Annotated in this window: 32 protein-coding genes; 15 read left to right on the forward strand and 17 right to left on the reverse strand. The window is 43.7% G+C overall.

All coding sequences use genetic code 11. From position 1 onward, the window contains the following. The first annotated feature begins 168 nt into the window (after positions 1-168). Together QUA83_RS19950 and QUA83_RS19955 are read left to right on the forward strand one after the other, a co-directional pair. On the forward strand, positions 169-1,131 hold the full coding sequence (locus tag QUA83_RS19950) for a GTPase (RefSeq protein ID WP_333295311.1): 963 nt from the start codon (positions 169-171) through the stop codon (positions 1,129-1,131). 3 nt (positions 1,132-1,134) lie between these two features. Next, positions 1,135-1,713: a GTPase gene (locus QUA83_RS19955; RefSeq protein ID WP_333295312.1), complete on the forward strand. Its 579-nt coding sequence runs from the start codon at positions 1,135-1,137 to the stop codon at positions 1,711-1,713. 77 nt (positions 1,714-1,790) lie between these two features. On the opposite strand, the gene QUA83_RS19960 is transcribed toward QUA83_RS19955, so the two are convergent. Together QUA83_RS19960 and QUA83_RS19965 are read right to left on the reverse strand one after the other, a co-directional pair. Beyond that, entirely contained in the window at positions 1,791-1,922 is a 132-nt protein-coding gene (locus QUA83_RS19960) for a hypothetical protein (protein WP_333295313.1), read from the reverse strand. A gap of 68 nt (positions 1,923-1,990) precedes the next feature. Continuing rightward, the gene (locus tag QUA83_RS19965) at positions 1,991-2,593 is read right to left on the reverse strand and encodes a thioredoxin family protein (protein ID WP_333295314.1); all 603 of its coding nucleotides are present in this window, start codon (positions 2,591-2,593) and stop codon (positions 1,991-1,993) included. 178 nt (positions 2,594-2,771) lie between these two features. Between QUA83_RS19965 and QUA83_RS19970 the strand changes: the two genes are divergently transcribed. Together QUA83_RS19970 and QUA83_RS19975 are read left to right on the forward strand one after the other, a co-directional pair. Further along, entirely contained in the window at positions 2,772-3,176 is a 405-nt protein-coding gene (locus tag QUA83_RS19970; RefSeq protein WP_006635751.1) for an NIL domain-containing protein, read from the forward strand. A gap of 64 nt (positions 3,177-3,240) precedes the next feature. After that, a complete protein-coding gene (locus tag QUA83_RS19975) occupies positions 3,241-3,684 on the forward strand; it encodes a hypothetical protein (protein ID WP_333295316.1) in 444 nt (147 codons plus the stop codon). Positions 3,685-3,784: 100 nt separating this feature from the next. On the opposite strand, the gene QUA83_RS19980 is transcribed toward QUA83_RS19975, so the two are convergent. The 5 genes from QUA83_RS19980 to QUA83_RS20005 form a co-directional block, all read right to left on the reverse strand. Then, a complete protein-coding gene (locus tag QUA83_RS19980) occupies positions 3,785-3,916 on the reverse strand; it encodes a hypothetical protein (protein WP_333295317.1) in 132 nt (43 codons plus the stop codon). Between the two features lie 711 nt (positions 3,917-4,627). Then, entirely contained in the window at positions 4,628-5,179 is a 552-nt protein-coding gene (locus tag QUA83_RS19985; protein WP_333295318.1) for a shikimate kinase, read from the reverse strand. Positions 5,180-5,201: 22 nt separating this feature from the next. Further along, the gene (locus QUA83_RS19990) at positions 5,202-6,086 is read right to left on the reverse strand and encodes a LapA family protein (RefSeq protein WP_333295319.1); all 885 of its coding nucleotides are present in this window, start codon (positions 6,084-6,086) and stop codon (positions 5,202-5,204) included. Positions 6,087-6,260: 174 nt separating this feature from the next. Then, the gene (locus tag QUA83_RS20000; protein WP_333295322.1) at positions 6,261-6,881 is read right to left on the reverse strand and encodes a flavin prenyltransferase UbiX; all 621 of its coding nucleotides are present in this window, start codon (positions 6,879-6,881) and stop codon (positions 6,261-6,263) included. Between the two features lie 487 nt (positions 6,882-7,368). Next, positions 7,369-9,735 (reverse strand): ribonuclease R family protein, encoded by a 2,367-nt coding sequence (locus QUA83_RS20005; RefSeq protein WP_333295323.1) that lies wholly within the window; start codon positions 9,733-9,735, stop codon positions 7,369-7,371. Between the two features lie 875 nt (positions 9,736-10,610). On the opposite strand from QUA83_RS20005, the gene QUA83_RS20010 reads away from it, so the two are divergent. Continuing rightward, a complete protein-coding gene (locus QUA83_RS20010) occupies positions 10,611-11,609 on the forward strand; it encodes a hypothetical protein (RefSeq protein ID WP_333295325.1) in 999 nt (332 codons plus the stop codon). Positions 11,610-11,905: 296 nt separating this feature from the next. On the opposite strand, the gene clpP is transcribed toward QUA83_RS20010, so the two are convergent. Beyond that, the gene (gene clpP, locus QUA83_RS20015) at positions 11,906-12,514 is read right to left on the reverse strand and encodes an ATP-dependent Clp endopeptidase proteolytic subunit ClpP (protein WP_006635758.1); all 609 of its coding nucleotides are present in this window, start codon (positions 12,512-12,514) and stop codon (positions 11,906-11,908) included. Between the two features lie 76 nt (positions 12,515-12,590). On the opposite strand from clpP, the gene QUA83_RS20020 reads away from it, so the two are divergent. Next, positions 12,591-12,728, forward strand: coding sequence for a hypothetical protein (locus tag QUA83_RS20020; RefSeq protein WP_333295327.1), 138 nt, complete (start codon positions 12,591-12,593; stop codon positions 12,726-12,728). Between the two features lie 200 nt (positions 12,729-12,928). Here QUA83_RS20020 and QUA83_RS20025 read toward each other — a convergent pair whose 3' ends face one another. Then, positions 12,929-13,111, reverse strand: a complete 183-nt coding sequence (locus tag QUA83_RS20025; protein WP_333295328.1) for a hypothetical protein — start codon at positions 13,109-13,111, stop codon at positions 12,929-12,931. Positions 13,112-13,294: 183 nt separating this feature from the next. On the opposite strand from QUA83_RS20025, the gene QUA83_RS20030 reads away from it, so the two are divergent. Continuing rightward, positions 13,295-15,016 carry an RNA-directed DNA polymerase gene (locus tag QUA83_RS20030; protein WP_333295329.1) on the forward strand — a complete coding sequence of 574 codons (1,722 nt, stop codon included), beginning with the start codon at positions 13,295-13,297 and terminating at the stop codon, positions 15,014-15,016. Between the two features lie 10 nt (positions 15,017-15,026). Here the strand turns inward: QUA83_RS20030 and QUA83_RS20035 are convergent, their stop codons facing one another. The 4 genes from QUA83_RS20035 to QUA83_RS20050 form a co-directional block, all read right to left on the reverse strand. Next, on the reverse strand, positions 15,027-16,592 hold the full coding sequence (locus QUA83_RS20035; protein ID WP_333295332.1) for an NERD domain-containing protein: 1,566 nt from the start codon (positions 16,590-16,592) through the stop codon (positions 15,027-15,029). A 239-nt stretch (positions 16,593-16,831) separates the two neighbouring features. Continuing rightward, entirely contained in the window at positions 16,832-18,052 is a 1,221-nt protein-coding gene (locus QUA83_RS20040) for a heparan-alpha-glucosaminide N-acetyltransferase domain-containing protein (protein ID WP_333295334.1), read from the reverse strand. A gap of 219 nt (positions 18,053-18,271) precedes the next feature. After that, a complete protein-coding gene (locus tag QUA83_RS20045) occupies positions 18,272-19,684 on the reverse strand; it encodes an adenylate/guanylate cyclase domain-containing protein (protein WP_333098372.1) in 1,413 nt (470 codons plus the stop codon). A 48-nt stretch (positions 19,685-19,732) separates the two neighbouring features. Then, positions 19,733-25,261 (reverse strand): ATP-binding sensor histidine kinase, encoded by a 5,529-nt coding sequence (locus tag QUA83_RS20050; RefSeq protein ID WP_333295336.1) that lies wholly within the window; start codon positions 25,259-25,261, stop codon positions 19,733-19,735. A gap of 366 nt (positions 25,262-25,627) precedes the next feature. Here QUA83_RS20050 and QUA83_RS20055 point away from each other — a divergent pair, with 366 nt between their 5' ends. Continuing rightward, positions 25,628-26,509, forward strand: a complete 882-nt coding sequence (locus QUA83_RS20055; protein ID WP_333295337.1) for a Cof-type HAD-IIB family hydrolase — start codon at positions 25,628-25,630, stop codon at positions 26,507-26,509. A gap of 559 nt (positions 26,510-27,068) precedes the next feature. Here QUA83_RS20055 and QUA83_RS20060 read toward each other — a convergent pair. The 4 genes from QUA83_RS20060 to QUA83_RS20075 all read right to left on the reverse strand — a co-directional run bounded on the left by QUA83_RS20060 (position 27,069) and on the right by QUA83_RS20075 (position 35,996). Beyond that, positions 27,069-27,959 carry an alpha/beta fold hydrolase gene (locus QUA83_RS20060; RefSeq protein ID WP_333288951.1) on the reverse strand — a complete coding sequence of 297 codons (891 nt, stop codon included), beginning with the start codon at positions 27,957-27,959 and terminating at the stop codon, positions 27,069-27,071. 164 nt (positions 27,960-28,123) lie between these two features. Continuing rightward, on the reverse strand, positions 28,124-30,151 hold the full coding sequence (locus tag QUA83_RS20065; RefSeq protein ID WP_333295339.1) for an adenylate/guanylate cyclase domain-containing protein: 2,028 nt from the start codon (positions 30,149-30,151) through the stop codon (positions 28,124-28,126). Next, positions 30,117-34,817 carry a PAS domain S-box protein gene (locus tag QUA83_RS20070; protein ID WP_333295340.1) on the reverse strand — a complete coding sequence of 1,567 codons (4,701 nt, stop codon included), beginning with the start codon at positions 34,815-34,817 and terminating at the stop codon, positions 30,117-30,119. Before QUA83_RS20070 ends, QUA83_RS20065 begins: the two co-directional genes overlap by 35 nt. Positions 34,818-35,486: 669 nt before the next feature. Beyond that, a complete protein-coding gene (locus tag QUA83_RS20075) occupies positions 35,487-35,996 on the reverse strand; it encodes a hypothetical protein (protein WP_333295342.1) in 510 nt (169 codons plus the stop codon). Positions 35,997-36,073: 77 nt separating this feature from the next. Here QUA83_RS20075 and QUA83_RS20080 point away from each other — a divergent pair, with 77 nt between their 5' ends. From QUA83_RS20080 to QUA83_RS20110, 7 genes are all read left to right on the forward strand, one after another. Next, entirely contained in the window at positions 36,074-36,991 is a 918-nt protein-coding gene (locus QUA83_RS20080; RefSeq protein WP_333295343.1) for a histone deacetylase, read from the forward strand. A 142-nt stretch (positions 36,992-37,133) separates the two neighbouring features. Beyond that, entirely contained in the window at positions 37,134-38,144 is a 1,011-nt protein-coding gene (locus tag QUA83_RS20085) for a glycosyltransferase family 2 protein (RefSeq protein WP_333295344.1), read from the forward strand. A gap of 195 nt (positions 38,145-38,339) precedes the next feature. Continuing rightward, positions 38,340-38,921 (forward strand): serine acetyltransferase, encoded by a 582-nt coding sequence (locus tag QUA83_RS20090; protein ID WP_333295345.1) that lies wholly within the window; start codon positions 38,340-38,342, stop codon positions 38,919-38,921. After that, complete coding sequence (locus QUA83_RS20095) at positions 38,914-39,570, forward strand: acyltransferase (RefSeq protein ID WP_333295346.1); 657 nt, start codon at positions 38,914-38,916, stop codon at positions 39,568-39,570. The genes QUA83_RS20090 and QUA83_RS20095 overlap by 8 nt, the downstream gene beginning before the upstream one ends. A gap of 68 nt (positions 39,571-39,638) precedes the next feature. Next, positions 39,639-40,154: a serine acetyltransferase gene (locus QUA83_RS20100; protein ID WP_333295347.1), complete on the forward strand. Its 516-nt coding sequence runs from the start codon at positions 39,639-39,641 to the stop codon at positions 40,152-40,154. Positions 40,155-40,694: 540 nt separating this feature from the next. After that, a complete protein-coding gene (locus tag QUA83_RS20105) occupies positions 40,695-40,928 on the forward strand; it encodes a hypothetical protein (RefSeq protein WP_333295348.1) in 234 nt (77 codons plus the stop codon). Positions 40,929-41,299: 371 nt separating this feature from the next. Next, positions 41,300-41,632, forward strand: a complete 333-nt coding sequence (locus QUA83_RS20110) for a transposase (RefSeq protein WP_333295350.1) — start codon at positions 41,300-41,302, stop codon at positions 41,630-41,632. Positions 41,633-41,788 lie beyond the last annotated feature (156 nt).

The raw sequence follows: 41,788 nt of genomic DNA on the forward strand, positions 1-41,788 counted from the left end.
CGTCTTAAGTTTAACTCCAATTAGGTAACTTAATATTTTGTTACATAGATTGGTTTTTTCCCGCCTACCTACTTATATGATATATTTACGGAATTAAAGGCTGTAATTTAAGAGAAACAATTGAATACAAGGTTGTTTATTTCGTTTGTCAACTAGGAGAATCAAGCTATGTCTGTATTCAATAGCAATGATGAAGAGCCAGCAAGAAATTGGTTAGAAACTCTGAAGGAAAAACTGCAAGTAACGCAGGGCAAAAAATTCACTTTTCTATTGGTTGGTCGTACAGGAGTTGGAAAGTCAAGCACTGTAAATAGTTTGATGGGTAAAACAATTGCTGTAGTCGGTGACTATGAACCTTGTACAATGGATATTAAAAAGTATGACAATGAACTCAATGGGATTAATTTCACTATAATTGATACTCCTGGCTTGTGCGATGATCTTGAGGAAGTTGGAAATGATTATGAATATTTAGAACGGATGCGTTCCGATGTCAGCCATGTTGACTCTATGTGGTTTGTCAGCCGTTTAGATGAAACAAGAGTTACTAATGACGAAAAACGAGGAATCAAACTGATTTCTGAGGCTTTCAATTCAAAAATTTGGGAACAAGCTGTTATTATATTTACTTTTGCAGGGGCAAAGAATGCCTCAGACTATCCGATTGCATTGGAGAAAAGGACGGAACTCATTCGGAAAGAGATCGCTAAATACACTGGCATTGGAATAGCAAATAACGTTCCGTCAGTTGCAGTTGATAACAAAAGTGAGAGAACTCCCGATGGACAAAAATGGTTAGGTGAACTTTATACGCAGATATATGCAAGAATTTCTGCTAAAGGTGCAGCACCATTTTTCATGGCAACTGTAGAGCGAGTCAAACGACCTGATAAGGAAAGAGAAGTTATAATAGAAAAAATTTATGAGCCAGCCCCAACATATACACCTATTGAGCTTAATGAGAGGCAGGCGGTAGTAGTCGCAAATAAGACTTCTGAGGTGCTAGGACTTGCAGCGATGGGAGGAACTGTTGGGGCTACAATTGGCTCTATAGCAGGGCCTGTCGGTGCTGGTATCGGGGGTGCAATTGGTGCAGCAATAGGATTTTTAGGTGGGTTGTTCCGTTGGTAAACTATGCGTAAATTTCTGCTAGTGGGACGAACAGGTGTTGGCAAATCAAGTTTTATCAATGCGGCGTTTGGTAGTTACATTGCTGAGACTTCTGAGTATGAAGCTTGTACAAAAATTGTTGAGCATTATGCTTACAAAACTCCTCTAGGCGATGTGTCTCTTATCGATACACCTGGATTAGCTGAGGATGACGAAGCCTGTGATGAAGCCTACCTATCTTTAGTACGGGCTAAAGTTAATTTAGCTCAGATTTATGCAACCATCTATGTGAGTAGGCTTAACGAAACTCGTTTTCGGCCAGACGAAAAGCGAACACTACGCCTTTTGACTAATCGACTTGGTGCATCTATTTGGAATCGCTCTATTCTTGTTTTAACGTTTGCTGCATCTATACCTAACCATCAACTAGAGATAGTTGCAGAAAAAAGGAGTCAACAAATTTTTGAGTTGATCCAAAATCTCACAAAAGAACAGGATGTTGACAAAATATTTCAAGGATTTGAGCAAACATGGTTAGTTGATAATATTGTAGAAAATTGGACATCGGATGGATTACCTATTCTCTCAGTATTAACAGATTGATCTCTAATCGGTTCCTTTTGCGGTTAATACCACTCATTAACTAATTACATAAACGTGCAATTTAGTTTATTATAACCTTACCTCAAAAGCGATCGCCCTTCCTTAACTGAGGTGCGATCGCTCTCATTTTGGCGTTGCTTAATCAGGGTATGAAAAAAATCATTTAAAAATCCCCAAGCTTTGTCGATATTGGTTTCTATGACTGGCATATTTAGCCTTTCATACCGTAAATCAGCAACGCTTCTTATTCCTACTGACTACTGACTAATGACTTCATTTACTGTACTTGAGAGCCGTGGGCGCGGGGGTCGGAGCTACTTGTTTTCACAGGCCCTGTGGGGGGAGTAAAATTAGAAACTTGACCGCCAGCTTGGACGTGTGGCAGAGGTTTTCCTGCAATTAAAGCTTCTAAGTTAGCTTCCATAATACTGCGCGGCATTTCGCCCATCGTTTCAGCAACCGCGCTGCCTTTATCGTTCAAATAGACAAAGTGCGGGATGCCATCTACTCGATATTTGGTGATTTCTGGCAGCCATTTGTCATTGTCTACATTCAGCATTACAAAATTCATCGGTTCGGCGTATTTCTGTTTGATTTCGCTCAGATCTTTAGCCATTGCCTGACAGCTACCGCACCAATTAGCATAAAATTCCATTAGTGTCGGTTTGCCATTTACCAAAGCTGTTTCTAATGGCGTTGAAGCTTTTGCCATGTCGGTGAGACTGCTTGACGGCGTTTGGGTTTGCAGCCCGAAGAAGATGGATATTGAAAGGGCGATCGCTGTTAATACGATCAATAAGTTTCTGAGGCGCGTGGCGACTTTTGTTTCGGGATTCTTGGCGACGGGGGCGACAGTTGACTTGGGCGAATTCTGGGTCATAAAATAAATTGCGCTTTGATTTCTATGTTTGTATTTTAAATAATAGATTCAGATTATAGCACATTTTGAGATAATCAGACCCATCTCATAAAAATTTGTGCTAAAGGCAGTAATTAGATTAAGTGCGCTAAAACAGAAGATAACAAAGATTGTTTGTAAATTACCGAGGACTTGCAGGGTGAAAAAACGGGTAACACTGACGTTTCCCCAACGATCGATCCAAATGCCTGTCACCTATCGACTGGCAAAGGATTTTAATGTTGCAGCCAACATTATCCGTGCTCAGGTGGCTCCGAATCAAGTGGGCAAACTGGTGCTAGAGTTATCAGGGGACATCGACCAACTAGAAGCGGCGATCGACTGGATGCGATCGCAAAACATCGGCGTTTCCCTAGCCAGTCGGGAAATACTCATAGACGAAGATATCTGTGTTCACTGCGGTTTATGTACGGGGGTTTGCCCGACCGAAGCCTTGACCCTTGACCCAGAAAGCTTTAAACTAAGTTTTGCTCGATCGCGGTGTATCGTTTGCGAGCAGTGCATCCCTACCTGTCCGGTGCAAGCTATTTCTACTAACCTCTAAGCCCTGTACAAACTCATCGGGAGCATCATCTTTTTTTGCCTGGTTCTCCTAATTGTGCCATTGGATGAAAAAAAACTCTTGGGTTTCCCTAACTCTACTTTTTGTTACTTATTTCACTTTTGGCTGGAAATTATCTGAGTTTGATGTTCCCCCGCACCTGACTTGGTTTCTAGCCATAGCTTCAATTCTAGTGTTGGCTGCAGCCTTGTCCTTCCCGCTGACAGACATAAAAGCATTAATCCTGCGGTGGTTTTCGAGTGATATGGGTGCTTTTATTTCTATAATTTTAGGAGCTTTTATAGCAGTGGTAGTTATTGCTTGGATGCACCTTTTTGCTACTTGTTTACTTTTGATTTCAGCCGGATCTTTGGCAAGACTAGATATTCAAATATCTGGTTGGAAAAATTGGCGGGCTTTTGCGGTATTAGCTACCATTTCTTTAACAGGTGTGGGGTTGGGCGGAGCGATCGAGTTTTGGTCAAGGACAGGCAGGCTCGTATTCTCTTAATTGGAAACGGGAAATTCATCCAACCAAATTCTATAACTCGCAACGGATATTTAGCCAAAAACTATCAGATCGCTCATCAATAAATACAGCTTATTTTTTTTCAATCCCCCACCCCCGGATTAATTCTTCGTTCCGCGCCGTAATCATAGCAGTTTTCCAGCCTGGTGAGGTACAGCATCTCAATTGCCGATTCCCCGTTGCGCGTCACTAATTCCCAATTACTAATTACCAATTACCAATTACCGGCGAACCTAGGGTGGAAATGAAAACCCCTAGGGCAGTATTGAAATGTAGCGACTTTTGCTCAAAATGTTATTGCCAAGATCCCGCAAGTCCCGCAGCCAAAAACTTATCGCAATAAAAAAGCAGCTTTCGGGAGCTGCTAGTCAGAATGCATGAGGTATTGTTTTTAGAATAGGACAGGTTCAATTCGATCGGTGCTGGGTTACATTTTTTGATACGGGAGAGTTGATGAGGGAATGGACGATCGTAAAATCGTCACATAGCAGAGTATCATTGATGCTAAATTTCCCGACAATCAAGTTAGCGTTTAACTGTCCTTGCGCCCTACAGCCCTTCAGCGGTGGGGCCCTTTTATTTTTAGGGAAAACTCAATAGCCGACTTTAACGCATTAGATGAGTCTGCCATTAGTTCTTGTATAAAATCTCCGCATCACCACATCCTCATACTGATAAAAGTTACGCATCACATCCAGTCAAACCCGGTAGATTGCAAAATATGGGGTGGTTAAACGGACACACTCATACAAAAACCAGTATTTTCACCCAAGTCATACCATTTTAGATTTTAGATTTTAGATTTTGGGAATGAGTGATGAAGCTTGTGGTTTAGAGTGTGCGTAGAGTTGCATTATTTTTTTGAACTGGTATCAAAAGTCCTCACAAACCTGTTATTTTCTGAGAAACTCGGTTTCTGAATGTATCAATTGAGATCAGGCCCGGTTTCTGGTTTGATAACTTTTTGGATTTCCTCGATCGCCCTAGTGGCGACTGCTTCAGGCCTTTCGCCCACACCAGCATAGACTCGGACATCTGCTTGAGTGTAGAAACGCTCTCGGTCTTTCAAAAGGCTTTGCAGCTTAGATTTGATCTCGCCCTCCTGCAGTAGGGGTCGAGCGGTGTCCGAACGCAGTCGATCGTACAATTGATCTACAGGCACATCCAGCCAAACTACTACACCGTAGTGCAAGTAACCCCAATTCATCGATCGGGCCACAATGCCGCCGCCCGTAGCCACGACCGAATTTTGATACGCAGACAACTCACCGAGGACTTTAGTTTCTAGTTCCCGAAAAGCCTCTTCCCCTTCTCGATCGAAAATCTCAGCAATTGACTGATTAGCAACTCGAACAATTAGTTCATCAGTATCAAAAAAACGGTATTTTAATTTTCTTGCCAAAATCCGCCCCACCGTTGTTTTTCCCGCACCCATCATCCCGACAAGATAGATATTTACTCCCCTCAACCCATCCACTGCCAAATCCTCCGATATTTTTCTATTTTTTCAGGTTAATTGATCTGCCACTGAGGCCATCATCGTCATCAAACTCATCACCCTCATCCAATCCCCAATCCTCATCTGCTTCTGCCATAGGATTTATTGGTGCTTCATCAGCGGGTTTAGGAATCTCGCCTCCCGGAGGAATCAGCACTCGATACTCCGCATCGTATACAGCCTCAGTTTGCCCCACCCCAGACTGGCTCGGATCTCGATAGCCGTAAGAATAGACTGAGCCAGCCCAAGATTTAATTTTCGGTTCCTGCTGAGCTTCGTAAGCCCGTGGATTTGCCCCTGGAACATCATTGACCTGCGGTTGATCGGGAAAATCGCGATCGTCCCCCCAATCGTCATCGCCCCCTTGAGAGCCTGATTTTGAGCCATCTGAGACCCAATCGTCCTCATCGTCTGCGGCTGCATAAGTTGCCGGTTGAGCGTAATCCTTCGCCCCATCCGGGTTCGGAGTTTCTTGCTGGAAAGTCCGGGCACTGTAACCAGCCGACGTGCCGTACTCAGTTCGGTAGGAACCAGTAGCCTGAGTTTGGCTATTTTCCCTATTCAGATCCGGGTCAATTCCCTGTTTTCTAGGAGGGGGAGGTGGCGTGTAAGGTGTTCTCCTGTCCTCTGGGAAAGTATCGGGACCGCTGCGACTCGATCGGCCGGTGCGGTCTCCCGTTAGAGATAGGTAATTTGAAAAAGCGAGCAAACCAGAAATCAATAAAGATGTGAGAGCTCCCACCACCATGCTCAGCAAAATCCAGATAGATAAAGGTAAAGCAGGCGATCGAACTCCCAAAAACACCAGCGATAAAGCCGGCTCCACATTTTGCAGGGCAAAAATAGTCAGCCCCACCACAATTACTAGCAAAAATACAGGTCGCATATTAAAAATATTAAGAATTTGTTTGTTGTATGTTGTCAGTTGTATGTTGTCAGTTATTGGTTATTGGTTATTGGTTATTGGTTATTGGTTATTGGTTATTGGTTATTGGTTATTGGTTATTGGTTATTGGTTGTTACTGTCAACTGTCAACCGTCAACCGTCAACTGTCAACTGTCAACTGACATCTTCTTTCCAGCGTTTGAGAGGAACGCAATCAATCCCCAACTGGTCTAAAGCGCGAGCCACCACAAAGTCTACCAAATCTTCAATAGTTTGCGGATTGTGATACCAAGCAGGAATCGCTGGTACAATTCTAGCTCCAGCTTCGGCCAAGGTAGTCAAATTCCGCAGGTGAATCAAGCTAAAAGGCGTTTCGCGAGGCACGAGTACCAATTTTCGCCCTTCCTTGAGCTGAACGTCGGCCGCTCTTTCGAGCAAATCCGAGCTCAACCCAGCCGCCAATTTGCCCAGCGTACTCATGCTACAGGGAATAATCATCATCCCTTGGGTACGAAAGGAGCCACTAGCAATATTAGCACCGACATCTTGCCAAGGATGGCACCGAAGTTTACCCATTGTGGCTACTCCTGCTTGTTCCCGCCAGAATTCTTCTTGAAGCGTAGGTTCTGCGGGCATTCGGGTGTTCTGTTCGCTTTGCCAAACCATGTAAGTAGACTTGGAAGCGACCAGTTCCACAGCGCGATCGGCTTCCAACAAATATTTCAATGTTCGCACCGCATAAATCAGTCCCGATGCACCGGTAACTCCTAAGATTAGGGGGTAGTTATTCGTCATTAGTTATTTGTTATTTGTTATTTGTTATTTGTTAGTTGTCGGTTGACTGTTGACTGTTGACTGTTGTTAGTTGTCATATCAAATCAGTTAGCATCGGAATTATTCATATCTCTCTTCTTTTCATCTGCGTGAATCAGCGTCCAGCCGTTGTCATCTGCGGTTAATAAATTCTCTTTTTGTAACCGCAGATATAGGCAAATTAACACAGATTCACGCAGATAAGTTATATAAATTCTGGTTGCACCGTCCGTGATTGTTGACTCTTGGCTGGATTTGACGCCCGACGATGCTATCGGATTTGATATTAGTCCTTAATTATTGTTTGATGATTGCTGAGTATAGTTTTCCGCCCACTTCTTAATACTTAGTTGCCAGACAATGACAACTAAGTATTGAGAAAAGTTAACAGTCAACAGTCAACAGTTAACTGTCAACAGTCAACAGTCAACAGTCAACAGTTAACTGTCAACAGTCAACAGTCAACTGATTATTCATCATCATCAAAAGCTTGACTGCCGCCACCAACTGCAACTAAATCAATTTGCTGGCGGTAGTAGTCAACACTCTTGACTTGAACTTCTACCCGATCGCCCAAACGGTACTGATTGCGGTTTTTGCGGCCCACCAGAGTTTGCTGGCGCGATCGATATTCGTACCAGTCATCCTTCAGCGAAGAAACGTGTACTAATCCCTCAACACGCAAGATGTCGCTCTCCGGCGGCCGCACCTCAATTTCCACAAAGAAACCGTAAGACTGCACACCTGTAATCAAACCCTGGAAAGTTTGCCCGGTGCGTTCTTTCATCAATCCCGTTTTCTTCAATCCCTGCAAATCGCTTTCGGCATCCTCAGCAACTCTTTCGCGTTCCGTCAGGTGTACCACGGCCGATGCAAACTCTGTCTCAAATTCGTGGTGCAAATCTGGCGGGAGAACATTCCAAGTAATTTGACCGTGACAGGAGGAATGGTGCAAGTCAACTTTTTCCTTAGCCCGTGTTGTGCGGCTGCTGCGGCCTTGCTCAAACACCGCTTGCAACACCCGCAGCACCAGCAAATCGGCGTAGCGGGAAAGCGGCGAAGTGCAGCGCGTGTAACCCTCTGACAGCGCCAAACCGAAGTGCGGCTTGGGAGTGGTGCTGTAAACAGCGGGTTTCATGGTGTCTTCTAGCAGGTAGGTGAGAACTCTTTCGGACTTAAGGCCGGCAAACTGCTGGGTAAATCGCTGAAAGTCCAAGGGCAAAACTTCTTCTTCGGTTTCGAGATACAGTTCGCCTCCGAGGTTGTTGGAGAGTTTGATGAACTCTTGAATGTCTGCCGGATCTGGCATCGGCTGGACGCGGTAAATTGCTGGGACTCCCAAGGCTTGCAGGTGGGTGGCGACAGCTTGGTTGGCGAGTACGACTAACTCGGAGACAGCAGACTGGGCGGGGGGAGCGACTGCAAAAGCTCCTAATTCGCCTTCGTCGTCGAAGTGAGAGTTAGCATCGGGCAAATTTAGTTCAAAAGCTCCTCGCTTGAGCCTTGTCTGTCTGGCAGCCTGTGAGGCAGCACCGAGTTGATCTAGGAAAGGACGGAGGGTGGAGGATAAAGGGTGCTCTTCGCCATCGCCTGGTTCGAGAATTGCTTGAGCTTGTTCGTAGGTGAGGTGGTAGTCAATTTGAATGACGCTGGCTTGAATCTCGTATTCTAGGAGTTCTCCTGATTCGTCTAGGGTCAGCAGTATGCTGAAGGCCAGCCGTTCTGTGTCTGGCAGCAGGGAGCAGCGCTCATTGAGGGTTTCTGGCAATACGGCGATGATTTTTTCTCCCAGATGGGCGGCGGTGCCTCGCTTGCGGGCTTCGCGGTCGATCGGGGTTTCTGGCTGCACGTACTCGGCGGCGTCGCTGATGTGGATTCCTATTTGCCAGCGGCCGGGCTTCAGGGTTTCGATCGACAAAGCGCGTTCTACTGGCGGATCGGAGAGGAATGCTGTCGGATCAAACTCCTTTTCGCCTCCTCCTTCGGAGAGATTTTCCTCCTGGGCTTGAGGGGTATCGTTTTCGCTGTTGCTTGTTCCCGGTTCGTTTTTGCTGAAGCTAACAGTCAGAATGTTACGCAAGTCTAGCCGTTTTTTGATGTCGGTTTTTTTGACTTTGCTGGGCAAATTTTCGGCTGCTTTGATGACGGCGGCGGGGAACGATCGCGGCAAGTCGTGTTTGCAGCATACGATGTCGAGGTCGTCCGCGGCTTCGGCGTCGGAACCTAGTACCTGTACTACTTTGCCGACTGGGCGATGGGTGCCGAGGGGGTAGCGTTTGACTTCGACGTGTACTAGGTGGTCGATCGCCTCTTGGAGATTTGTGCCGTTTGCGAGCAAGTCTAGTTCAAACAGCAGGCGATCGTCTAGGGGGATTGCTCTGTAGCTGACGCGGCCGGTGGGGGTGGCGGTTTGCTTGACTCGCGCGAGTACCGAGGGGTTGGCGCGTTCGAGGATGAGCATGACTTCGCCTTCGGGCGATCGGCGGCGGCTACCTTCTTTGATGATTTTGACTAATACTCGATCGCCATTCCAAGCTGTCGAGAGGTGACTTTCCCGCACATAAACGTCTTCAGAGCCTTCGGCGTCTTGAATTGCAAAGCAAAATCCTTTGCTCGAACAGCGCAGTTTTGCTTCTACTACGTCGTCTTCAGCTACTCGGCGATAGCGGCCTTTGTCTTTGACTAATATGCCAATTTTCTCTAGAGCTTCTAATGCAATTTGAAGTTTGAGTTGACTGGTGGCGTCGTTGCAGTCGAGTTTTTTCTCCAATGCTTTTGGGGCCACTAATTTGTCTTCTGTAAAATTTGCCAGCAGTGCAGCGATAGAAAATTCCATGTAGCGATCGATCCTCTTGTTTCCAGCAATTAGTCTAATTTTGGCGAAATCAGCCGCACCCCCTCGGGCCCTCGTAGTGCCTGCTTCCCAACAAATGCGCGGGTTGATAGGTGGAGACGCGAGCACAGCCACCTTGTTTCATCGCGAGGTTTTTTTGAGATTCTCTCCCGACACCGGCTTGGTGCTAATTGTCTGCTGTCTGTCTTGAACTGACTGCTGACGGTGCAGACAAATGTCCCGCACGCTATTCCCCAATACAATTTTTGAGCGTTGGTTTGTTTGCTTTTAGGTCAGCAGCGCCGAGCACTTCGCGAATTAGAAAGCCTCTGTCGGTTCTTAAAAGATGGCTCGATACTGAAAGCAACGGCTTGAGTCGAGGATGAGCCGATGGAGGGATGGAGATGGAGAAAATGTGCATTTCTTCCTTCTGCCTTGTTTCCTTCTGCCTTGTTCCTTCTTCCTTTTGAAGTGCCTCTTGCCTCTTGCTTTAGCAAAGAACTTACCGGATCAAGGCAAAATTGCTAGTAGCTCGCCGCTGCGATGCCCCTATTTTTTGCACGCGATCGGCCCTTGCGGACAGAGGTGCAACGAGCGGGTCGGGAGCAATCTGTGCTGTAGAAAGTGCAGGTACGCAAACCGGAGACTTTTACTACTTTTGCTTAGTTGCTGTGTCATCTCCTATAGGTAGAAATGACGCCCGATGCTTGTTAGCTTAAACCGCTGGATGTGGCATGGGGTTTAGTGGCGTGTAAGGTTGCGCGGATGACTCACCTTTAATTTATTGTATGTTGAATAGGTGCTTTCAGAAAATTGTTTTCTCTGGGCTGTACTACACTTAAGTCATAAGCCCCTTCTGGTTTCGGGGTCAAAAAATTATGTTTGCTGAATTTCGCGCCCTTTATCCCGCTGGACAGTTAATTTGTGAGTTGCTGACTGTTCATCACGGTAAGTTTGTTGTTCGCTGTCTGGTTCAGGTTGACGGCAAAACTCTTGCTACTGCTATGTCGGCTGCTGAGTCTGTTGAGGATGCTGAAGACCGCGCCCGGTTGCGAGCGATCGCTGTCCTTGGATCTGCTGCGCCCGATCGTGCGATCGCGAGTGTTGATCCGGCTCCGGTTGCTCCGGTTGCTCCGGTTGCTTCGGTTGCTGCTGTTCCCCCTCCTCCTGCTGTTTCCCCGGTTGCTGCTGTTCCCCCTCCCCCTCCTCCTGCGGTTCCGGTTCCTGTTGGGCCGACAAGTGTTCCTCTTCCGGTTCTAGAAATGCCTGTTGCTGACAAATTGCCTGAAACACATCAAAGCAATTTTGTCAAGACTGAAGCGAAATTAAATGAAGAGCCGATCGCACCTGTACCGGAACCGCTTCCTCCAACGGTCGATCGCGTCGAGGCTACTGGATTTGTACCGAAGCAGTTAGACTCGGACGCTTGGCTTTCTTCTAGCTACGGCGAACCACTTCAGGAACTGGATGTACCGACTTCTAGCCAAAGTGAACTGCTACAGGGTGCGGCAGAACTCAGGGAATTGCAACCGATCGCAGTGGGAATTCCGAGCGATGCGATCGAGGATAATTCTGATACGATCGCCGAAATAGACGCCATCCTCAAACGCCTGCAATGGAAGAAAAAACAGGAAAGCGACTGTCTGGAACAAAATTACGGCAAGTCGTCGCAGAGAGAGCTTTCTAGCGAACAGTTGGTAGATTTCCTAGAATATCTGGAAATCTACAGCAGAACTACTGAGGAAATCAAGCGGTTGGGCTGGACTGCCAACCAAGGAAAAGATTATCTCAAACAAGGTTATGGCAAAGAAGCGCGCCATTTCTTAAATCAAGTAGAATTGCTCGACTTTCTGCAATATCTCGAATCTTTGCCCTAGGAATTCGGCAACTAAACAAGGCGCTGGAGGCTATTAGATTAAAGAAACCGGGTTTTTTACAGAGATTAAGGTTGAGAACCAAAGATTAGGGTAAAAAACCCGGTTTCTCGCCCCCCGTTGCTCCCGGATTAAAGAAACCGGGTTTTTTACAGAGATTAAGGTTGAGAACCAAAGATTAGGGTAAAAAACCCGGTTTCTCGCCCCCCTTTTATCCATTAAAGAGCTACTTTTGAACGTTAAAAATTAAAAATCAAAAATGAAGAATATTTCCTCATTTTTGATTTTTAACTTTTTATTTAGACGACAGCGGCGATCGGGCGGCTGGCGGAAGGACGGCGATCGATCACTTGATCGACTAATCCGTAGTCCTTTGCTTCTTCAGCGGACATGAAGAAATCCCGTTCGGTATCTTCTTCAATGCGGGAAAGCGGCTGACCGGTATGGTTGGCAAGATGTTCGTTCAGGCGGCGTTTGTGGTACAAAATTTCTTTTGCCTGAATTTCAATATCGGTTGCTTGTCCTTGAGCTCCGCCTAGAGGTTGGTGGATCATAATCCGGGAGTGAGGCAAACTCATCCGCTTGCCTTTAGCGCCGGCACTCAACAGAAAAGCGCCCATGCTGGCTGCCAAACCGAGACAAATAGTGCAAATGTCGGGGCGGATGTGGTTCATCGTGTCAAAAATGCCCATACCTGCTGTTACCGAACCCCCTGGGGAGTTGATATAGAGGTAAATATCTTTCTCCGGGTCTTCGGCGTCTAAAAATAGCAATTGGGCAACGATCAGGTTAGCCAAGTCTGAGTCAACCTGTTGGCCCAAGAAGACGATGCGATCGCGCAGGAGTCGCGAGTAAATGTCAAAGGCGCGTTCGCCGCGACCGGATTGTTCTATAACTGTTGGGATCATTGACGCCTGCCTGCCTATTACGTATCTTTTTTTAATTTTAGCGATTAGGGCTCAGTTATAGTTAGCGATCGGTGGCGTGCGATCGAGAAATCGGCAAAATCCTTTAGCTGGGCGGGGTTGGGGCGGTAATTTGTCGAAATTGTGGCGGGGGTGCGATCGGATTTCCGATCCAAGGGCGATCGATGTTGAGGAAGCCGACATCAATAAACGTTAAATGTTGTTATGTGGCGATCGTATCATTGCGAAAACTCAAATCGCTCGATCGCCGCTGACACTAGCAAAATGGTCTAGAAACTCCGCAGGGCGAATCACCAACTTCGAGATCATCAAGCAGAATTTTCATCGGACGCGAGTGCCTATGGACACAAAATTTCCCCCTAAAATGTCGGGGTCGCTATGAACGATAGTAGCTGCCTATTGCAAAGAAAAGGTTGTGACATCAAGACAATCTTCATCCGTCCAGGTATCACTTGGCTCGACTACAGCGAGATTTGGCTGCGATAACTCGTTGAGGATAAGAGTTGCCAAGCGCAGCCGTTCTGTTAGTGACAAAGTGCGGACAACTTGGATATAGATTTCTGGAGCAGTGGTCGGCATAATACATCATCCTGCCTTGAAATTTAACCTAAACTGGTGTCTCGATCGGAATATCGATCCCCCTTTTCTCATATCATTAGAAGTGCGATCGGCAATCCTTCCCTTGATGCCCTCGGCCGTTCGGGATTTGCCCTGACCCATTGAATCCTTTGCTGATAGGTAACATTTAAATTAATCAAACTAATGAATAAAAATTTTTGGCTTGAACAAATTAAAAAAAGAGAAGTTTTTGAAAAAGCCTATGTCTATGCTATTTACTACCAAATCAAAGAAGATGCCTACTGCAACTTTATTGAAATAGCTTACTACAGACAAAATAAAGAAAAATTATTTAAAGAAATTGAATCATCTCTGGAAAATCCCAGTTTGTATGAACCAGAAACTGCGTTTTCATTCTATCTACCCAAATCAGATATGTTCTTCAGAAGGATGATATACACTCCATTCAAAGACTTAGTAATCAAATTTATTTTTGTATCTGTATTAGCTGAACTATTGGATTTTACGTTTGTTCACAATTGCTTTTCACATCGTCTTGATAGAAATATAAAAAATAAGATTTCCAAGAGATATTTATATATGCCTCACTATGCAGGATTTCAAGAGTTTATAGATTGGCAATTTGCCCAAGTCGAAAATAGCACTTGTCTGCTGAAAACCGACATATCATCTTTTTATGACTCTATATCTCATGAATATCTCCTGTCAGCAATTTCACAGAAACTAAACATAACTAATGAAAGTCATTTTATGATTCTATTTAGTAGGACATTGAAATTCAAAACTTGTTACTATTCAATGGTGGACGGAAAATTATGTGAAACATATAATAGCCAAGGTATACCGATAGGAAATTCAGCAGAAGGCTTTATAGCTAATATATTTCTTAATGAAGTGGATGAAGCATTATTCAACTTAGGTATAAATTTCGGCAGATATGTAGATGATTTTAGAGTTTTTACAAACAATAAAAGTGATTCATTAAAGGTGTTAATAATCTTACAAGAATTTCTTCTAAAAATAGGACTAAATTTGAATACTTCAAAAACCAAAATCATAGAAGCTCAAGAACAAATTATTAAATTCATTAAACATTCAAATAAAAGTGGCATTTATGGAATGCCCTGTCAAGAAGAGAGTTCTAATGAAAGCCAGCCCGAAAAAAAGCTAGATAAAACCCAAATCATTAAAGAAATTGATTCTAAACAAGCAAGTGAGCAATATGAGAAATTATATTTTTTAAAATATCCAAAGAAAGTTATAAAAATAAACGATATTGATGATGAAGATAAAGCAAAAAAATTCTGTGTTTTTTTGAATGGCATTAAATTAGGGGCGAAACTTGAAAATCAAGCATTTAGTCAGCAGATGGAATCTCTTTATATATTGTCCAAAAAATACCCAAAACATTGGAGCTATTACTCTTGGTTGTGGGTAAAATTTATATCACAAAATTATAGTAATGATATTCAAAACATCAGCCTTAAATATCTTTTTAAAGTATTTGATGATGAACTTGTTAATGTATTTATCAAAACTAGAATTATTCATCATCTGGTTAATTCACGAAAGGGGGGCTTACCCTATATAGAAAGAATAGGGATGAATCAAAAACTCCGAAATAGAATTATTGAACATATAACTAAGTTAATGAAAATCAATTGTATCGCATTGCAGTTGAATTGTATATATGCTTATTATCTGATGTTCAGAGACCGCGATCATCGACATTTGCAAGACTTTGTATCTCATAACTTAAAGCGTCCCATACCAAAACCGATCCAACAGGCTGTTTATCAGATAGGAACTTTATATGAAAATCATTCTCCAGGGTTAGCTTCTTTTGAAGAGATTTTGGAAGAGAGTGAAATAGAATATGAATCTGAAGACTTGAATTGTCAGTAAAATTCCCATCTTAAAAATCAATATCTCGATCGGGAGGTTCATAAATAACAAGCAAGCTTTTTGCTCTTGTAGATCCCACATACCTATCTGCGATATCCCAATTACTTAATATCAAATTCTTTTCTTTTTCAAAAAATAACATTATAACATCACTTTCTAGTCCTTTATACATCCCTATATTCGACCAATGAATAGTATTTTGATCTTTATCGGAAAATGAATATGGCTTAAGATAAAAACGAGCGATATGCGAATATTGTGAAAGTAGGGACTTTGATGATGGATACATATCAGTTAATATAACTATCTGAGCCGGAGAAACATTCTCCTTATTCACTAGATCGGTAATATCTTTTTCTAATAGACTAAAGATATCATCTGTCTTTTCATATATCTGATGTATTACTTCTCTTCCTTCAATTAATGAACTCTTTCTTTCATAAATACAGGATACAAATTTTTCGGCATGTTTGAAGATTTTGTGAGTATTTCGACAGTTTTTATTTAAGACAGTCGGGTTTACTTGAAGGGCGCATCTATTTGCATTTTTGGAAATTTTTTGATTACTATCTTGAAAAATGTAGAATATTCCCTCATCAGGAATCAACTGTTTCAAATCGTTAATTTCCTTTTGCTCAAAGTCTTGTCCTTCGTCAACGATGATTGCTGTATACTCAAATGTTAACTGAGATTTTTGGGGTTGTATTTCTTCATAACTATAAACTACACAGTAACCCTCTGTAATTTCATCTTGTAAAGCAGCAGCGAGATAAAGAGAAAGATTATTAGATTTACATATTACGAGCGTTCTAACCTTATGTTGGCATAACCTTCTTGCTTTTTCTATAGCTAACTGAGTCTTCCCTGAACCAGCACAGCCCAAAACAATGCACTGAGAATGGAAGCACAAATTATTCAAGATATCGAATTGCTGTTCGGTTAATTGCAGAATTTCTTGGTTGTTTTCACCAATATCATTAACAATATATTTTTTGAACACTGTACTTGGAGATATGAGGTTAATGATTGAATCTGTCCGCTGCTGTCCAAGTTTTGGAAAATTTCCTGCCGCTCTATAATAATCGAAAACAGAAGATATCCAGCCACTAATATTTCCTAACTGAGGACGTAAAAGTAAGATTTCTTGAGGTGCTTCCGAGGGTAGATTATTTGCCACGTCATCCATATCAGGAAAAGCCACACATTGTCCAATACAAAAATATTTATTTTTAAATTCGTCGTGTTTACTGAGAAAATCCAAAAACTTATACTTAATTTCTCTAGCTTGTTGAAAAGGAGATATCTTCATCTTGTATTGGTTCTGATACCATGCCATATTCAGATGATCGTAGGCGATCTGCCCTCCTTTGGCTTCTAGTATAATAATTCCTCGATCGGGATGAATAATGATGAAGTCAGCTTCCCTATCTTGAACGATATATTTGATGTGCTGCCACCATGCTCCATGAAAAACAACGTAGTCATCACTCAAATTTTTTTCAAAAATCTGGAATAGAGTCTTTTCTGCGTAGCTCTTAGTTGTTGATGATAATTTTTGAGGAATCATTCTTGCCATAACTATTCACCTCTTCTCTTTTTAGATGACTACTACTTTATTGGTAAGTTTTTATATACTATTTGGAGAATAATTTTTATGGTGTATATTACCGCAAAAGGCTTTTGTATGTCAAGCCCCATTAGCTACTACTTGTCAGAGGAAGTCTCCCTTTCAAGCATCTAGTACCTCGCACACTCCGATTCAAGTAGATCAGGCGCTAGCCAGAAAAGAGTTATATCCACTACATACTAAACTACTCAAATTTTAATCGCCCAACCTCGGCGATACATTCCATACAAAATTAACCACCAAAATAATACCGCAGTCACGGCAAACGCTAGGGAACCATTCAGCGGCCCCGCCCACGGCACAAACCAGTTTTCATAAATCCAACTGTAAGTTGTTGGAGCATTTTCTCCAGTACCGATATGAGTTTTCAACAGGATTCGGGCGACGATACCGGAAGCAACAAACAGGAAAATTGCATTCACTCCCATGATTTCAAACGGCCTCTCCCATTTCCAATCGCGCACTTCAATTGTTTCGTAGCAAGCGGCTAGCATTAGCAACGCCCAACCTGCGGTAAAAACTACATAGGAACTCGTCCAAAGTTGTTTGTTGATTGGAAATAAAAATCCCCACAAATGGCCGATTACCACGCAACTGAGGCCGCAGATTGCTAAGTTGATACTGGTGCGGGTTTTGATTTGCTGTACTCGCAGCCACTCTCCTGTAAAGTAGCCGATCAGGACTGTAACGGTTGCGGGTAAGGTACTCAATAATCCTTCGGGATCGAAGGGGCCGCCTTTGTAGAGGTGTTGGCTACCGAGAATTAGCCGATCGACATATCCCCCTAAATTTCCTTCTGGCGTGAGTTCGCCGGCAGTGTACCCCCCTACAGCAAATACGGTTAGTGCGCCCCAATAGCCCAAAATAACGGCAACAGCGAGCAGTTTTTGATTGCGGGGGGAAAGCTTGAGAATGGCGATCGCACTGATGAAATAAGCTAAGCCGATGCGCTGCAATACTCCCATGATGCGGATTTTACTGAAGTTTTCCACTGGGGCGCTGTTGAGAAGTACGTCAAGGGCGATCGAAGATGTATTTAGCAGCAATCCTAATATAAATAGAATCGCGGCGCGGCGCGCAATTCGCCCGTAAATATTTGAAGAAGGAAGAAGCAAGAAGGAAGAAAAAAGAGGGTTTTTGGCAGATTCTGATTTTTCCTTTGTTTGTGTAATTTTTGAAATTTCTATTCCGGTTTTTGGATAATTTTGAAGATATTTAGACAGCGAGAAAGACATCGCGCAGCCAACGATGAACAAGAAAAACGGAAATACTAAATCTGTCGGGGTGCAGCCGTGCCATTCTGCGTGCTCTAGCGGTGGATACACCTGTGCCCAACTACCGGGGTGGTTGACTAGAATCATCGAGGCGATCGCAATTCCGCGAAAAACATCAAGGGATTTGAAGCGCATAAATTAAGTTATTTGTTCACTGTTCACTGTTCACTGTTCACTGTTCACTGTTCACTGTTCACTGTTCACTATCTTAGGTGATGCCCATTTCCTAATTCTTTTCGGCCCAACGCCCAATGCCCAACTCCCAACTCCCAATGCCCAATGCCCCATGCCCCATGCCCAATGCCCCATGCCCAATGCCCCATGCCCAATGCCCCATGCCCCATGCCCTATTCCCTATATCTCTATCCCTTCCAGAGTCATAATGACTGCATTCTTCATCAACATATCGCACCTTTCTGCATAAAAAGATGCTGCCTTATCATACTTGTTGATTTGCAAAACGCGCAGAAACATTTGCCTTGCTTGCGCGAATTGCTGCTGGTAGTGAAAAAAAATTCCCTGTTCAAAATAAGTTTGAGTTTGTGCTTTTAGTTCGATCATTGTCGGCGAGTCGCCATCGTAAATTTCAAATACCGCAACAGGTGTTTGTTTTCCTTTGACTTGAACGCGATCGAGAAATCGGCACTTGTAATGTTGAGGATCGTCTATCCGGCAAAGGGTTTGGACGCTAGCTACAATAGCAACTCCATAAAGCTTTGTCAATCCTTCCACACGGGAAGCTAAATTAACAGCATCAGAAATCACCGTACTTTCCATTCGTTCCGCTTCGCCAATCGTACCTAACATTAAAGTCCCCGTATGCAAACCAATCCCTATCGAAATAGGTTGATAGCCACTGTTTTGCCTGTGTCTGTTATAAATTTTGACTTGCTGCTGCATCTCAATAGCTGCTTGCACAGCATCTTCAGCCCTGTTAGGAAACAAAGCCATAATTCCGTCACCAATATATTTATCTATAAAACCGTTATACTCGCGGATCACTGGGCCAACTCGGCTTAAGTAAGAGTTAAGAAATTCAAAGTTTTCTCGGGGAGACATACTTTCGGACAGACTGGTAAATGAGCGAATATCGGCAAACATAATCGTCATTTCTGCTTGTACAGAGTCTCCTAGTCTGGCATCAACAATGCTTTCTCTTTTGAGAAATTTCAAAAATTCACGGGGAACAAAACGGGCAGATGCAGCAGCAATTTTTTCTAGTTCGCTTTTGCTGGATTCGATTTGATTGAGCGATCTAAATGCTCTCAGTGCAGTGACTACTGTGGTAAATAATTTTTTGTTAGTAAGTTCTGTTTTGGTTTTGTAATCATTGATATCGTAGCTGACAATTACTACATCTTCTGGTACTTGTCCGGGCTGTCCAGTGCGTAAAATAATTCGCACAATTTGATTATTTAAAATATCGCGGATGTATTTAACTACTTCCAAGCCTGCTTCTTCTGTTTCCATAACTACATCGAGTAAAATCAATGCTATGTCGTAGTTATTTTGGATAATTTCTTTAGCTTCTTTTCCTGAGTAAGCGCTGATAAATGTTATAGTCTTACCTTCAAATTTAAAATCATTTAAGGCTAGTTTAGTAATATTATGAATTTCTATTTCATCATCTACAATTAATATTTTCCAACTTTCTTCTAGCGGTTTTTGTTCCGCCTCGTCTTCCTCGGCAAATATTAATTCATCGTCCCCCGCCCCGATTAATTCGTCATCGCCTGCTGCCAACAGGTTTTTACTAGCTTCTGACATTTATCGTTCTCCTATATAAAACTTATATCCATGTTGGCGGTCTAATAACTAATTGCTCATTTTAGCGGGAAATTCAATCATAAATCTTGTGCCTTTATTTACTTGACTTGTGCAGCTAATTGTGCCTTTTAGCTTTTGAGTAACAAGGTTATAAATAATGTGCAGTCCCAATCCCGTGCCTCCCTGACCTCTTTTGGTGGTAAAAAATGGTTCAAAAATTTTACTAAGATTTTCTGGGTCAATTCCTTTGCCGTTATCGGCATATTCAAATATTAGCCGATCGCCCTCTAGTTTGAAATCAAAAGCCAGAACTCCTTCGTCTTCTACATCGTAGGCGTGAATTAGCGAATTCAACACCAGATTTGTCACAATTTGACACACTACGCCGGGATAACTGTCCACTACAATATTTTCATCACACTTAATCTCTATTTTGTGCTTAGTTCTTTTGAGTTTGGCACTTAAGGATGTCAAAATTTCCTCTAGATAGTTTTTAACATTAAACGTGCGTTTTAACTCGCTTGACTGATCCACAGCTACTTCTTTAAAACTGTGAATCAAGTCGGCTGCCCGCGTGAGGTTAGATAAGATCATATTACTGCTTTGCACGGCGGTATCCAGAAACTTTTCTAACTCGGAACGTTTTATTTGGCCGTTACTGTAAACCTCAAAAAACTTTGTGGCTTTTTCAGCAAGCAGGGAGGCGGCGGTGATGCCGATGCCGATGGGAGTATTGATTTCGTGGGCAACACCTGCAACCAACCCTCCTAGGGCAGCCATTTTTTCCGATTCTACCAGTTTATTTTGAGCCGATTTTAAGTCTTCTAAAGTTTGGGAAAGTTCGGAGGTACGCTGCTGTACTAAATTTTCGAGATTCTGATTAAATTGGTGCAAGTTGGCGTAAAGTTGGGCATTTTCGATGGAGATAGAAATTTGAGAAGACAGCAGTTTTAATATTTCTAACCTGTCTTGTGTAAAAGCGCCTGTAGTCAGATTGTTTTCTAAATATAGAATGCCAGTGAGTTGGCCTTGATTAATTAACGGAGTGCAAAGAATTGATTTAGGTTGAACTGCCATTATATAGGGTGTGCGAGTAAATTGTCCTTCGCGGCTGGCATCGTTTAAAACTATACTTTCCTGGGTGCGGGCGACGTAATTGACAACTGCAACTGCCAGCAAAGTTACTTCTCGATCGTCGGGTACAAAATCTATCGGAATTGATTGCATGACAGCAACGCGATCGACATCTACAGATCCTGATGCTTCAATCACCCATTTACCCTCTCTTTCTAGTATTAAGAAGCCTCTTTGCCCCCCAGCATTTTCAATAACAATTTTCATCATTTTTGCCAGCAGTTTGTCTAGAACTATTTCGCCGGCTAAGGTTTGCGAGGCTTTAACTGCTGTGGTCAAGTCTAGCACGCCTGCACTGTCGTTCGTAGTGGAAGCGCTGCTGGTAGATTTGTGAGTTTCAATATTAGTTGAAACCGAGCCTGAAGTTAGCAAGTGCGAGTATTTGGATTCTAAATGCGCTGCTTTAGCTGTTGCTCCCCAGCGCTGATAGCAATAACGCGCTTCTGTCAAGTAAGTTTTAGAATTTTTTTCTCGTCCTATGGATAGATAAAATGCTCCTGCCAATTCTGCTGCTAGTGCTTGTACTTGTATGTACCCGTTTTCTTGAGCTCCTTCAATTGCGCGATCGTAATATTCCATTGCTCTCACAACATTTCCCAAAACACGAGCTTTTTCTGCCGTAAGTAAGTCGCATTTGTGCTGAAGATTCATGGGCGCATAAAGCGCTTTTTGTTGCAGTTTTTTCCGGTTACTGACAGCGTAAAAAATATGCTCTTCTTGTTCCTCCTCTGTTGCAGATGGATAGGCAGCTAGGCGGGCTAGAGAATCGTAAAACTGGTATTCAGAAACATTAATAAATCCTGCAACTCCGTCTAAATATACTTCGGCTTGCGCTGAACTTTCTAGTGCTGTAGCGGTATCTCCAAATAAATATGCTAGTATTAATTTTTGCAAATAAAAGTGCTGTAGTCCCACCCGATCGTTAGCTTTCAACAGCAGCGACAACAATTTTTCTTCGCTGTATGCTTCACCTAATACAAAGTGTGGACTTTCCAATTTCCCCATCAATTGCAAAATAGTTTGCCGATATATTTGATTCCAAGTCAATACAGTTTCTTGCTTGAGTTGAAACAGCAAATGGTTGTAACTTACCATTCTCCGTTCCAGTTGGGACAATTCTTGACCGATGAAATACAAAGACTGACAAATATTTACGGCTGAATATCCGACACTTTCTAAATCCCCATTTTCTAGCGCGCTTTGATAGGCGTCTTCTAATAGCGGCAAAGAGTCTTTAACGTGATGCTTGCCGTTCATCAAAATGAATGCTACTAAATTAAGCGTTTTGCTTTTGAATTCTAACGCATTTAATCTCTCGCTCAAATTTAAAGCTAATTGACCGAAGCGATCGCCAGATTCAATATCTCTAACTATTCCTTTTAAAATTGCTCCGTAATTAGCATAACCGAAGGCTGAAAAAGTAGAGTTTCCGTAATTAATAGATAAATTAACTTGCTCGCACACAATCAGTGGCAGCAGCACAGGTTCAACTATAAATGTAGCTGAAAACATACTGGAAAGCACGCGCATAGTTGCTAACTTGTGCGGATTTGTCATAATCGGCAAGTCAATTAAATCTTCTATATTTTTTTCTGTTAAATAAGCTGCCGTTTTAGCCATTGCTTGCTGAATGTGGAGGGGAATCGGCGATTCGGGAAAGTTGATTCCTAACATTTTTAGTGCTTCTCGACCAATTTTTACCGATTCTTGGAGTTTCGTTTGCATCGCACAAGCTATGATTCTGATTTCAAAGACTTTGATTTTGTCTAGTTCATTTTTTGCGTGTTGCAGGACAATTCTCGCCCATTTTTCCATTGGTTCAAAGTCTGTATTTAGGTAAGCAGCTTCTGCTGCTGACTCGTAGAGTGCCAGAGTTAAGTCGTAGTCAGTTTGCCAACTTTCGGGGGGCAGCAGTTCAATACCTGCGGTTAAATATTTGAGGGCAAGTTCGTAAGCTGCACTTGCTTTTGCTTTGCGACCGGCAATTAAATTTAATTGGCATAATTGAAATTGTTCTAATGGGCTGCTGATGATTTCTTTGGCTGAATTTAGTTGGTTTACGGTATCAAAAATATGCTCTTCTAATTGCTCTGGTGGTGCATTTTGCAGTAAAAAATTGCCTATTTTTAGATGAATTTCTTGTTTTTGATAATCGGATATTAAAGCATAAGCTGCTTGCTGCACCCGCTCATGCAAAAATTTGTAAGTTGCGCTAGGAATATCAGACACTGGTAGGGAAAATCCATCGGTAAAATCTCTAGATATTGTGTCTGTTACTTCTGTGCTTGCTGCTAGTGTGATCGGAATTTTGTAGGCGTTATTCACGAGCAAAATCAGACCGGACTGAAGTGCCTCACCGAGGTCTGTTGCTGCGGACGCCAGAGGTTTTTCGGCGAGTGTTGAGAGAATTTTTAAATCAAATTTGTTCCCGATACAAGCGGCTAATTTAAGGAGTTCCTGGGTATTCTCTGAAAGTTTCTGAATGTTATCTATCATTAATTCTACAACATTGTCAGTTATTCCCATTTCTTGTATTTGTTCGATATCCCACTGCCACTCGCCTGTGACATGGCATTTTTTCACAATTTGCTCTGAGATTGGTGGCGCTAAGCCCGACAGGTTAGGTTCAGCTAGCTCGACTACATTATTCGAGGGTGAAAGTTTAAATTGAATCAAACTTTTTGAGTAAAGAAATTTTATTAATTGAGTTAAAAAGAATGGATTTCCAGCGGTTTTTTGCCAAAGCAATTCTGCTAAACTTAGGGATTTTTCGGGGGCGCAGTTCAAAGTATCGGCCACGAATTGGTTGACGCTGCTTATCTCTAAAGGCGAAAGGGCGATCGCCCTCACAGTCCCGCCTGCTTTTTTAATTGCTTCGGCGGTCAGCATTAGGGGATGATTTGCATCTACTTCCTGCTCTCTATAAGCTCCAATTATTAATAAATATTGAGTTCCCAGGTCAGTTGCTAGCAGTTCTATTAACTTGAGAGATGCTGAATCGACCCACTGCAAGTCGTCCAGGAAAATTACTAGGGGATGTTCTTTTTGAGTAAAGACGCGGATGAAGTTTTGAAATACTAAATTAAAGCGATTTTGAGATTCATTTGCTCCTAAATCTGGGACGGGGGGCTGCGGCCCGACAATCAGTTCTACTTCGGGAATAGCTTCAATAATTACTTGGCAGTTGCCGCCGATTGCTTTTAAAATTTTTTGTTTCCATACATGGATTTCTGCGGCATTTTCTGTGAAAATTTGCCGCAACAAATCTTGAAAAGCTTGGAGCAAAAAAGCGTAGGGAATATCGCGTTTAAATTGCTCAAACTTGCTGTCAATAAAATATCCGTTTTCCCGCCGACTCGGCTTGTAAAATTCATATACTAACGACGATTTGCCCACACCTGCTGAACCCGAAATCAGCACGATTTCTGTATTGCCCCGCCTCATCTGCTGGAAGATACTGAGAAGCATATTAACTTCTGCTTCTCGCCCGTAAAATTTTTGGGAAATTTGCAGGTGACTTGACTGATCTTGCTCGCCGAGGGTTATGTGGGAAATTTCGCCTGTAGTTTGCAGTTGAACGAGACAATTTTCCAAGTCGTACAAAAGTCCGAAAGCACTTTGATACCTGTCTTCGGCTGTTTTTGCTAAGAGTTTTATGACGATATCGGAAACGACTTGAGGAATCTCCTTGCTTCCTACTTGATTGATTCTGCCTTCGATGCTTTTGCTTTCTACTTTTTGCTTTCTGTTTTCACAAGGAGAAACTGGCGTTTTGGCAATATGGCAGTGTACTAATTCCATAGGATCGATCGCCTGAAAAGGCAATTCGCCACAAAGCATCTCATAAAAGGTGACGCCTAAAGAATAAAAATCGGTGCGATAGTCGATCGCCCGATTCATCCGTCCCGTTTGTTCAGGAGACATATAGGCGAGAGTGCCTTCGAGTAAATGGGGATGGCTGGGGGCGGGGTTTTCGCCCGGTAGCAGGGAGGCGATCGCAAAATCAGCAATCTTAACATCTCCTGTCTCGATATTGACAATAATATTGCTGGGTTTAATATCCTTATGGATGATGTGGTGTTCGTGGAGTTGCCCAATAGTTTCTGCTAATTTGATGCCAATATGAAGAAATTGTGGTAACTCTAGCTGCTTGTTGCTGAGAAAGTCTTTTAGGGAAATACCACCAAAATCTTCTAAAACTAAAACCGGAAAGTGATTGTATGTTTCTATTTTGTAAAGCTTGACTATTCCGGGGGAATTCAAATTTTTAAGAATTTCGGATTCGTGCAGCAGTTGGGATATTTGGGCTGGGTTAGGGTATGGTGCCGTGAGAGTTTTGAGGATAACGGGTTTTTGTTCCTCAAGCTGCATACCTCGATAAATAACTGTGTGAGAGTTTGTATAAAGTTCTTCGTCAATGCGGTATCCAGGGATAGAAATCATGATATATGGGGGTTATTTCAAAGAGGCGGTTACACAATTTTAGATTTTCGATTTGAGATTGGGAATGATTGATGATATAAGGGTTTGGTTCGCGGGCTTAGAATTACATTATTTTTGACCACAAGTATTATTAAGTAAGTGAAAATACACATCACCGGTCGAGTGCGGTTTTTACGGCAGTAAACTGGCTACTATTATATAGCTTAGCTAAATCCATCCCTAAAGAGTCCTCCTAAATACTTTTTTTGTCGCTTATTTAGTTATCTATATTTTAGTATTCAAAAAATCAGAAGTTGCACTTTGCTATCCCACCAGTGCCAAAATAAACGGGTGCGTGCAAATCAACAGCTAAAATCTAAAAAAATCATGCAGAATATAACTGCCTCAAATCCAGCTAATGCGACCGATCGCGCTTTTGGCACCGCAGACATTCAATTGCTGGTAGTGGATATAGACGGCACGATCGCAGGTTTGTCAAATACCATCCGAGAACCAGTCAAGCAGGCAATTTTGGCGGCTGAGTCGCGGGGAGTGAAAGTGGCCGTCGCTACGGGCAGGATGTACCGATCAGCTTTGCGTTTTCACCGCGACATCGGCTCAACATTGCCACTGATTTGCTACCAGGGCGCGTGGATTCAAGATCACGCGACTCAAAAGCGGCTGCGGCACTTGCCGCTGTCGAAACAAACTGCTCTGCAACTGTTAGATTATTTTGAAGAACCGCATTTGCGACCCCTGCTTTCGATCCATTTCTACATTGACGACCAACTTTACGTGCCGGAAATTACCGCAGCTACCCGAATTTATGCCGAAAGATCGGGCATTGAACCAATGGTGATTAAAGATTTGCGGCGAGATCTTCCGGGGGAACCGACGAAAGTTTTGGCATTGTGCGAGAATCCGGGGGTACTCGACGGCTTGCTCAGCAGTATGCGACTGCGCTACACGCCTGCGGAGCTTTATTTGACTCGATCCGTTGCTACTTTTTTTGAGGCTACGCATCCTGTGGCGAATAAGGGAGATGCGGTGCAGTATTTAGCGGAGGAACTTTTGGGTTTGCAGGCGGCGAATGTGATGGCGATCGGCGACAATTTTAATGATGTGGAAATGATTGCCTATGCGGGTGTGGGCGTGGCGATGGGCAATGCTCCTGATGGCGTGAAGGCTGCTGCTAATTGGGTGGCGCCGGATGTGGAGGAAGATGGGGTGGCGGCTGCGATCGAACAATTTGTTTTGGGCGATCGTTGATATTTGTAGCACCAATACCGCAGGGGCGGGTTTGCCAACATCTGGATAAAATCTAGAGCGACCCGCCCCGACCCAGCGACAATTTATTATTATATAACTGTCTAGTTTTGACTTCTATGCAATCAAATTTTGATGATCTAAAAAGATCCACATTTTCGGATTTTTCCCGATCGAGTGGAGTCAATTACTTTTTTTGCAAGATCAGAATATTTATTTAACGAACCGCGAAGACGCTAAGAACGCGAATGAAGAATGGAAGAAAGCGGGGCGGGCTTACCGATCTTCTGGATGTGAATTAGAGATAATTTAAAACTCTTAAAAATGCCTTGCAACAGAAAAAGCACCGACGACTGGCCGTGTTTCGTCTCGGTGCTTCTTCTGGTTCGCTCCTCACACGTCCATCAATATAGCTGACTCAGTAAATTGTGTCAATACTTTTTCCAAAAATTGTTTTTTGAGTCGGCTGCTGCGGGGGTGTCGGTGCGGTGGAGCGAGGCCAAACTATTGCAATGCAAGGGTTTGACTCGATCGCCCAAGGGTTGCCTCGATCGGAAAAATTTTACTTCACTTCCAGCAGCCAGTCCAAAATCAGAGCGTTGACTTCACTGGGCCGCTCGTCGTGGGGACAGTGGCCTGTGTTGGGAATTGAAACAAATTTCACTGGTTTATCGTTGGCGGCCAATTGTTGATAAATCTGGCTGCCGGCGATGGGCGTCCAGGGGTCGTCTGCGCCCCAAAGTACCAATAACGGACGATCGACTTTGGGCAGCAATTCTGACGGTTGAGGGCCTGGAGGGGCTGTGAGAATCGAGGCAAACACTTGTTGAGCTCCGGGCTCGCAGGAGGGGGCGTGGAGGAGTTCTACGAGTTCGTCAGTGATGGCTTCGCGGTTCCCGTAGACTTGGCGCAGGGTGTTGCGGATGCGGTGTTTTTGGCGGATGTTGTTGAAGACAAAGGGGCCGATCAGGGGCGATCGAACTAATTTAGTAAAAGTCCCCATCACTACTCGCAGCGGGAAATTCAGTTCGTCGGGCCGGTGGTTGAGCCCGCCAGCACAGTTGATTAAGACACCGCCTGCTGATATTTCTGGATGGTTGGCGACTACCATCAAACTCAGCAAAGCGCCGATCGAATTCCCGACAAATACCGCCGGTTCCTGTACCAGATCCGCCCAGAAATCAGTCAGCAATTCTTCCCACAATTCCAGAGTGTAATCTAGGGCTGGCTTGGCGGAAGCACCAAATCCCAGCAAGTCCAGCGCAAATACGCGATAGCCGCCGGCCGCTAGTGGGGGGATATTTTGCCGCCAATGTCCGATCGAAGCCCCAAATCCGTGAATCAAGATCAGAGGGCGGCCAGTTCCTTGGACGGTATATTGGATTTTGTGACCTTTCCAAGTCCAAATTAGCTTTTCAAAACTCGTTGCAGATACTAATTGTTGTGCAGTCACGGCTATTATGTAAAGTTTCGTTAACTACTTTCATCATAGCAGCACCATCTCTTTAGGAGCGGGCTAGAAGCAATGCCCCACAAGAACATTATTCCCAATGCCCAATGCCCAATGCCCCATGCCCAATGCCCGATGCCCCATGCCCGATGCCCGATGCCCCCTTTTTACTTTTTTTGTAGCAACCAATAAGTCATCATATTCCCCTTACCTTTTACCGGAATTACACCTCGCCTCTCAAACAAATACTTATCTTTCAAAAGCTCATAAGTAACATCAGTAACTTGAATTCTGCCGGCAAAACCCGTAGCTTCCATCCTCGCCGCTACATTCACCGTATCTCCCCACAAATCATAAGTGAACTTGCTCACACCAATTACTCCCGCAACCACCGGCCCGGAATTGATGCCGACGCGAATTGCCAGTTTTTCCCCTGTCTCGGCGCACAACTTTGCTATTTTTGCCTGCATTCCCAGGGCCATTTGGGCGATCGCCTCGGCGTGATCCTGTCTCGGCGTAGGCAATCCCCCGACTACCATGTAAGCATCGCCAATAGTCTTAATTTTCTCCACACCGTACTTTTCAGCTAACTGGTCGAAGTGCGAAAAAATCACGTTCAAGCGCTTTACCAACTCGGTGGGAGACATTCTAGCAGACAACTCAGTAAAGCCAACAATATCAGCAAATAAAACACTTACTTGGGCAAAACTGTCGGCGATCGTGCTTTGCTCTGCCTTCAAGCGTTCTGCGATTGGTTTGGGCAAAATGTTTAACAGCAACTTCTCGCTTTGTTCTTGTTGAACTTTTAGCGCTTCTTGCGCTAATTTGCGCTCTGTAATGTCAGAAACAGTACCCTCATAGTAGAGCAGCTCACCTTTTGAATCTCGAACAGCCCGAACATTTTCTGAGACCCAAATCCGGCGCCCGTCTTTGCGACATACCATAGATTCAAACCCCGAAACGGCATTTTCAGCATCCATAGCAGCCACAAATTCGAGGCGGCGTTCCGGGTCTACGTACAGTTGCTGAGCAATATTGTTAATCTCCGACATCAGTTCTTCTGGCGAGTCGTAACCGTACAATTTTGCCAAAGCTGGATTAGCGCTGAGATAGCCTCCTGAAGGCGTGCTTTGAAAAATGCCTTCCATCGCATTTTCTACAATGCTGTGATATTTTTCTTGAGCAATACGCAGCAATTCTTCTGCTTGTTTGCGCTGAATCAAAGAACCTAATTGAGTCCCGACCGCATTAAAAACGTCTATAAATCGTGCGTCTTTCCCAGCAGACGAAATTTTAAAGAAAACTAGCACTGCCAATACTTCATTGCCTACCAAAATCGGCACGCCAAAACCAGCTTTGAATCCGAGTTCTAGTGCTATTTTACTTCGGAGAAAATGCGGGTAGCCCTTGGAAATATCTTCTACCCATTCCGGTTGCTTGGATGCCCAAACTCGTCCCGGCAGCCCTATATTCATGGCAAATGTCAGTTGTTCGCTTTGCTTGCGGAACGCATCCATCCTCGCGTTGCTGGCATACCAGCCCCTGGCAGATTGCAGCACAATTCCTTCTGCATCGGGAATCCAAGCTTCTCCTACATCCCATCCGATTGTTTCGCCCACTTGGTGCAGAATTACTTCTAAAGCTGAGTGAAAGTCTACAGCTTCGCCGATCGCCCGCGTAGTTTCCAGCAAAAACCGGATTGATTCTTCAGCCCGCTGCCGTTCTGCGATTTCTTCCTGCAATCTAGAATTGCGATCGTGCAGTTCCCTAGCTTGCAGTTGCAGTTTGGATTGCAGCGAACGAAGGGAAAGTTGGTTTTGGACGCGGGCTAAGACTTCTTCTACTTGAAACGGTTTAGTAATATAATCCACTCCTCCTACTTGAAAAGCTTTAACTTTTTCCAGCACGTCATCTAGCGCACTAATAAAAATTACCGGAATATCTTGAGTTTTTTCGCTTAACTTTAACTGCTCACAAACTTCATACCCGTTCATTTGCGGCATATTAATATCTAGTAAAATTAGATCGGGAGGAGATATTTGTGCCCCTTGCAAAGCCAAGTGTCCGTTAATAGCCTTCCTGACATGATACCCGTAAGATGTCAGCATAGTGGATAAAAGCCGCAAATTATCCGGCATATCGTCAACGATCAGAATGTCTTTAGGAGTCGCTGGTAATGGATGGTCGTTCATCATAATATAATTGAGTTAAATCGATAATGATATCTATCCGAAAATTATCAACTAAATCTGTTAAAGCGTTAGCGAGATTTGCCTCAGTTTCGGGAATTGCCTTGATCAGTTCGAGGATGCGGTTGTCGTCCACACAAAGTGCTGCTCGGTGCAACTCGACCACCCAGTCTGTGGGCATTACACTCAAATCCTCGGTGGTCAAACTTTTAAGCAGCGTCGGTGTTGAAAAAGAAGTAGATAAGTTTTCTTTCTCATAAATATAACGCAGGTTGAGATGATGCGCTATCTTTTCAAAGAGTACCTCTTCCCGAAAAGGTTTACATATCAAATCGTTACAACCAGCAGACAAAATTATTTGCCGCTGCTCGTCAAAAGCACTCGCAGTCAAGGCAATAATTATTGTTTCTTTACCTTCTAGAGTTTTCTTAATCTCTCTTGTCGCTTCATACCCATCCATCACTGGCATCAGCATATCCATTAATATCAAATGCGGCTTCCAAGTTGAATGCAAAGCAATTGCTTCTTGACCGTTAGTTGCTTCCAGGACTTCAAATCCCAGGGGTAATAGCAGCTTAAGCAGCAGTTGGCGATTTTCCGCTACATCTTCAACTATTAATATCCGATAAGTGTCTTGTCCGGCTTCTAAAGCAATAACTTGTTTAATCGGCGGTTTTTCTTGTTCATCACTTTCTGTTACTAAGTTAACCCAGATATTAAAGCTGAAAGTTGTGCCTTGATCGAGTTTACTTTCAACAGCAATATCACCTCCCATAATTCGCACAAACTGTTGGCTGATCGGCAACCCCAGACCAGTTCCCTGCATGGATTTTCGACCTGTTTCGGTTTGTAAAAATGGCTTAAATAATGTGGAAATTTCTGAGGGAGAAATGCCGGGTCCCGTGTCGGCAATTTCAAAATACAATTGGTATTTTTTTTCTCCTGTGGCGTCTTTTTCAGCTTGGCTGCTGACGCGCAAAGTAACGGTTCCCTGCTGAGTAAACTTAATCGCATTGCCGACCAGGTTAATTAAAACTTGCCGCAATTTAGCTTCATCTGTTTGAATGTACTGCGGCAAATCATCGGCATTTTCAAAGATTAGGTGCAAACCTTTTGAGTTGGCTTTTAGTTGCAGCATTTCTTTGAGACTGTTGAGAAGGTTGTAGAGATTGAAGCGGCTGGGATTGATAGTAATTTGACCTGCTTCTATTTTGGACATTGACAAAACATCATTGATGAGTTCTAGCAAATGTTCGCCACTGCGGTTAATAATTTCTATGTATTCTTTTTGTTCTGCCGTGATAGAACTGTTGCGGGCCATGACTTGGGAAAAACCGAGAATGGCGTTGAGAGGTGTGCGGAGTTCGTGGCTCATGGAAGCTAGAAATTGGCTTTTGGCGCGGTTGGCCACTTCCGCGTTTTCTTTGGATTTCATCAGTTCTATGGACTGCCTTTGAGTGCGGGCGAGCAATTCCGCTTGCTGTAATGCTACTCCTAGCTGAGTACCTACATCAACTGCAACGTTGATTTCAGCTTCACTCCACTGGCGCGGAGCAGAATTTTGATAGGATGCAAGTAATCCCCAGAGCTTTTTGCCGGAAAAAATTGGTACAATAATGTAGGATTTAGCTTGAAATCTTTCTAGCAATTCAATATAACAATTATCGAAACCTTGCTTGTAAATATCTGGGACACAAAGGTAAGTTGTACCTCGGCTGTAGGCTCCGCCTTGGGTTTGTTGCAAATAGGTATCGCGTACTTCTTGTGAGGGGCTATCTAATTCTTTGACGACGCAACGGTCGCTGTTTAAAGCGCCTTCAGTAAGGTGAGAATCGATCTCCTGTGATTGGATGAAAGAAACCCACTTGCGGTCAAGGGATTCGGCTACAAATTCGCCACTCCAGTCTGGATTGAAACGGTAAATAGCGACTCGATCGCACTTCATGGTTTGGCGCAATTCTCGGGTTGTGGCGTGAAAAATTTCTCGGATATCTAAAGTTTGCCGCATTCTTTCAATGATGCGGGCGATCGCTCTTTGTCGTAAAGCACTTTCTTGCAGTTCGGTTTCTGCTTGCTTGCGTTCGGTAATATCTACAGCCATTAAAGCAATGCCGATTGCTGTACCGTTATCGTCAATTAGCTGAGTATTGTACCACTCGCAGATGATAATTCTGCCGTCTTTAGTCAGATTTTCGGTAGTGCTGCTGGATTTGGCATTCAAGTCATGATTGAAAATCTCAGATAATTGCGGGTGGTAGCTTTCAGGTACGATCAAATCGGAGGCGACTCGACCAATCGCTTCTTGCTCACTGTAGCCAAAAATAGCCACGGCTGCGGGATTCCAAGTGATAATTTCTAAATTGAGGTTTAACTCGATAATTGCGATCGGCGTTTGCTGCAATAAAAATGAGATTCTGTGTTGGGATGCTAGCAGTTTTTCTTGGGCTAATTTGCGGTCTGTGATGTCATTAGCAGTGCCGAGAATTTGTTTGGGTTTACCATCGCTTGTTCTGAGAAATACTGTATCCCAACTGTGCATCCACCGCCATTCACCGTTTTTGTGTTTCATTCGGTATTGACATTCAATGACCTCACCGTCTTTGGCTTCATCTACTTTGAGGATGCTTTCAAAGAAGTTGGGCAAATCGTCGGAGTGCATCAGAATTGGCATCATTGCTGTACCCATATCTTGTATTTCTTGGGTCGTGTATCCGAGCATCGTCGAAATTTGTCGGTTGGTATAAACATTCCGCTGTTCAATTACATCGTAAACGTACAATAGGTTGGGATTGGAATCGGCGATCGCTTGAATGAAGTGCTGGCTCTCTCTGAGTGCAGATTCTGTTTGTTTGCGAACACTAATATCTCGCGCCACGATAATCACTGAATCTGGAGTCAGCGGAGAAACTTTAGCATCGAGGCAAACTTCGCGCTCTCCGACTTTAAAGCTATATTCAACATTGATGGTTTGCTTCGTTTTTAGAGCTTGTTGGATGGCATTTAATACTAAATCTGCTATAGGTTTTGGCAAGACTTCATGGGCGGTTTTGTTAATCATTTCGCTTGGAGGTTTCACCAAATTTGTTGATGCTGTAGGGGCGATTTTGATGCAGCGCCCTTCTGCATTTCTCACTAAAACTGTGTCAGTCATGGCGGCAAAAATCGCCCGCAATTCTGTTTCCGATTCTTGCAGAGCTTGCTCAGCGCGGACGCGGGTGCGAATTTCTGCTTGCAGCACTTTATTTTGCCGATCGAGCTGCTGAATTCGGTTTTTTTCTCGTTCGATCAGTTTAGCTTGAGCGATAGCGAGCCCTACTTGAGCCGCCACAGCTTCTAATAAGTCGATTTCCTCAGAAGTCCATTCCCGGTAACGATCGCACTGGTGCAAACAGATAGCGCCGTTTGCCCTGCCTTGGTAAGAAGTGCGAATTGCCAGCATCGATTTTAACCCAACCTTCTGGCAAATCGGTTGAACAGCTTGCAACAGAGGGTCTGAATAAACATTGTTGGAGGCGATCGCCAGATCTTGTATCATCATTTGTATGACGTGAGGATTGCCCCAAATTGGAACAGGTACGTTCCGAATAGATTCACACTCCGGTTCGAGATACTCGGCCGCCAGAGGAATATCGACTTGGGGAGTAGTAACGTAAGTATGAATCAAACAGCGATTGACACAGAATGCCAGACCGATTTGAGTGGCAGCTATTTGAAATATTTGTTCTGGCTGCAAGCTTGAGCGAATTTCCTGAGTTATTTTTGCAATCAGCAATTCTCGCTGAACTTGCCGTTCTAAAGCAGCTTTAGCTCCAGCCATTTCTATTTCTGCGTGCTTGCGCTCGGTGATATCAAAAAGTACGCCATACCACACAATATCACCATTATCGCGCATTTCTGGCCGAGAATTAGATTGTAGCCATTTGAGTTTACCCGACGGTGTAATAATCCGCCATTCACAGGCAAAAGGTTCTAAAGTTTTGGCGCTAGTAGCAATTTGTTTTACCAGATATTCGTGGTCATCTGGATGATTTTGATCGAAGCACAAGTCGGAATTTTCTAATATTTCCTCAATCTCTAATTCGTAAATCTCCCGACAAGCATAACTAATATATTCAAACTTAAAACTTCCATCGGGCTTCTTGATAAATTGATAAAGAACTCCCGGTATATTGACCGCCAATTTTTGCAACCGCGCTTTGCTTTCCCGGAGTGATTGTTCTGTTCGCTTGCGAACTTCTACCTCTTGTTGCAGTTGGGCATTTTGCTGTTTTAATTGTTTTGATAGCTGTTGTATAGTCAATTGACTTTCGATCCGCACTAAAACTTCTTCCACTTGAAAAGGCTTAGTAATGTAGTCAACACCGCCGACTTCAAAAGCTTTGACTTTGTGAATAGTTTCATCAAAAACGCTCAAGAAAATAACCGGAATTTCCCTCGTTCTCTCGTTGGATTTCAGTCTCGCACAGACTTCGTATCCGTTCATTTTGGGCATGGCAATATCTAGCAAAATTAAATCCGGGAGAACGGTTAAATTCGCATTAACCGCCATTTCTCCCGAAATCGCCCGTTGAACTTTATACCCTTCTTTCGTCAATATGTTTGATATAAACCGCAGGTTGTGGGGCTGATCATCAATAATTAAAATGTGAATACTTTCTTTGTCAAATATCATTTTTTGTCGGGTTATTGTGATTTTTTTAGTGCTAGCAGCAGATTGATGATTTAATAAATTTAGCGATTACGTCCGATCGTCATTATTTATTAAACATATTCAAACTCAGCAAATAGAGGATTAACTTTAGATATTAGCCATCAACTAACGCACCTTCTATTTTTTTTAATTATTGCTTGCTTCTCTTAAGTTATCCATTCAAATTAACCGTACTTAACCACATTTTATTGTCAAAACAAATCGCCTTATTTGCGGTACAAATTAAGTGTGCAAAAAAACAATCCTCGCTTAGGCACTCCATACCAAAGCAACCGGGTTTTTTAACTTTGTTCAAGGGCTGCGACAAAGTATTTTCGTACAACCCGGTTGAGGCGCCCAGGACACTTTTTTGCTTGACTTTGGCATTAAAAGTCCTAGGAGGATAACGCAAGTTTCTGGACATTCTACTGCCACATTCAAAGGGTTTTAGCAGAGATACACACCTGGACGTACCGCGAGGGGAAGAAACCGTTTTTTTTACTCTTGTCGCTGCAAGAAAATAGGGCTGTGAAAAACCTCGGTTTCGACGCACCCGCCCATCAGTCTTAAGATATTTATAGGTGACTAAGAGTATATAGCAATCCACCCCGCACCCAAAGCCTACCATATAAACTATTTTCTCTGTTTTTTCTAAGCCAGCAATTCCTTAAGTTTAGCAATATTTTCATTGCTCAAGTAAATTTTAATTTCTAGTTCTTGGTCAGATTCCCACAGCAGCAGCAGATTATCTTCGCCCAAGGCGATTTCGGGATTGTTTAATTCAAGTGTTTGATATTTAACTTCGGGAATTCCTACGCGAATTACCAGTTCCGCTTCCAACTGAGGATAGATGTACAATTGCTGTTGCAAGTTGTCAAGTTCTAATTTGCCAACAGTATTGTTACGTTGGACAGGAGAATCGGGTTTGTACCAATAGAGTGTTTCCTCCCGAATTTCGGGATTGACTATCACAAATGTTTCGTCAAAACGCTGGGGGTGCCAGTGAATTTCGCTCAGACCGCCGATTTGCGGAATCAGTCGCTGTACCCAGCTAATTTCTTTGCCGTTCAGGTTTGCCCACCACTGACTAATATTATCGAGATTGTCAGCATTTTCGGGGTCGGTGCTGCCGGACTGCCAGACTGTTTTTAGTTGTTGCATATACAAGTTCTCCAGCGAATTTAAATTTGAGATTGCAGGCGTTCAATTGGAGATTCATTCGTTATACAATAATTTTAATGGACTTACCAATTATTTACCACGAAGATTACGTTGCACCCCTGCCACCGGATCACCGCTTCCCGATGGCAAAGTTTCGGATGCTTTACGAGATGCTGCTCGCGGACGGGGTAGCAGATAAATCGCAATTTCACGTTCCCGAACTTCCCCCTCAAGAATGGATTGAATTAGTCCACGACCACTCCTATGTTCAAGCTTACTGCAACGGGACGCTCGATAACAAAGCGACTCGGCGAATTGGTCTGCCTTGGAGTCGGGCCCTTGCTAATCGCACTTGCACTGCAGTTGCAGGAACTGTACTAACTGCAAAGCTCGCTTTAGACTATGGTTTGGCTTGCAATACTGCGGGCGGAACTCATCACGCTTTCCCTGCTTTTGGGTCAGGTTTTTGTATTTTTAATGATTTGGCGATCGCCTCTCGCGTCTTACAAAAAAATGGTTTAGTTCGCAAAGTTTTAATTGTCGATTTAGATGTCCACCAAGGAGACGGAACCGCCGTAATATTCCAAGATGACAGTAGCGTTTTTACTTTCTCGATGCACTGCGAAGTCAATTTTCCCGGCACTAAACAAAAGGGCGATTTAGATGTACCTTTGCCTGTGGGTATGGAGGACGACGAATATTTACAAACATTGGATAAATTCTTACCAGATTTGCTTTCAAATGTCAAGCCAGATTTAGTTTTGTACGATGCCGGAGTAGACCCTCATCACGGTGACAAACTGGGAAAATTAGCTTTAACTGATACGGGCTTATTTCGCCGGGAAATGCAAGTTTTGACGGCGTGTTTGGCTGGCGGCTATCCCGTTGCCTGCGTGATTGGCGGGGGCTATTCCGATGACGCTAAGGGGTTAGTTTACCGCCATTCGCTGCTGCACCGAGCCGCCAGTCAAGCTTACAGGCAGTATCGACTTTGATCCAGAGCGACGATACTTCCGAAATATGGCCGAAAAAACAGTCTCCCTCACCCAAACAAATAAAAATACTATTAGCGATCGCTCCAGCTTGCCAGATGGGTACAACTTGAGCTAAAAAGTTGTTAAACAAACAACGGTACTTATGTCGAAGGCCAGCGAGTCCAATCACCCCTATCCACTGCTGGTTGTCATTGTTAACTACCGAACCTCTAGTTTGACAATTGACTGCTTGCGCTCTCTAGTTACCGAAGTCCAATCGCTGCCCGGTATGCGAGTTGTAGTTGGCGACAATGCTTCAGGCGATCGCTCAGTCGAAGAAATTAGTAGTGCGATCGCCTCTGAAGGCTGGAATGAATGGGCATCCTTCGTTCCCCTAGACCGCAACGGCGGATTTGCCTTCGGAAACAACGCCCTGATCCGTCCCGCCCTCCAATCCCCCAATCCTCCCCCTTACTTCCTGCTGCTCAACCCAGACACCATAGTTCGCCCCGGTGCCTTAAAAGCCCTCGTCGATTTCATGGACACTCATCCCGAAGCCGGCATCGCAGGCAGCCGCTTGGAAGACCCCGACGGCACTCCCCAGGAGTCAGCTTTTCGGTTTCACAACATCTTGACGGAACTCGATTTTGGTTGGCGGACAGGCTTTATATCCAAATTATTAGCCAACTGGGCCGCAGCGCCTCCCATTTCCCAAGAAACCTGTCAAACTGATTGGGTAGCTGGAGCCAGCATGATCGTCCGTCGCGAAGTATTTGAAAAGATTGGCTTGATGGATGAAGCTTATTTCATGTACTGCGAAGAAATGGACTTTTGTCTGCAAGCGAACAAAGCTGGCTGGAGTTGCTGGTACGTACCCGAAAGTCGCGTTGTCCACTTAGTCGGCCAAAGCTCAGGCGTCACTGACACCAAAAAGCCCGCAAAGCGGCTGCCTACCTATTGGTTTGATTCCCGGCGTAGGTACTTTATCAAAAACTACGGCTTGGTTTACACAGCATTAACTGATGTATCCTGGGCTTCGGGTTTTGCAGCCTGGAGGGTGCGCCGCGTACTTCAAGGCAAACCCGATCGCGATCCACCACAATTGCTGAGGGATTTTGTATTAAATAGTGTATTTTTTAAGGGGGCTAAGATTGAAAAATCCAAAAACTTTTAAAGGGAGTTGGTAAATCGGTCAAAGCCAACTAAACCAGGTTAACCTAGGCAAGCAAAATATTTTATGCTGCTGCAGAGAAATTAGTATTCTCGATCGGTAAAACCGGATTGCTCTTTCCTCAAAAACCTGATAGACCGATTAATATCGTCGGCATCTAGCAATAGAGTAAACCAGAAATAGTGTGAATTATATCTTATGGTCACTGAGCAAAACTTAATCACCAGTGAAAATCAAGTAGAAAACCCCGGCCTGGGACTGTGGCAGCAAATTAAAGAAGACTGGATTGCTCATGGTCGAGATTGGACAAAACCGGGATTTCGCGCCGTAGCAGTGCAGCGTTTTGGGGTCTGGAGAATGCAGGTAGAACCGAAATTACTGCGAGCTCCTTTGAGCATTATTTATCGAGCACTCTACCGAAAAGTCCGCAATAGTTACGGGATAGACTTGCCTTACACTGTGAAGCTCGGTCGTCGCGTGGTGATTGAACATCAAAACGCTATTATTATTCACGGATATTGTAAAATTGGCGACGACTGCATTATCCGGCAAGGTGTAACGTTGGGAAACCGTTATTTGGACAAACCGCTAGAATCCCCTCAATTGGGCGATCGGGTTAACGTCGGCGCTGGTGCAAAAATCCTCGGAAAAGTAAACTTGGGAGACGACGTAAATATCGGTGCCAATGCTGTAGTTTTATCAGACATTCCCGCAGGCAAAACAGCAGTAGGTATTCCTGCCAAGATTCTTCAATCTACCAAAAACCAGGAAAATGCTTAGATCAACATTGCAAAAAATTATCCGCCATCTTGCCATGCGTTACGGCAAGTTCCCTGGTCTTTACGTCCAATTCTGTAACCCTTCTTCCAAAGAATACACAGAATTTCTCCGCCGCCACGGCAACTTGTACGCGATCGGCGAAAATTGCAGCATCTGGCCAAATACCGTCTTTGGAGATCCCGCCTACATCCGCATCGGCAACAATGTTCACTTCTCCTCTTGTACCCTGCTAGGCCACGATGGCTCGATCGCCATGCTTGACCGGGCTTACAACGTTAAACTAGAGGCCGTAGGCAAGATAGATATCCGCGACAACGTATTTATCGGCTTTAATGCGATCGTCCTTCGCAACGTCACCATCGGCCCAAATGCGATCGTCGCCGCCGGCGCCGTCGTCACCAAAGATGTCGCCGAGGGCGATATAGTGGCCGGCGTCCCCGCCAGACCGATCGGCCGCGTCGAAGACTTAGTGAAAAAATTGCAAGCCGAAACTCAAAGTCTACCCTGGGCCGATTTGATTAACAGCCGCGAGGGCAGCTTCGACCCCGAAATTGAACCAGAGCTCGTAAAGTTACGAGTGTCGCACTTCTACGGCAACACATCCACTCCAACTGCGCCCCAATTCCAGCAACCTCCCTTGTCAAGTTAGAGATTATTCTTAAGATAAATCGCACAAATAGGCACAATTTTCTACATCATCAAAACACTGCACAAACAATGGTTGAGTCAATCACCAAGTCAATCATTTCTGCTACAGAAGCAGACTGGAGCCGCGAAAAATCTAGCAAGTGGTGGGAACCCAGTCGCCAACTGCTCAAATCTATCCGCCACTATCAAAAGTGGCAGAAGCAGGGTGGAATAGCAGGATATATTTTATGCCGTTGGAACGTTATCCAGCATCGATTTTGGAGCGTGGTAACTGCAACCGACATCCCTTTAAACTGCCAAATACAAGGAGGACTGCTGCTGCCTCATCCTAATGGGATTGTCATTCATCCCAGTGCTTCCATTGGCCCTAACTGTCTGATTCTTCAACAGGTGACAATTGTGGCTGATGTCAAAATCGGCGGTCACGTCGATATCGGTGCAGGAGCGAAAATTATTCGCTCCGTAACGATCGGCGATCATGCTTTGATTGGTGCGAATGCTGTGGTGATTTGTGACGTGCCACCAGGTGCAACTGCAGTCGGAATTCCCGCCAAAATCATAGAAAAAAAGACCCCGAAAGTCTGATAAAAATTATAGAAGTCGCAGAAAAAACAGCAAATTAGCTAGACTTTTATTAAATTACAAGAACTACTCATTACTTGAGTTCAAGAAGTAAAAATTAAAAAAAAGTCGATGGGTTGCCAACAGCTAAAATCTGGGATTTACAAATCAACAAAAACCCCAGGCTTTTAGGCGCGGGAGCGTCCAAAACCTCAAGTTTTCCCCCTCACTTTCCAGCGGGCTTCAATCTTTCGAGTACCAACTCAGCGCGCCTCCGTGCAACTTTTGCCCACGTAATACCATTTTTTTAAAGATGTGATAGACTTGTGTTAAAAGTAAGCTGTCGCGCATTTAATTTGTATATTCAGGGCGGGCGGGACGCCCAACCCCGACTCCCCACAAGACGGGGAATTGTTTTTTAACAAACAATTTAAATGTAGAACAGCTTAAAGGAGAGAATTACAATCTCTGGTCGTCCTCATATAAAGATTACCGAATCTGTAGAAAGTTTGCAAGAAATACTCAAACAACTTGCAAAGAATTCTAGCTTATAACAAAGTCCAAATGCTTTATTTATTTCAGTCTAAACAAGTAGGAACTGTGCGGGAAGTATCTGCTATTTTAGGTAAAATTGAGGCGACTATTCATCGCTGGCTCTTTCAATATAAAAAGGGCGGTCTAGAAAATTTGTTAAAAAATCGCCAGGTTTTTGGTAGCCCAAAAAAGTTCTCAGTTGAAATAGCAGCGACCTTGCAACAAGAGTTGAGAGATTCTCCCAGATTTCATATTTATAAATAAGTTCATCTTTGGCTCTGGTTGATTAAAGGAATAGCCAGTAGTTACCCGGCTGTATGTTTTTTAATTAGAGGGGAATTAAAAAGTAAATTAAAAATTCCCATATCTCGCAGTATTTATCAGAAATGCACGGCAATTAATGAATTTAAAAATAACTTGCATCAACAGATAAAAGCTATACTAGACAAAGCTTCACCTCAAGTAAACAAATATAAAAAAGTCATCTTTTGGTGCAGTGATGAAACGCGGCTAGGACTGCATACAATTCGTCGGCGCCTGACGCTTTCAGGTGTAAAGACCGTCGGGAAGCATCAATAGAAATTTGAGTATTTTTGGCTGTATGGGACAGTATTGAGCGCAAAAGAAATTTTTTTTTGGAGTTTTCGCATTTAGACACAGTTTGTTTTAAAGCCGATTTACAACTTTTGTCAAGACAATATTCTCATGAATTACACATCATTCAAATTGATAACGCATCGGCTCATAAGTTGGACTCATCTGAATTACCAGACAATGTTATTTTACTATTTCATCCTCCGGCTTGTCCGTCCGTAAATCCGACAGAAAGAGTGTGGGAATATCTGAAAGATTTTTTAGCTGGGTCAGTGTTTAGTAATCTTGACGAACTCCGCACAAAAGTCCAGGAAATTTTGGCATCTTTCACCGCTCGTGTCATTGGTTTTCTCACCGGATGGTCTTGGATTTGACATTCTTGATCTCTATCACATCTTTAAAAAATGGTATAAGCTGCATCATAATATTTGAGTTTTTGCATAAAACTTTTCTGTAAGGATTCAGGTAAAAAATAGTGAGAGCGATCGCCGAGAAATATGATAATGTAGTCAGATGAGCGAAAAATCAGA

Source organism: Microcoleus sp. K1-B1 (assembly GCF_036704705.1).
In the GTDB taxonomy this organism is placed as follows: domain Bacteria; phylum Cyanobacteriota; class Cyanobacteriia; order Cyanobacteriales; family Microcoleaceae; genus Microcoleus.

Excerpts from the sequence above, each read along its gene's own strand:
- QUA83_RS20070 (WP_333295340.1), bottom strand. The coding sequence starts at position 34,817 with ATGATATTTGACAAAGAAAGTATTCACATTTTAATTATTGATGATCAG.
- QUA83_RS20095 (WP_333295346.1), top strand. The coding sequence starts at position 38,914 with ATGCTTAGATCAACATTGCAAAAAATTATCCGCCATCTTGCCATGCGT.
- QUA83_RS20035 (WP_333295332.1), bottom strand. The coding sequence starts at position 16,592 with ATGGCAAGAATGATTCCTCAAAAATTATCATCAACAACTAAGAGCTAC.
- QUA83_RS19955 (WP_333295312.1), top strand. The coding sequence starts at position 1,135 with ATGCGTAAATTTCTGCTAGTGGGACGAACAGGTGTTGGCAAATCAAGT.
- QUA83_RS19960 (WP_333295313.1), bottom strand. The coding sequence starts at position 1,922 with ATGCCAGTCATAGAAACCAATATCGACAAAGCTTGGGGATTTTTAAAT.
- QUA83_RS20090 (WP_333295345.1), top strand. The coding sequence starts at position 38,340 with ATGGTCACTGAGCAAAACTTAATCACCAGTGAAAATCAAGTAGAAAAC.
- clpP (WP_006635758.1), bottom strand. The coding sequence starts at position 12,514 with ATGATCCCAACAGTTATAGAACAATCCGGTCGCGGCGAACGCGCCTTT.
- QUA83_RS20010 (WP_333295325.1), top strand. The coding sequence starts at position 10,611 with ATGTTTGCTGAATTTCGCGCCCTTTATCCCGCTGGACAGTTAATTTGT.
- QUA83_RS19975 (WP_333295316.1), top strand. The coding sequence starts at position 3,241 with ATGAAAAAAAACTCTTGGGTTTCCCTAACTCTACTTTTTGTTACTTAT.
- QUA83_RS20000 (WP_333295322.1), bottom strand. The coding sequence starts at position 6,881 with ATGACGAATAACTACCCCCTAATCTTAGGAGTTACCGGTGCATCGGGA.
- QUA83_RS19990 (WP_333295319.1), bottom strand. The coding sequence starts at position 6,086 with ATGCGACCTGTATTTTTGCTAGTAATTGTGGTGGGGCTGACTATTTTT.
- QUA83_RS19965 (WP_333295314.1), bottom strand. The coding sequence starts at position 2,593 with ATGACCCAGAATTCGCCCAAGTCAACTGTCGCCCCCGTCGCCAAGAAT.
- QUA83_RS20040 (WP_333295334.1), bottom strand. The coding sequence starts at position 18,052 with ATGCGCTTCAAATCCCTTGATGTTTTTCGCGGAATTGCGATCGCCTCG.
- QUA83_RS20085 (WP_333295344.1), top strand. The coding sequence starts at position 37,134 with ATGTCGAAGGCCAGCGAGTCCAATCACCCCTATCCACTGCTGGTTGTC.
- QUA83_RS19950 (WP_333295311.1), top strand. The coding sequence starts at position 169 with ATGTCTGTATTCAATAGCAATGATGAAGAGCCAGCAAGAAATTGGTTA.
- QUA83_RS20055 (WP_333295337.1), top strand. The coding sequence starts at position 25,628 with ATGCAGAATATAACTGCCTCAAATCCAGCTAATGCGACCGATCGCGCT.
- QUA83_RS20005 (WP_333295323.1), bottom strand. The coding sequence starts at position 9,735 with ATGGAATTTTCTATCGCTGCACTGCTGGCAAATTTTACAGAAGACAAA.
- QUA83_RS20050 (WP_333295336.1), bottom strand. The coding sequence starts at position 25,261 with ATGATTTCTATCCCTGGATACCGCATTGACGAAGAACTTTATACAAAC.
- QUA83_RS20075 (WP_333295342.1), bottom strand. The coding sequence starts at position 35,996 with ATGCAACAACTAAAAACAGTCTGGCAGTCCGGCAGCACCGACCCCGAA.
- QUA83_RS20025 (WP_333295328.1), bottom strand. The coding sequence starts at position 13,111 with ATGCCGACCACTGCTCCAGAAATCTATATCCAAGTTGTCCGCACTTTG.
- QUA83_RS20045 (WP_333098372.1), bottom strand. The coding sequence starts at position 19,684 with ATGTCAGAAGCTAGTAAAAACCTGTTGGCAGCAGGCGATGACGAATTA.
- QUA83_RS20105 (WP_333295348.1), top strand. The coding sequence starts at position 40,695 with ATGCTTTATTTATTTCAGTCTAAACAAGTAGGAACTGTGCGGGAAGTA.
- QUA83_RS20030 (WP_333295329.1), top strand. The coding sequence starts at position 13,295 with ATGAATAAAAATTTTTGGCTTGAACAAATTAAAAAAAGAGAAGTTTTT.
- QUA83_RS20080 (WP_333295343.1), top strand. The coding sequence starts at position 36,074 with ATGGACTTACCAATTATTTACCACGAAGATTACGTTGCACCCCTGCCA.
- QUA83_RS20100 (WP_333295347.1), top strand. The coding sequence starts at position 39,639 with ATGGTTGAGTCAATCACCAAGTCAATCATTTCTGCTACAGAAGCAGAC.
- QUA83_RS20065 (WP_333295339.1), bottom strand. The coding sequence starts at position 30,151 with ATGATGAACGACCATCCATTACCAGCGACTCCTAAAGACATTCTGATC.